This window comes from Variovorax sp. GW460-12-1-14-LB1 (assembly GCF_059423605.1).
The window spans coordinates 1-57,008 of sequence record NZ_JBWKYF010000014.1 but is presented as its reverse complement, the minus strand read 5'-3'; the positions used below and the strand labels follow the sequence as shown (position 1 = coordinate 57,008).

The window sequence follows — 57,008 nt, the reverse complement described above, 5'->3', positions numbered from 1 at the left end:
GCCGAGGTAGGTCTCGATGCTTTCGACGGCGTGATCGAGCATCGGCTCGGTCAGACCCGGGTAGACGCCGATCCAGAACGTGTCGTTCATGATCCGGTCGGTGTTCTTCAGCTCGCCGACCACGCGGTAGTTGCGGCCGATCATGTACGGCTGGCGCAGCAGGTTTCCCGCGAACAGGAGACGTGTGCCGACCTTCTGCTGGTCGAGGTAAGTGAGCAGGTCCACGCGCCGCGTGTTGGCCGCCTCGCGCAGGGTGATCGGGAAGCCGAACCACGACGGCTCGGAGCCCGGCGTGGCTTCGGGGAGCTCCAGGAACTCTTCGCAGCTGCGCAGGCGCTCCGTCAGGTAGGCGAAGTTCTTCTTCCGTGCCGCCACGAAGCCGTCCAACCGGTCGAGCTGGGCCAGGGCGCATGCCGCCTGCATGTCGGTGATCTTGAGGTTGTAGCCCAGGTGGGAATACGTGTACTTGTGGTCGTAGCCCTCGGGCAGATCGCCGAGCTTCCAGCAGAAGCGCTTGTTGCAGGTGTTGTCCTTGCCGGGCGCGCAGTAGCAGTCGCGCCCCCAGTCGCGGATGGATTCCGCGATCAGCCGGAGTTCGTCGTTGTTGGTGAACACCGCGCCGCCCTCCCCCATCGTGATGTGATGGGCGGGATAGAAGCTCAAGGTGCCGATATCGCCGAAGGTGCCCACGAGCTGCCCTTCATAACGTGCGCCCAAGGCATCGCAGCAGTCTTCGACCAGCCACAGTCCGTGCTTTTCACAGGCAGCCTTGACGACCTTCAGGTTGTACGGATTGCCCAGCGTGTGCGCCAGCATGATCGCCTTGGTGCGCGGGCCAATGGCGGCCTCGAGCAGATCGGCATCGATGTTGTAGGTTGGGATGTGCACGTCGACGAACACCGGGACTGCGCCGCACTGCAGGATCGGATTCACCGTCGTGGGAAAGCCCGCCGCCACGCCGATCACCTCGTCGCCGGGCTTGATTGCGCGGTCACCGAGCTTGGGTGATGTCAGGGTCGAGAACGCGACCAGATTGGCCGAAGAGCCGGAGTTCACGGTCATCAGGTGCTTCACACCCAGATAACCCGCGAGGCGGCTTTCGAACAGCGTATTGAAGCGCCCCGTCGTGAGCCATGCGTCGAGCGACGCATCGACCATCAGTTGCATTTCGGGTGTACCGACGACCTTGCCCGAAGGCGGGATCATGGTTTCGCCGGGCACGAAGGGCGTGGGCTCACTCGCCAGCTCGCCGTACTCGCCGACCAGCGCGAGGATCTTCTTGCGCAGCTCGTTTTTCTTGAAGGAGATTTCAGTCATGGGTGGGGGTTCTTTCGTATTGTTCGATTTGTTCAAGGGTAACGTCGGTCATGTCGCGACCGTCGAGCCAGGCGCGCTGCCAATCGACGATGGCACCGAGGCTTTGGCGCAGGTCCCAACGCGGCATCCACCCCAGCGTCTGCCGTGCCTTCGAGCAGTCGAGCTTCAGCCAGCTGGCTTCGTGAGGCTGGTCTTCTTGTGCATTGCTGCGCCATTGCGCGCCGCCGCCCCACAGATCGACCAGACGGTCCGCGATCCAGGAGACAGGTCGGGCGTCCGAATCCGCCGGGCCAAAGTTCCAGGGCTGCGCCCATCCCGGGCCCTCGGCATGCAGGCGCTCGGCCAGCATCATGTAGCCCCGAAGCGGCTCCAGCACGTGCTGCCACGGCCGGACCGCATGGGGGTTGCGAATGTCCGCCACACGCCCTTCGGCAAAGGCATGCAGCAGATCGGGCACGAGCCGGTCTTCCGACCAGTCGCCTCCGCCGATCACGTTGCCGGCACGGGCCGTTGCGAGCGCAACGCCGTGCTCGCCATGACGGGCTTCATTGAAGAACGAAGACCGGTACGAGGCCGCGACCAATTCCGAGCATCCCTTGCTGTTGCTGTACGGGTCGTAGCCGCCCATGGGTTCGTTCTCGCGATAGCCCCACTGCCATTCCCGGTTCTCGTAGCACTTGTCACTGGTCACGACCACGATCGAGCGGACGCTGCTGCAGGCGCGCGCCGCCTCGAGCAAGTGCACCGTGCCCATCACGTTGGTGGAATAGGTCTCCACCGGATCGACGTAGGAACGCCGTACCAACGGCTGGGCGGCCAAGTGGAACACCACTTCGGGCGCGAACTCGTGCAGGGCAGTGCGCAGTGCACCGAGGTCGCGCACGTCGCCGATCAGCGAATCCGTGGCCGAGCGCGCCATAGCCAGCGCATGCAGGCTGGGCTCGGTGGACGGCGCCAGTGCGTAGCCTCGGACAATGGCACCGTGCTTGCCCAGCCACAGCGCGAGCCAGCTGCCCTTGAAGCCCGTGTGCCCCGTGAGGAAGACGCGCTTGCCGCGCCAGAAAGACGGTGTCATTCCCAGACCTTCCACGGCGCCCGACCGCACGCCCACAGTTCTTCGAGGTGGGTCTTGTCGCGCAGCGTGTCCATCGGCTGCCAGAAGCCGCCGTGCTTGAAGGCGGCCAGCTGCCCCTCGGCCGCCAGGCGCTCGAGTGGCTCACGCTCCCACACGGAAGCATCGTCCACGATGTAGTCGATCACCGAGGGCGACAGCACGAAGAAGCCGCCGTTGATCATGGCGCCGTCGCCCTTTGGCTTTTCCTGGAAGCTGCGCACCTTGTCACCCTGCATGTCGAGTGCGCCGAAGCGCCCAGGCGGGAAGGTGGCCGTGAGCGTGGCCTTGACCTTCTGCGACTTGTGGAAGGCAATGAGTTCGGTGATGTTCAGGTCGGCCACCCCGTCGCCGTAGGTGAAGCAGAAAAGCTCTTCGTCCCGCACGTAGGGCGCCACACGCTTGAGGCGCCCGCCGGTCATGGTGTCTTCGCCGGTATCGATGAGTGTCACGCGCCAGGGTTCGGCCTTGCGGTGGTGGACTTCCATGGTGTTGCCGACCATATCGAAGGTGACGTCGGACATGTGAAGGAAGTAGTTCGCAAAGTACTCCTTGATCACGTAGCCCTTGTAGCCGCAGCAGATGACGAAGTCGTTCACACCGTGCGCGGCGTAGATCTTCATGATGTGCCAGAGGATGGGCTTGCCGCCCACCTCGATCATGGGCTTGGGCTTCAGGCCCGTTTCTTCCGAAATGCGGGTGCCCAACCCACCCGCCAAAATCACAGCCTTCACTTCTTCCCCCTTGAAAAGCAATCCAATTTTAATCGAGGCGAGTCACAGCATTCACCGCACCCTGCTCGTTCTCGCAGACCAGGCCACGCTCGCCAGAGCCAACGCTACAAAGACCGAAAAAATCTTGGGGAGAAAGAAATACCTTACCTCGAACTGCACCAAAACAAATATCACGAAGAAACAGGCGTAAAAAGAAGAAAACACCCAAAAATAGACAAGAAAATCAGATGATTTTCGAATTAAATACAGAAGAAAGAATGAGGCCGCAAACAAAATCAATACAACTGAATTTCCCAAATAGTCACCGGGAACATCCTCCGCCAAAAGCTTCGGAAAGGAGCGAATCGTCGGAAACCAGTAGATTCTTGCCAGCGACGCCTTGTACTCAACCCACTCTCCAAAATGGTCGAAGAATGCCTTGTAAAAAAGGGAGGGCTCTGTTTTTCCGCAAAAATCGGGCTCGAACTTACAGGCCAAATTCCCCCCGCCCGCCACAACAAAGCCTCCGTCCATCTCCCTCAATTTTTCCTCGGACATCAAGGCATTTCGGATGACGATGTCTTGCGTTTGAACCCAGTCCCATCTGCCGACGTCGACATAGTGATAAATGCGCCACGGCAGCATCAAGAGTTGCGCTGCAAGCACACAGATTGCCATCGCCTTCAGCGTAGTTGATCCGTTTGTTCGAATTGATTTTTTCTTTAAAAGAAAACTCAACGCCAGCACCAATACCACCAGCCCAAGAAAACCGACACTGAGCACAAGCGCGATCAGTTCATACTGCGAGCGAAAATAGGCCGCCAGCGCCAAAAAAACACCACCGGCCACTGCGTAGCGCACGACCCCGGTTCTGGCAGCAATCAGAAGAAGAAATGTGAATGTGATGAAGAATAGAACCGAAAACCCTTCGCCAAAGGAAAGGCCCACCGGTTGCAAAAGAAAAAATCTTGTGACCGGAAACAGGAATGGGACCAGCGGCAGCAACAGGGCCAAGAATGCCGGAACATAAAATGAAAGGTAGCGCCTGACCGTCATCAGCATGAAGACGCCAGTGACGATGGTCAACCCGAGAAGAACCACGAGAAACGGGGCTTCCGTGCCAAGCATCTTGAAAATTCCGCCCAACAGCAGCACGAATCCTGGCGGCCAGAGATTGAAGATCCAGGCGGACGGCTGCGCCAGCCACCCCTGATCAGCGACTTCAAGCCCAGCTCGGGCAAACGTTTTTGGATCGTTGATGGTCGGGAAATTCAAAAAATCCGGAACACTGATCCACAAGTTCGGCTGTATGGCACTGTCCCGGAACCAACTGATGGCGAGCAAGGCCGCCGCGTAAAAGAAAGCGACAGCAATTCGCTCCGTCGTTGTTTTTTTCATTCGTGAATTTTTCGACTTCCGACCGGGCGCGGGACGTTCATTCCTGATTCAAGAACCGGACATGGCGCGCCGGCGCCCCCACGACCAGCGAGAACGGTGCCACGTCGCGCGTCACTACGGCACCCGCCGCCACCATGGCATCATGCCCGATGGTGATGCCCGGCGTGATCACGGCGCCAGCCCCGATCGAAGCGCCGCGGCACACAGTCGTACGCAGAAACGACTCCGGATAGACCTTTGACCGGGGAAACAGGTCATTGGTAAAAATGGCGCCGGGGCCAATGAATACATTCGACTCGAGCGTGATGCCGTCCCAGAGATAGACTCCGGACTTGACTGTCACGTTGTCACCCACCACGACATCGTTCTCGATGAAGCAATGTGCCGACACATTACAATTGGCGCCAATGCGCGCACCCGCGAGAACAACATTGAATTGCCATATGTTTGTTCCATCACCAATTTCCTTGGCTTGAACATCGGCAAGAGAATGAATAAACGCCGAATTATTTGAAGTCATTTTGAGTCCATGCTTTCATGAAGTTTCACGAGATTCCGAATCGAGCCGCAACACGCACATCCATACAATGATCCGATTTCGCTTCTTGCTGCTACGCGCCCTCACTCGAACAAAATTCGTCAATGCGGAATATTATAAGCAAAAATATGAAGATGTTGCAAGGGCGGAGCTGGATTCAAATTACCATTATTTCAAATACGGAATAAAGGAAGGCCGATACCCCAATCACTCCACCGAACGACTCGTCGATTGGATTTACGCCACCACCACGAAATTCCTGATTCGCTTCTGCCTCAACGAATCCTACTACCTTCGAACCTACCGGGATGTGCGGGAAGAAGGAATTTCCCCAAGCACTCACTATGCACTGAAAGGTCGCAAGGAAAAAAGATACATCAATCGCTTCTTTGCAGCGATGAGCGGTTTGATCTATTTTGCGAAACTCGAACTCACATCACTCTCCAAAAACAGTGCTGCTCGCGAATCAGAGGTCGCGCTATACAAATACTCAATCTTTGAGTCCGCCCGAAAGGGGATCTTCGAAGAAATAAAATCCAAAGCCATTTCCCGACAACTGAGCGCAAAAAATTCAGGAGAAAAGATATTTCTCTCGAAGCTCAAAACCATCGAATTCTTCGACCTCCCCAAGGCCGGGTACAAGCTGGAAGACATCGAACCCGCCTATCCGATGGATTTTCAAGAACCGAAAATCATCGGCTCGAACGCTGAACGCCCGCTACGCAGAGCGGAAGTTCCGCGCAAATGGCTCGCAACGATCGATGACGCCGCTGTCCTTGGTGGATTCCAGGTAGTGGCAAAGCATCGCATGGTGATTTACGAGCCAGCGGCAGATCCACATCAGGGTTTTGTAGCAGGCATCTGGCCGTACGTCGTCTCGCTCGATGAAAAGAGTGAAGTTCTTTTCTGGTTCCGCTATAAACAGGAAATCAGCATTCCTTCTGCCATATTGCTGAGCGGTCGCTGCAGTCCAAACTACTACCATTGGCTTATAGAGTACCTCGGGAAATCCCATATTCTGTCGAAGCAGGACCGCCTGAGAAAAACGCCGCTGATCGTCGACGACAAGATGTTCCCGCAGGAATTCGAGTCGCTGCAGACCATGCTGCCCGACTGGCCCATTTACCGGCTCGATGACTCCACGTTGCTGAAAGTAAAAAAACTTCATGTGGTATCTGCCTGCACGAACCTGACCGACAACCTGCGCGGGCCGATGTGGAAGTTCTCGGCCATCTGCTTCAAGACTTTGGGCCACATGCGGTCCACCGTTTTCCAGCGGTTCGGCATCGAAGAGGCGGGCCCCGGCAGCAGAAAGGTTTTCCTTGCGCGTCGCACCGGCCGGAACATCATCAACACCCCGGAAGTCGAAGAGGTGCTCGCGTCGTACGGCTACGAAATCGTGGACACCGGCCAGCTGTCGTTCGAGCAGCAGGTGCGCCTGTTCGCGGAAGCCCGCACCATCGTCGGCGCCATGGGAGCGGCATTCACCAACCTGATCTTCTGCCAGCCGGGCACGCAGGTGCTAGCGCTGTCGTCGCCCTACACGCAGCTCTTCTGCTCGCAATCGAACATGGCACTGTTTGCCGGGTGCAGCTATCAGATCCTTGTCGGCGAACACGCGTTGTTCCAGCCCGGCGACGAGCACACGGTTTCCGACCCGAGCTTGTTTCTCGACAGCTACGCCATCGATTCCAAGAAACTGGCGGCCGCGCTGGAGCACATCGAACGTCAGGCGGCCGAGGCATCCGCTGCCAAATAGCAGGCACCCACTGTCAGTCTGGCGGCCATCTCTGCCGAAGACCGCTCCATATCTGGATCTTCTGCTGTTCATGGGGAAACACCGCATCCCCGCAGTGCTCGAAATTGGCGGGGAACCCCTTCAACGCAGCCGGAAGCGGCGGCAGGCTTGCATCGATGTTGAGCCGGATCGCGACCACAGCCTTGTCGGCAAGGGCTTCGTTCGACGCAAGCACCGCGTCAGCCTGGGCGACGTTGTTCAACCAGGGCGTCTCCACAGGCACCGCGTTCAGCGCCAGCGCCAAGCCAGGGACGTTGTACAGACCCAGGAACGGTGCGCCGGGCGCAATGCGGCACTTCGCGATGGCCGCATCGATCTCGTGCATGAACTGCCGGGTTCCCGCATCCACCTTCACCCGACCCAACGGGCCGATGGTGACGGCGAAGGATTGCCGGTCCATGCGTTCGTTGAGGTTATAGGGGATCTTGGCTTTGGAAACGAGGATCTGGGCGCTCGTCAGCGCGACGAACCCGACCAGGATCGCCATCGACGCCACTGCATCCCTTGTTGCTACCGGTCTGGCGTACGCGGCGAGCGCCATCAAGGCGCCCCAGGAGGCCAGGGAAATGATCACCTGGCCGAAGAGCGCGTTGCCGGTTCCCATCGCCACGGTGTAGGGCAGCATGGCCAGCAGGACGAAGAGCCATCTGGAGCGCACCGGCACGGCCTGCCACGCAACCGCGAGCATGAGCGCCAGCAAGACCAATGCCCGTTGCATGTACTCGACGTACTGCGCCATGCCATACGAAAAATACTCCGCGGCGACAAGCGCATGGACGAGCGCGGCGATCACGAGTCCGATCGTCACCCAACTTTTTCTGATCAGGTACACGAGAACCGCGACGATGAGAAACACATTCGAGCGCATCGCGTCGGCCGTGTAGCCCCCGAACTCGATGGCGTAGCGGCCCAGCCGCGTGAGGATGGGCTCGGTCTGGACCATCCTGAAGAGCGCCATGCCACCGCTGAAAGCTTGCGCCGCCTCACTGGGCGTGGTGTGCGCGAAGAGGAGCGCGGCAAGCCCGAACAGCCCGCCAGCGATCACTGCCGCCAACGCCAGCGTCTTGCGCCCGCCCGAGCGGTCCAGCCACAGCACGGCGATCACCACAAGCACGAAGGTGGCCAGGCCCGACGAAGGCTTGCAGACGAACTCCACCGCGAGTGCGACGCCGGCCAACCCCAACATCCCGGCGCGCCCGGCTGCCGCCGTCTTGTCTCCAGCCAGCAGCACCAGCCCCAGAGAGAGGTACGCACCCGCCGAGGCCAGCAGGTTGTAGCTCGGCGACACATTGATGGTGATCGCATACAGCAACGCACAAACAACGGCGCAGCCGATCACGGCGATGCGGCCCGGCCACTGCGGCATGACGGACGCAGCGCGTCCTCGCGCCGCGGTCAGCGCGCCCATGCCGAGCACCGCCGCGCTGCCGGTCAGCAGCAGAAAGCCCGCCATCCGGAACGACGCGAGGCTGCCCGTGATCTGCCAGAGGGGTGCCATCGCCCATTGCTGAGCGCTGATGTAGTACCGGGTCTCGGCGGGATGGATCGCGAGCAGGAGGTAATAGGCCTCGTCGGTGATTTCGAAGCCGCGGTTGCGTGACCAGACCGCGTAGACGGCCACCGCGCACACGGCGGCCAGCACGAGTGCTGCAACCGCCGCTTCCAACACGCGCTGCGGGGTTGTCGCGCGGCCGCCTGCCTCTTGGACAGGCTTCTTGCTGTCGGCCACGGGTTTCACGGCACCGAGGGTTGCTCGGCCCGCAGCGACCAGAGCCTTGCCGTGAAGAAGTTGAACAGCACGACGAACGGGATCAGCAGCAGCTGCCCATAGAACGGTGCGATGTGCGTGCTCGAGGTGAGCAGGTGCAGCAACAGCACGTTCAGCCCGACCGATACCAGGCCCGCACCGATGTACTTGGCGAGCCGCGATCCGTAGGTGACTTTTTCGCTCGGCTTGAAGACCCAGTAGTAGTTCAGCGTGTAGGTGAGCAGCATGCCGATCAACGAGACCAGCACCAGCGCGATCAGGTGATTGATGTGCAGCACCACCACTGACAGGTAGAAAAGCACCAGCGTGAAGAGAAAGTTCAGCCCCCCGACGACGGTGAACTTGGAAAACTGCGCGGCGAGGGTCTTGAGACGAATCACGCGCCGGGCTTCAGAAACGGTCCCTGACGATGTAGTTCGGCCGCTTGCGCACTTCCTCGTTGATGCGCCACACGTACTCGCCGACCACGCCCAGCATCACCATGATGAGTCCGCCGATCAGCAAGACAGCGATCATCAGCGGCGCCCAGCCCTCAAATGGCGTGTGGCCCCGTGCCCATGCGACCACGATGCTGAGGCTGTAGAGCACGCCCAGGCCGGAAGTCAGCAACCCCACCAGTGAGATGAACCGGATGGGCAGGTACGACGCGTCCAGCATCGCGTCCAGGAAGTTCTTCAGCTTCTTGCCGAAGTTGTACTGCGACTTGCCGATGGTGCGCTTTTGCCGCTCATAGGGAATCAGGCTGGTCCGGTAGCCGGTCCACAGCAGGTCGCCCTGAAAGAACCGGTGGCGCACGTCGATGGCATTGAATTCGTCCATCACCTTGCGATCCATCAGCACGAAGTCGAAACCACCCGACGGCATCTGAGGAATGGCCATGCGCAGCATGCCGTAGGCCAGGCTCGAATACGTCTTGGCCAGCCAGGTGTCCGCACGGTCCGTTCGGTGGCAGATGACGATCTCGGACCCGGCAATCCACTTGTCGACCATCTCAGGGATCAGATCTACCGGGTCTTGCAGGTCCGCAGAAATATTGATGACCGCGTCTCCCGTCGCTTCCTTGAAACCCGCCAGCATCGCGGCCATCTGGCCGAAGTTGCGCGTGAAGGTCAGGCCCTTCACGTTCGGATCGCTCGCGCGGAGCTTGCGGATTTCTTCCAGCGAGCCATCGGTCGAACCATCGTCGATGAAGATCACCTCGTACTGGTGCGCCTTGAGGCGGTCTGCGAAAACGCCGGCGATCTTCTCGTGTGTCTTGGAGATCGCGCCCTCGTTCTGATAGACCGCGACGACGAAGGAGACTTTCATTTTTCAGGCCCGCGCTCGCACATAAGGAAAATGCTCGAGCACAGGTCGGGATAGACCTGCCCGAGTTGGTAGCAGCCTTCCAGGTATTCCTTGGAAATGATGTCGGTCTTCAGCAAACGGTCCCACTGGAAGTTCGCCAGCGCCTTGAAGAAGATGCCGCTTCGGTGCACCACACGCAGGCCGGCGGCGACAGCATCGCGCTCCAGCGTGTCCAGCGAATAGGTGCACAGGTGGCCGTGCTGCGCCTCGGCGGGCGTGACCGCCGCGTTGTGGGTGATCAGGCCCATCTTCACGGCAATCTGCCGTGAAGGCGCATTGGCATTCGGGCACACGAGGAAGAAGCGCCCACCCTCGCTCAACCACTCGTCGTTGATGCGCTTGAGCACCTTGACCGGATCGTCCAGGTGTTCGAGCACGTGCGTGAGCACGATGTTGTCGTAGCGGTGCGGCAGCGTCGCGTCCTCGAAGCGAGAGTGGATGAACTGCGCCTTGTCGCCCAGACGCGCCCTCGCCTCATTGAGTGCCACCTCGGAGGCCTCGACGCAGGTCACGTCGTCGAAGCGCGCCACCAGACGTCGGGTGAAATCGCCTTTGAAGCTGCCTAGCTCCAGCACCTTGCCAGGCCGGATGAACGGCTCGAACGACCGCAGCATGTACGGGTGCATGACGTCGAAGTCGAAGCCATATGCATACTGGTGGTCGGCGGTGTCCGCGATCTCTTTGTCGTAGTTGCGTTCTGTGCTCATCTTTTATCCCCGCCCGTCGCCGGGCGCTCCATGCAGATCAATTCGCCCGTTTTCGAAGCCGGGACGAAGCCCATGCGGGCGTACAGGCGGACCGCCGCCTCGCTGCGCTGATTGACTTCGAGCCTGTAGCACCTCGCACGAGGAATATCCATGCGGTCGAAGCAGCTCTGCAGCAATCGCTGCGCCAGGCCCGCGCCGCGGCACGAGGGCGCGACGCTGACGTTGGTCACGAAGACGTCGGGCCCCGCATTGTCGTACACCGCGACCAGCCCGACGAGGCCCAACGCGGCATCCCAGGCCTCGAAGCGGATCGCCTTGCCGGCAATTTTTTCGGCATAAGCCGCAATGTCCACGCGCCCGGCGAGCGGTGGCGCGAAACTGTCGCTGCATTCCCGCAGATGCCGGGCGATCTCGTCAGCCGAGGCCTGGTCGACCGCCAACGCGAAACGCCCCCGCGGTGTCATGCCCTGCGTCACTCGAGCACGGCAAGCCCGAAGCCGTGGCGCCCGAACTCGTTGCCGTTGTAGAGCAGATAGACCTTGCCTTGGAAGGTGAAGGCATGTGGATAGCACTGCATGTCCGAATCCCATTCCGCTTCCGGGATGTCCAGCTTCGGCGTATCGTCGTCGCGAGTCCAGTTCGAGAGGTCGTCCGACCAGGCATGGCCGATGCGGTAGCCCCGGCCCTTGGTCGCACGAAAGTCGAACGATTGGCGAAAGCAGAAGAACATGTGGAACCGGCTGCCGATGCGAACGACCGTTGGCAGCGCTTGGCTCTCGTCGGGCCCCAGTCTGTCGGAGACGATCTGCCTGGCCTCTTCCTTGGCCCAATGGACCCGGTCGGTCGAGGTGGCGTGGCCAATCTTGTAGGTGCGGTCGGGCGCAGCGCCATCGGCGTACTGCTTCCAGCCGGTGCCGAAGATGTACCACATGTGAAACACGCCATCGACCGGGAGCACGAAGGCATCGCCCACGAGGCAGGGCTCGTGCAGCGATGCGCCCATGACGGGGCCGTGGCCGAGTTTGGTGAAGGTAAGGCCGTCGTCATGGCTCTCAGCCAGGCCGACCGCCGTATCGACCGACACCGACACCCGCCGGTTCCACCCGCAAGTGAAGGCTGAAATCTTGCCGTCGTGGCGCACCACGTTGATCGGGAAGATGCCGTGCTCGTCGAAGCAGCCCAGTTCACCCAGCGGGATGACCGGCTTGTCGGCCACGCGGAGGATGGTGCGCAGGTCCGGCCCGACGTCGACGAACGCAACGTGGCTCAGGAACTTGCCGTTCTTCGGATCGACAGCGCGCGTCGAAAAATAGATCCGCACGAAGTCGTCGAAGACCAGCGTCTGCGGCGACTGCGCGAACTGCACGCAGCCGTTGGAGAGCGTGTGCTGCGTCGGGTCGAATATCTTGCCCAGCCTCTTCCACTTCATTGCCATGTCCTCACTCCAGCTTTCCGTCGAGCACTGCGAGCCCGAAGCCCTCGCGGCCGACCTGGTTGCCCAGGTAGGCCATGTAGATCTGCCCGTCCACCTCGAAGACGTGCGGGTAGCTGATCATTTCCGAATCCCAGCCCGTCTCGGAGATGTCGATGCCGGCCTTGTCGTCGTCGCGCGTCCAATGCAGCAAGTCGGGGCTGGAGGCATAGCCGATGCGGTAGCCGAAGGTCTTGCCTCGGTAGCCAGCGCTGTACCGGTAGCAGAAGAACATGTGGTATTTGCCATTGGCAAAGAACACATCAGGGCTGGCCTGTGCCTCGTCGTCCTCGATGCGGCTCTCGATGAGGTCCCGGTCTTCCTTGTGCCAGGTGACGCCGTCGTCGGACGTTGCCATACGGATCTTGTAGACCGGCTCCGCGCGGCCGTCGACCACCTTCCACTTGCGCCCGGCGATGTACCAGAGGTACCAGCGATCGTTGAAGCGGCGGATCTTCGGGCCGCTCATCACGAAGGGTTCGTTGGGCGAATACCCCAGCACCGGCCCGATGCCGAGCTTGGTAAAGGTTTCCCCGTTGTCGTGGCTGATTGCGCCGCCGATGGCCACGTTAAAGGGCACCGACTCGCAGCGCGTCCACCCCGCGTAGTAGGCGCGAACGGCCGCGCCGTCGCGCGCCACCGACACCGGGTAGATGCCGAACTCATCGAACGCACCCAGCGGCCCCAGCGGCAGGATCGGGGTTGCGCTGACGTTCAGCACCTTGAACAGGTCGCGCCGGTCCAAGTCAAGAAAGGCCGAGTAGCTCACGTACTGGCCCTTGGCATCGGCCTTGGGGCGACACGAGAAATACACACGCACGAAGTCGTCGAATAGCAGAGTCGCGGGCGCTTGCGCGAACTCATTCAGCCATTCGCGGCCATGTTGAGGGCCGGGGCTGAAGACCTTCCCCAGCTTTTTCCACTTGAACATATTCAGACCAATTCGAATTTCGGCAGCAACGAGTCTCTGATCTCGTCGGCGGGATTGAACATCATGACGTCGACCATCGACAGCCACGGCACAAACGGGTCCTTGCCGAACTGCTTGTACTCAATGGGCAGGGACCGGATGAACTGCAGCGCAATGCCCTCCTGGGAAAAGCGCTCGCGCGAATAGAGTTCCAGGCCGCCGATGGTGTTGATATAGGTATCGGCATGGCAAGCCTCGCAGATGGCGAGCACACGGTCTTCGCCCTTCTGCGCATGATCGGCCGGCACGCCGGACGAGATCGCGATGGGTGTCGTGATGCCGAGGTACGTGCAGGTCTGGACGATCGAGCCGTGGATGTAGCGAAAGAGATTCGTCTCCTCGTTCATGACGAGCGAGCGCAGGAGCTCGATGCAGGGCTCGAAGTACGGCGCGGACCGGTACGCGCCGATGAACTGGTTCAGCAGCTTCTGCCGGTTGAAGTCAGCGGCCAGTTCGCGCTCGACGACGTCCAGCGCATCGGAGTCCTTCTTCAGCGGCAGCGAGAAGACGGCGTCCGCGCCACCCTGCAGCAGCCGGTTGCGGTTGATCCAGCCCTTCTTTGTGTACTTGATGTTGTCGTACACCACGAACAGGTCCACCGCCGCGATCAGCTGGAAGTAGCCGATGTACGGCAGAAAGTACGGTTGCATGATCCCGACCTTCATCGCGCCGCCCTCCGTTCTTTGCACGCGCTCACAGCGTCGCGATCAGATCGACGATGCGTTCGACCTGATCGAGGCCCAGGTCCGGATAGATCGGCAGGCAGAGGATGCGGTCCGCCGCGCGGCTCGCGTTCGGCAGGTGGTCGCGACTGGCCGTTGGGAGACCGCGGTACATCGGGAACTCGGAGATCAACGGATAGAAATAACGGCGCGGATGGACCTCGTGCGCCTTCAGTTGGGCGTAGAGCTCGTCACGCGACAGGCGGTACTCCGGTCCCACGAGGATCGGGAAGTACGCGAAGTTGGCCACCGATTCGCCGGCATCGGGAAGGCACACGATGCCCGGCACGCCGGCGAGCAAACGCCGGTAGGCGCCGTCAATGGCCCGGCGCAGATCCAGCGCGGTGTGCAGATGCTTCAACTGCAGCAGGCCCAGCGCGGCATTGAACTCGCTCATCTTGCCATTGATGCCGGGCGCTACCACGGTGACTTCGCCCACATGGCCGAAGTTCTTGAGCTGGTCGATGCGGGTCTTGGTGGTCGCATCCTTGCAGACGATGGCGCCGCCCTCGAAGGTGTTGAAGACCTTGGTCGCGTGAAAGCTCAGCACCGACATGTCGCCGTGCCGCAGGATGCTGCCGCCCTCATCCTGCACGCCGAAGGCATGTGCCGCGTCATAGATCACGCGCAGGTTGTAGGTGTCGGCGATCGTCTGGATGGCCTGGGTGTCGCAAGGATGGCCGTAGCAATGTACCGGCATGATCGCCGTCGTCTGCGGCGTGATGAGCGCTTCGATACGTGCTGGGTCGAGATTCAATGTGCGCGGATCGACGTCTGCAAAGACGGGCTTGATGCCGTTCCACAGCAGCGAATGCGAAGTGGCCACGAACGAGTACGGCGTGGTGATGACCTCGCCCGTGATCCGCATCGATTGAAGTGCTGTGACCAGGGCAATCGTTCCGTTGGTGAAGAGCGCGATGTGCTCCACGCCCAGGTACTCGCACAGCGCCTTCTCCAACTGCTGATGGAACGGCCCGCCGTTGGTGAGGATCTTGTTGTCCCAGATCTGTTGCAGATAGGGCAGAAACTCGTCCAGCGGCGGCAGATAGGGCTGGGTCACATACACAGGCTTGGTCATGGGCGTTTCTTCTTTTGAACCTCAGGAGCCCAGCATGGCGAGCACTTTCGTGCGCACCCTGTCCGCCGGGACGACATAGTCGGAATGCTTGAAGCTGGTGCTTTCGGTGGCTTCACCTTCCATGAACTCGGGCTTGAAGCCGAGATCAAGGATGGGGCCCAGCCAGCCCCCCCAGTTGAAGCTGTTCTGCTGGCCCAGGATCAATGCCTTCACATCGGTGGCCGCGAAGATGAGGCTGTTGAGCGCGGAACCGTTCGGCGCGACGATGAACTCGGCTTCGCCGAAGGTTCGCACCTGGCGCGCGAAGTCGTACTCCTCCAGGAAGATGGATTCGAAGCCCAGGTCCTGCAGCCGCTCGATAATTTCGGCTTCGTTGCGCAACAGCCGCCAGGCACTGTTCTTTCGCGACAGGAACAGCCTGCGTGAACGCTGGGCGGGCAGCGGATACCGCGCTGCCATCTTGTCCTTGATGTACTGCATCGACTCCGCAGACCATGACGCCTGGCGCTCCGGGGGGACCGTATGGTCGCGAAACAGCTCGACCGGAAAGAAAGTCGTCGTCGGCGCCACATGAAGGCGCCCGACGTTCAGCGCGTGCCCGGTCTCCAGGCGATACAGCGGGTTCCCGACCAGCGCGGCGATGAAGTCGAAATGAGATGCAGGCATCTCGGCGTCAACGATGATCGGCAGGCTCGAGAAGCGCGGATGTTTCTCGAAATGGCGAAGCTTCGGGAGAAACTCGGCGAACCAGTGACCATACGCATTGCTTGCGAGGCCGGACAACATGATCCCCTCCTCGAGATGCGCGGTAGTGCCAATGGGTGCCAACAGCAACGCATCCGGCCGCTGCGCCAGCACGGTCTTGTCGTACGCCAGGCTGACCTGGTTTCCATACAGCTCGTCTGCCAGCACATCGGACACCACGCAGTCATCACCCACATAGACCAGACTGGACGCACTGACGATCCGCGCATTGCGCAGTTCGGCGAGATAGGGCTGGCTTGCGAGCACCTGCTGTTCGTGCGGGTCGCTCGCATAGACCTCGGTCGGTGCGACGAGGCGTATCGAAGGCGGCGCTCCCAGGCTCTGGTAACCCTCCCGGTTTTCGAGCGCCCAGTCCTTCACGGACCGGATGCGCCTGAACGACGGCCTTTGCCCCTCGTCGGCCCCCTCATCCATTTGCTCGAGCATGCGCACCAAGTCGGCATCCCGGCGCCAGAAGAACAGGAACTTCAAGGCCAGTGGCAATGGCAGTTTGTCCTTGGCGTACAACATGTCGAAGAGCCTGGAGAGTGCTGCGCCTTCGCCGCTGTCTGCCCGCACCATCGCCATCCTCATCGCGGCCTCGAACGGCTCGACGATCGACTCTGCGGGCAGCTCGCAGCATCTCATGTACAGGGACAAAGCTTCCCCGGAATGCCCCATGGCGCTCTCGGTGTGCGCAAGCAACAGGTTGGCATAGTAGTCGTTGCCATTCAAGGCCACTGCGGCACGGAGGTACTCCCGTGCATCCGCGTGCTGCTGCATCTGGGCGTAGGCATGCCCCAGGAAAAGCGACGCCACGAAATTCGATTCCGGCACGTCGATCACGGTGCGACAAAGGCTGATGGCCTCGTCGAATCGCCGCTCTCCGGCCAGCACCATCCACTTGGCGTGTTCGGCGTAGATGTCGACCTTCCGCACAGCCTCAGGAGGCGCTGCGACAGGCGCCGGACCGAGCGGTTGGCGCGCATCCACCACCGAGGGGGATCGGCCCGTCAACCTTCGAATGATTCTGGACAGCATGAGATGAGATTGTTCCTGCGTTGGGGAGCCCGGCGATCACCGGAGAAACCCGTCAATCCGTGCGAGCACGTTGAAGACTGCTTCAGCGCCTTCAGGCCGATCGCTCATCCTCGGTCACGGCGGTTTTCTTCAGCATCGCCCCCTCACACCGCGGTCAGGGCGAATCGGGTGAGGTTGAGGCCGAAACGCTCGGCCTTGGCCAGGAAGACTGGGTCTTCCGCCAAGGTCACGAGATGTTCGACCCCCATCATGCGTATTTCTTCCCGAGGATGAGACAGGAGAAAGAGCGCCTTGTCGAACGAGGTCAATGGCGTGTCAGGGTTGGCCACCGGTTCGAAGAGGCTGGGGAACGCGCGCCGAAGCTCTGCCGGCGCCCCGGTATCCAGAAGCGACCTGAAGATCGGGATGGACTCCGCCGTCGACGCAAAGCTTGCGCGCGTCGACGAGAGGTTGGCCGAATGCCGGCGATAGCGAACGACACGCGGCCCGGCTTCTGCGAGCTTCAATCCGGAGGCCGCGGCGCGCAGCCAATAGTCGTAGTCCTGCAACTGGATGAGGCCGGGGCGGAACGTCCCGGTTTTCCGAACCGCCTCGCGACGCATGAACGCGGTAGGCGCGCACAGGAAATTGCCTTCCAGCAACAAGGTGCGCAGCAGCGGCTGTACAGGCCGTTCATCGAAGAACACCGGAAACGACTCGTCGGCCAAGGGTCCACCTTCGGCGTCGATAAGGAACGGCTTCGAGAACACGATGTCGTTCGACGTGGTCTGCAGGAGTTCCAGTTGGGTGTCGATGCGGTCCTCGACGCACACGTCGTCGCCCCCCAGAAGCGCGATGAACGCCCCGTCGGCTGCCGCAAGTCCCTTGTTGATGGCCGACGAGGGCCCGCCATTCCTTTGCTGCAGCAACACGATCCGGTTGCCGAACTCGGCGGCCAGCAGTTCGGCCCCGCCATCGGTCGAACCGTCATCCACGACGACCACCTGAAGATTCCGGTGGGTCTGCCTCAAGGCGCTGTCCACCGTTTCAACGACGAACTTCGCCTGGTTGAAGATGGGGATGACGACAGTGACCAGCGCCGAAGACATGCAACGCGCTCTGTCAGGAGAAGAACTTGCGGATGTGTCCGACCACAGCATCCACCTGCTCCGGCTTCATTTGCGGCCAGATAGGAAGCGACAAGGTCTCGTTCGCCGCGGCGGTCGCCAGTGGCAGGCTGTCGGCCGGCAACCCGAGCTCAGCGTAGGCGCCCTGCATGTGCGGTGCAATGGGGTAGTGCACGAGCGTCTGAACGCCCTGGGCCGTCAGGTAGGCCGACAGTTCGGCACGGCGTCCCGTGCTGACCACGTACAGGTGGAACACGTGCGTGCTGTCCGCAGGCACGAACGGCGTGCGGAGGTCGCCCACACCTTCCAGCCCTTGCGAATACCTCGCGGCCAGCGCACGGCGCTGGTCGTTCCATGCGTCGAGGCGGCCCAACTTCGCGCGCAGCAGTGCAGCCTGCAACTCGTCCAGGCGAGAGTTCACGCCCGCAACCTCGTGCACGTACTTCTGGCTGGAGCCGTAGTTGCGCAGCATGCGCAGGTTGGCCGCCAGTTCATCGTTGTCGGTCACCACGGCGCCTGCATCGCCCATCGCGCCGAGATTCTTCGTCGGGTAGAAACTGAACGCCGCTGCATCGCCGAGCGAGCCCGCCCGCTTGCCGTTGTGGGTCGAACCGTGCGCCTGGGCCGCATCCTCCAGGACAAAAAGTCCGAGCGGTCGCGCAATCGCGTTGATGGCATCCATTGCAGCAGGCAGGCCATACAGATGCACCGGCATGATGGCCTTGGTCCTGCTCGTCAGCTTTTCCTTGATCCGGGCCGGGTCCATCAGGTAGGTCGCCGGATCGATTTCGACCGGAACCGGCGTGGCGCCGACCATCGAAACCCCCAGCCACGAGGCGATGAATGTCTGCGAAGGAACGATGACCTCGTCACCCGCTTTGATGCCCTGCGCACGCAGGGTCAGCGCCAGCGCATCGAGTCCGTTGCCCACGCCGATGCAGTGCTTGACGCCGCAGTAGGCCGCAAACTCCTTCTCGAAGGCCGCGACCTCAGGGCCCATGATGACGTGGCCACTGTTCATGACCCTCGAAAAGGCCTGCTGAAAATCGTCTGCCAACTCGGCATGGCCAGCATGAATATCAAAAAATGGAGTCATGTTATTTACCTTTTCGTGCCACTGAAATGAATTCTTCGTAGTTTCTGATGTAGTCGGATTCTTCGTACCTCATCGAGGCAAGAACCAGACAGACGGCACCAGAAGAAAAATTGTTCAACTCTCGCCAGACCAGGGACTTCATGAAAATCCCTTGGAATGGCCTGTTGCAGGTAACTGTTCTTCTTTCGTACCCATTGTCAAGAACGACATCAAAACTACCCGCAACAGCAATGATCAATTGCTGCAATTGATGATGTGCATGTCCGCCCCGGGCTTCGCCCGCGGGAACGTCGTACAAATAGTAAACCCGCTGAACATCAAAAGGAATGTGACGTCCTCCTTCGACGAACGTCAAATTTCCCCGTGGATCGGTCAACCGCTCCAGGTCGAGTATTTCTACAGCATTGTCCAGCGAAAATTCAGGAGTTTTGGTTTCTTTCATCGGCAGTCCCTTTGCTCTTTTATTCCTCGTCGGAAATTGCAGCAATCACTGCATCTTCATCGACATGGTAGTCATCGTGTACGCTGTAAATGTCATCTCGCACGTGTGCGCGCGGCCCCTGCACAATTTTTACCTTGGCGCCAGAAACCCGACCCAGGAGCTCCCAAAAATAGAGCTGATGGCTGGGATGATCGGAAGCGAGAACGACCACTTTCGCTCCTGGCTTGCACCAGACCATGTTGGTCATCTGCGCCCCCGTCGGCCCCACAATCACTTCAGCGTCCTGGAAGGCCCGGATTTGCGCCTCGAGATCCAATTCATCGGTGTGCACCACCTCGAATCCGAGTTTCTCGACGCGGGCTTCTATTTCTCGCTGATTCAATAGCTTTCGATAGCTGCCATTGCGTGCTGCAAAAATCTTTCGCCCTCGCGAAAAATCTTTCGTCGCAAAAGCGCGTTGACATCTTTCCACGCCCGCACGAATTCGATTGACATCGAGTCCCGTCTGGCGAGCCATCTCACCGCCATGGTAGGCATCCACAACCGAAGTCATGTCAGAGGGATAGTACATCTGCTTCACGCGATACAAAGTCCCCGACTCCAGCAGGATGACCGGGCGTTGCTCAAGATTGGCCAGCTCAAGCAGCTTCGCGATGTTGGGGTGAAGACCTTCTGTACAAAGAAAAGGCACATTCAAAGGCACATCAGCCTCTTCCGCCAGCAGCATTCTTGGAAGCGTTTCTGCAATGAAATGAAAGTAATTATTTTCATACTCATGCATGATGTGAAATCCGCGCTCTATCCAGGCAGCCTGCCGAGCGTTCACCTCTATATGCAGATGTCCAGGTGCCGCAGAGCGCCTCGCCTTTCCATATTTGATGGCGGCGTCTTCTCTGCACAGAAAATGCGCATTTTCGTCATGCAGCACAAAATTCGTCGGACCGATCAGATAGCGGGTTCCGGCAATGGCGGTCGTGTCATTGATTTCGGCAACAAATCCGACCTTCGGATAATCCGGGGGGCCATCGAGGCCCTCGCAAAACCCGGGCGCAACGCGATGAAGAACCCGTCCCGCACCGCCAGCCTGAGACGCCACTGAAAACACCGAGCCAACCGGCAGATCGATGGAGCAAGGCCGAGCTGCATAGGAAGGTGTCAACGCTCCCATGAATTCGGACAAGGCGGGAACAGAATCAAAATGCGCCAGCCGTGCCGGCAAACGCCCCTCGGCCGCACCGAATTTCAAATAGTGCAGCAACGGGCTCAATTGCGTGGCGGCGACATCGGGGTATTCATCCAGATACCACTGCGGATCGAACCTCACGCTGGGCGCGTCCCCTGCACGCTCTCCAATTTCGAGATAGTGGGCCAGCGGGTTCTTTTCCGCCGCACGCAATTCGGGATGGCGATCGAGGTACCAGGTGGTATCGAACATGGGATTGGGATTTCCCCTCAGGAATCCCCCTCCCAGATAGTGCTCCCACGGGTTGGCGATCAGTGCACGGTCCGGCAGCCCCTTGAGGTACCAGGCTGCGTCGAAAAGCTCCACCAGCTGCGGCGTCTTGCGCGGCAGCCGCTTGCGAAGCGCCCCTTTTGCGGCGTCCAGCAAGCTCTCTTTCTTTTCCTTGATGGCAGGCGAACTTTTCACGGCTGCGCGGCCCTGATGTCGTCCGGACGACCGATGGCGATCCCCTTGCACAGGCACCCGTACGCGACCAGCCCGTTGAAGTCAGCAAGTTGTCTCATCTGGAATTGGAATATTTTTGAGATGGCCCGCGTGGGAAGGGCTCTGAAGAAAACGCCGCAAACCGGCTGCTGGTCGACCTGTGTTCAGCCGGGAATTTCGGCGCTCAGGAAGGTCGGCGCTGCCGCGTCCTTGGCGGACAGCTTCGGCGCGATGCCCGTGTCAGGCCACTCGATCGCCAACGTGGGGTCGTTCCACGCAATGCAGCGCTCGTGCGCCGGTGCGTAGTAGTCCGTCGTCTTGTACAGAAAATCAGCCGACTCGCTGAGCACCAGGAAGCCGTGCGCGAGACCCGGCGGAACCCACAACTGCCGATGGTTGTCCTCCGACAGTTCACTGCCCACCCATTGCCCGAAGGTCGGCGACGACCGGCGGATGTCCACCGCCACGTCGAACACCGCCCCTCGAACCACGCGCACCAGTTTTCCCTGTGGTTGCTGCACCTGGTAATGGAGGCCTCGCAAGACCCCCTTGGTGGAGCGCGAGTGGTTGTCCTGAACGAAGTCGACGCGCTGGCCGACGGCTTCGTCGAAAGCCTTCTGATTGAAGCTCTCGAAGAAAAACCCGCGTGCGTCGCCGAACACCTTGGGTTCGATCAGCAACACGTCGGCGATGGCCGTCTGCGTGACCTTCATGAGCGCACACCTTCGGCCAGCAAATGGCTGAGGTACTTGCCGTAGCCATTCTTCTGCAACGGTGCTGCAAGCTTGGCCAGTTGTTCGTTGTCGATGAACCCATGGCGCCACGCGATCTCTTCGGGGCACGCGATCTTGAGCCCCTGCCGATGCTCCAGCGTCGCGATGAACTGCCCGGCTTCCAGCAGACTTTCATGCGTACCGGTATCGAGCCAGGCATAGCCGCGCTGCATGATCTGCACGTTGAGCCGGCCAAGGTCGAGGTACGCCTGATTGACGGCCGTGATCTCGAGCTCGCCTCGCGCACTCGGCTTCACGGCCTTGGCGATGTCGATGACCTGGTTGTCGTAGAAGTACAGGCCCGTCACGGCATAGTTGCTCTTGGGCTTGAGCGGCTTTTCCTCGATGCTGCTGGCCTTGCCTTGTGCATCGAATGCGACCACGCCATACCGCTCCGGGTCATGCACGTGGTACGCGAACACAGTGGCTCCCGCGTCCTGCGCGTCGGCGCCGCCCAGCAGATGGGCAAAGTCATGCCCATAGAAGATGTTGTCCCCCAACACCAGTGCGCTCGGCGAGTTCCCCACGAACTTGTCGCCGATGATGAACGCCTGCGCCAGGCCATCGGGACTCGGCTGCACCGCGTACTGCAGGTTGATGCCCCACTGGCTGCCGTCGCCCAGCAGCTGCTGGAAGCGCGGCGTGTCCTGCGGCGTGCTGATGATCAGGATGTCGCGCATGCCGCCGAGCATCAGGGTGCTCAGCGGGTAATAGATCATGGGCTTGTCGTACACCGGCAGCAGTTGCTTGCTCATGGCGAGCGTGGCCGGGTGCAGGCGGGTGCCGGAGCCACCGGCAAGGATGATGCCTTTGCGTTGCGTCATGGGAGTCTTCTTCTGTGAGGGGCAGGAAAAATCAGTCGGTCAGAGCGTCTCGCGCAGCATGCGTGCCACGCCTTCCTGCCAGGGCGGCAGTCGCAGGCCGAAGGTGGTCTGCAGCTTGGTGGTGTCGAGCCGCGAGTTGTGCGGGCGCTTCGCGGGCGTCGGAAAGGCGCTGGTGGGCACGGCCTCCACGGCCTGCGGGCCGGCCTTGAGTTCGACGCCGGCCTGCTGCGCCATCTCGAGCACGAAGCGCGCGTAGCCGTGCCACGTGGTCTCGCCGCCGGCGATGGCGTGGTACAGGCCGGCCTTGGTCGGGTCTTGCAAGGTGGCGCGGATGGCGTGCGCGGTGATGTCGGCCAGCAGCTCGGCACCGGTCGGGGCGCCGAACTGGTCGTCGATGACCGTGAGCTTGTCGCGCTCCTTGGCCAGCCGCAGCATGGTCTTGGCGAAGTTGCCGCCGCGTGCGGCGTACACCCAGCTGGTGCGAAAGATCAGGTGCTTCGCGCAATGCTGCGCCACCAACTGCTCGCCTTCGAGCTTGGTCTGGCCGTACACGCTGAGCGGGCCGGTCGCGTCGTCTTCTTTCCAGGGTCGGGTGCCGCTGCCGTCGAAGACATAGTCGGTGGAGTAATGCACCATCAGCGCACCAATCTGCTGCGCGGCCTCCGCCACCACGCCGGGCGAGGTGGCGTTGAGCTTGCGCGCGAAGTCGGGCTCGCTCTCGGCCTTGTCGACGGCGGTGTGCGCGGCGGCATTGACGATGACGTCGGGGCGCACAGCCAGCACGGTTGCAGCCAGCTGCTCGGGACGGCTGAAGTCGGCGTGGAAGTCGGTGCTGTCGAAGTCCAGGGCGACCAGTTCGCCGAGCGGCGCGAGGCTGCGCTGCAACTCCCAGCCGACCTGTCCACCCTTGCCGAGCAGCAGCAACTTCATGCGGAAGCCTTTGCAGGTGCGGCGTCGTACTGCTTCTCGACCCATTCGCGGTAGGCGCCACTTTGCACGTTGCGCACCCACTCGCCGTTGGCGAGGTACCACTGGACGGTCTTGCGGATGCCGGTATCGAAGGTCTCGGCGGGCTTCCAGCCGAGTTCGCGCTCGAGCTTGCGTGCATCGATGGCGTAGCGGCGGTCGTGGCCCGGGCGGTCCGTGACGTAGGTGATCTGTTCCTTGTACGGCTTGCCGTCGGCGCGGGGGCTCAGTTCGTCGAGCAGCGCGCACACGGTGTTGACGATCTCGATGTTGGGCTTCTCGTTCCAGCCGCCGACGTTGTAGGTCTCGCCGAGCTTGCCGGCCTCGAGCACGCGGCGGATGGCGCTGCAGTGGTCCTTCACGTAGAGCCAGTCGCGCACCTGCATGCCGTCGCCGTACACGGGCAGGTTCTTGCCGGCCAGTGCGTTGACGATCATCAGCGGGATCAGCTTCTCGGGGAAGTGGAACGGGCCGTAGTTGTTCGAGCAGTTGGTGGTGACCACCGGCAGGCCGTAGGTGTGGTGCCAGGCGCGCACGAGGTGGTCGCTCGCGGCCTTGCTGGCCGAGTACGGGCTGTTGGGCTCGTACTTGTTCTCTTCGGTGAAGGCCGGGTCGGTCTTGGAGAGCGAGCCGTAGACCTCGTCGGTCGACACATGCAGGAAGCGGAAGGCCGCCTTCTGGTCGGCCGGCAGGGCGTTCCAGTAGCCGCGCACCGATTCGAGCAGGCGGAAGGTGCCGAGCACGTTGGTCTGCACGAAGTCTTCCGGACCGTGGATCGAACGATCCACGTGCGATTCCGCGGCAAAGTTCACGACGGCACGGGGTTTGTGCTCGGCCAGCAGGCGATCGAGCAGCGCGCTGTCGCCGATGTCGCCCTGCACGAAGACATGGTTCGCGTTGCCCTTGAGCGACGCCAGGGTCTCCAGGTTGCCCGCGTAGGTCAGCTTGTCGAGGTTCACGACGGGCTCGTTGCCCTGCGCGATCCAGTCGAGCACGAAATTGGCGCCAATGAAGCCTGCGCCGCCGGTAACCAGGATCATGGAGTCCCCTGCATGTAGAAAAAAGTTTGCTTTACCAAAAATCAACATTCAATTATCCCATCGGTGTGAAGTGCCGATGTACAGGGCTTGGCCGGCTTGCGGGGCCCGCCTACAATCGCCAACAATTGCAGGAGAGCGGGCCTCCACGGAGGCCCTACCGAAGGCGCAAACTCCCATAAACGCTCAGGTCGGCCCGACGAAATTCCAGGCAACGCCCAGGAACTTCGGCAAGGGGTCAGTACTGCACTCATCGATACAGCCGTCTGGAGAGCCGCCACGCCATGTGGCGCACCGAAGGAGCAAACCCGCTGCGGGTGCAGCAGGGTGAATCTCTCAGGTACCGAGGACAGGGGGAGCGGCAACTTGGACATCGGTCGTCCGGTTGCTTGCTATTTTTTCAATAGCACTCCACGCCCGCCGTTCAAGCGCTGCAAACTCAAAGGTACTTGCAATGCGTGTGATCGTTCTTGGCGCCGGCCTGCTCGGCGTGACTTCGGCCTATTACCTCCAGCAACTCGGCCACGAGGTGACCGTGATCGACCGGCAGGCCACCCCGGCCGCCGAAACCAGCTTCGCCAACGGCGGCCAGATCTCGGTCAGCCATGCCGAGCCGTGGGCCAATCCGAGCGCGCCGCTGAAGGTGCTGCAATGGCTCGGCAAGGAAGATGCGCCGCTGCTGTTCCGCATCCGCGCCGACATGCGCCAGTGGCTCTGGGGCCTGCAGTTTTTGCGCGAATGCACCCCCGCCCGCACCCGCCACAACATCGAACAGATCGTTCGTCTCGGTACATACAGCCGGGAAATGTTGCAGCAATTGCGTCGAGACACCGGCCTGAACTATGACCAGCGCACGCAAGGCATCCTGCACTTCTACACAACGCAAAAAGAATTCGACGGCGCCCTCGCGCCCGCCGAGCAGATGCGTGCCCTGGGCTGCGAGCGGCTGGTCATCTCGGCCGACGAGGCCATCAGGATCGAACCCGCCCTCGCCCACATCCGCCCCCAACTCGCTGGCGCCACCTACACCGCCGAAGACGAATCGGGCGACGCCAACCGCTTCGCGCGCGAGCTCGTGAAGCTGGCCGAGGCGGCCGGCGTGAAGTTCCTCATGAGCCACACGGTGACCGCGCTGCGCGAAGCCGGCGGCAGCATCGACCACGTCGAGGCGACCGACAACGAAGGCCGCTTCCAGCGCATCCGCGGCGATGCCTTCGTGCTCGCGATGGGTTCGCTGAGTCCGTTGTACGCCGCGCCGCTGGGCATCCGCCTGCCGATCTACCCCGCCAAGGGCTACTCGGTGACGCTCCCCGTCAAGGACGCATCGAAGGCGCATCAGGTCTCGCTGACCGACGACGAATACAAGCTGGTGTTCTCGCGCTACACCTCCGAGTCGGGCGACCGCCTGCGCATCGCCGGCACGGCCGAGCTCAACGGCTACGACCGCGACCTGAACCGCGTGCGCTGCGAAGCCATCGTGCGGCGCGTCGAAGAACTCTTCCCCGGCGCCGGCGACACCGAGCGCGCGCAGTTCTGGACCGGCCTGCGCCCGGCCACGCCGAGCAACGTGCCGTTGATCGGCAAGACCAAGTTGCCGAACCTGTTCCTCAACACCGGCCACGGCACGCTCGGCTGGACGCACGCCTGCGGCTCGGGCAAGTCGATCGCGCGCATCGTGAGCGGGCTGGCGCCCGAGGTCGACTTCGCGTTCGCCGGCATGCCGGCGCCCGCGCCACGCGCCGTGCAGCCCGCACTGGGCTGACACGACACGCGCCCTCGGGTCACGCCTTGAACGTGACCCAGGGCTTGAGCCGCACGGCGCAGCGGATGAGCCCCGCGCTTTCCTGCGCCTCGATCACCGCGCCGATCGGCTTGTAGGCCTGCGGCGCCTCTTCGATGCGGCGCTCCTCGCGCAAGGTCACGCACTGCCAGCTGGCTTCCGCGCCGCCGGGTGCAGGCCGCATCGCGCGCACCTCCTGCCGACGCATGCGCCGGCCGGCACCATGGCTGCACGACCACAGCCAGTCTTCATGCCCCAGCCCGGTCGCGAGGTACGAGTGATCGCCCATCGACCCGGGGATCAGCGCCAGATCGCCCGCGTGCGCCGGCGTCGCGCCCTTGCGGTGGATGTTCATGCCGTGCTCGCGCAGCACCACGTTGTGCGGCACGTCGACCACGAGCGTCGACGCCGTGGCACCCAGCAGCTCGGCGAAGTCCTTGCGCACCAGCTCGGCCAGCACGACGCGATTGGCCCACGCATAGCGCGCGGCCACGCCCATGGCTTCCAGGTACTCCTGCGCCAGCGGCCCGGCCAGCCCGTACAGCCCGCTCTTCGGATGGCGCAGGCCCTGCGGCCACTCGGCCCGCGCGCGGTCCATCCAGCGGCCGCCGACATGGAACCCGATGTCGCGCGAGCCACTGTGGATCATCACCACGACCTCGCCGGCCTTGAGCCCCGCGCGGTACGCCGCGTGCCGGTCCATCACCTGGTCGACCACCTGCAACTCGACGAAGTGGTTGCCGCTGCCGGGCGTGCCCAGGCACGGATCGCGGAACACCTCGTGGCGCGCGCCGGTGTAGGCCGACGGTGCGTGCCGCGACTGCCCGCCGAAGCTCGCCAGGCCGATGCACGCGCCGATCTCGGCCTGCAGCCGGTCGCGGTCGCAGGTCGCCCAGAGCCCCTCGTTGCGCACGGCGTCCAGGAACGCGGCCGGCCCTTCGTCGAACAGCGCGCGAAACGCCGCCGTGTGCACCGGCACGTCGCGCCCGTTGTCGAGCAGGCTGCGCGTGAGCCGCGCGAGCAGCTGCGTCTTGTGCGGCGCCACCTGGTCCAGCGTGAGGCCGGTGGTCAGCAGGCGCATGCCGCAATTGATGTCCGTGCCGACCGCGGCGGGGATCACGAAGTCGCCATCGGTGGCGACGACGCTGCCCACCGGCGCGACCGAGCCCGGATGAAAGTCCGGCGTCGCGCAGGCCTTGCACACGCCGTGCGCGCCGTCGGGCGAGCGCACGCTGGCAAAGGCCAGCAGCTGGTTCACGGCTTTTTCTTCCAGCGGCAGGCTCTGCGGCAGAAGCACGGTCGCCTGCGCGGCTTCGTTGCGCAGGTGATAGATGCCGTCGCGGTAGTCGACGACGATGTGGGCGCGCGAAAAGGCGCGCTGAAGTCTCGAAAAATGACTGTGGGTAGGGCTGCCCATGGCTGCAATTCCATTCGGAGAAACCGTGTCGGTTTCCGTGCCCCGTCACATCGCGTGGCGGGGCGAAAGAGATCGACCGCGTGCCTCGGGGCGCGCGGATCACTCTTTCTTGCAGCAGCAGAGATTCAAGAAAGCGGGCGGATTCTAGCGACGCGAACCGCCTGCGAAAACAACGCGCAGGCGCACGCGTCGTTTTTTCCCGTCAGTCAGCCAGTCAGTCCGGCGCGGTGAACACCGTCAGCACGCCGGTGTAGCCGTACAGGTGATGGCGCGCGATCTCGCCGGCGGCGAAGAAGCCGACCAATGGCACATCGCCCAGCGCATGCCGCACGATCTGCAGCTCGGCACCCGGTGCGCCGAAGTGCGGGCCGCCGCGTCCCGAGCAGCTCACGTACACCGCGCCCGCGATGCGCCGCGCCGGATGCGGCGCGGCCTCGGCCTCGCCCGCCGCCACGGCGCGCGCGGTGGCCAGCGTCTGCTCTTCGGGCTCGAGCTCTTCGCGGATCTCGGCGCAGATGCGCATCAGGTCGGCGCGCGCCGCCTGCGCATTGCGGCGGCAGAAACTCAGCCGCATGCCGGCCTCGGCGTTGTCGGCAATGGCGATGCCGCGCCGCGTCGGATCGAGGCCGATGATGTGGCGCACCAGCACGTCGGCGCCCAGGTCGCCGGTGCGGCGGATGCCGTCGCTGCCCGCGTCGGCCAGGCCGACCAGCGTGTTGCGCACGGCGTCGATGGCTTCCTGCGGCCGGTCGAGCGACACCTGCAGGTCGGCCAGCAGCACATCGAGCGCCGGCTCGCCGTCGAGCGACAGCAGCAGGTTGCCGTCGGCCTCGGTGATCTCGCGCTCGCGCGCGCCGCCGGTGCGCAGCGGCTGGCAGCCCTGCGTGACGCGCGACACCAGCCGCACGCCCTCGCCGAACACCACGCCCGACAAGCCGCCCGAGAACACGCCACCCGCCGCACCGTGGCCGCGGATGTTGCCGTTGCCGCCGACCGCGAACTGCAGCGCCCCGCCGCGGCCGGACGAGAGCCCGCCGAACAGGTAGCCGGTGTCGGTGCGGCCCGCCATCTCGCCGATGAGCTCGCCCAGGTCAGGCGTGGCCGGGTCGGCGTGCACGAGCGCGGTGTGCGCCTCGAAGCCGCTCATTTCGGAGCTGCCCAGCGGCGCCACGCCCGAGAACACGCGGTACTGGTCGCTGGGCAGCGCGCACAGCATCAGGCTCAGGCCGGGCTCGTCGAAGTACTCGGCGTTGTTGGCCGACACGCCGATGCCGACGGTGCCCGACCAGTCGGTGACCTCGGGCAGCTCGGCGCCCAGGTGATCGAGGATCTCCTGCGCCTCGGCCGCGTAGTGGTCAGTGATGTAGAGCAGCCCGAGCGTCGGGTTCGACGCGTAGTCGGGCAGCGCCATCTGGGCGCGCAACTGGGCCAGCACGAGGCCGGCGGCCATGCGCCATTGCGGGTGGGTGGCATGGCCGGTGGGAAACAGTTTCATGGTGCGTACCGACCCGTGCGTCGTCGTCTGGAAAGGTGTCTGTAAGACGTCAGCGCCGGCCGGAGGTTCGCTTGCGCGCGGCGGTGGACGTGGTTTTCTTGCGCGCGGCGGGTGCCGGCGCGGCTTTTTTCGCTGCAGCCTTCTTCGCGGCGGTCTTGGCGGCCGGCTTGCGTGCCGCCGTCGCCTTGCCGATGACCTGCCCCACGGCGTCGGCCAGCGGCTGCGCCATGGCCGGCACCTTGAGTTGCGCCGCGTCCTGCAGCGCGGTGCTCGCGATCTGCTGGAACTGCTCGGTGAGCGAGCCCCACCATTGCATCGGGTCGACCACGCCGGCGGCGCCGTTGGACGCTGCGGGCTTGGCGCGCGATGTCTTCTTCGGCGCCGGGGTTTCCTCTTCTTCCACCTCCTGCGCTTCTTCCTCGGCCTCGTCGAACTCTTCTTCCTCTTCCTCGACGGGCTCCGGCTCGGGCCGGGGTGCGGCGGCCGGGGCGGGAGCCGGTGCAGGCGCCGGCGCCATGGCCGCAGCCTGCTTGGTGAACGCGCTGGCGATGTCTTCCATCCGCACGTTCATGCCGCGAAGGGTCGACAGCGTCATCTTCTGCACCTCGAGCGCCTGGATGGTCGCCTTGAGCGCGTGGCCGTTCTGTTCGAGCCAGTACTGGACGGTCTTGAGTTCCTGGATGCGCTTGTCGACCTCTTCGACGCTCATGGTGGGCGCGACCCAACTCGCCAGGCTGGGGATGCCGGGCACCGAGCCGGAGCCCGCGGCGGCACCGCCGGCGAGGTTCTTCAGGAAGTCGAATCCGGGGACGAACTGGCTGAAGTCGAAGGGTTTGCTGGCGTTGCTCATGCGGGAGGTCTCCTGGCTGGGTTTTCTTGTGCTGCCAGCTTACTCCAAGCCCTTTGCAAGCGAATCAGAGCTCGTCCCTGACCCGGCTGAAAACCTTCCAGAAATTCGCGTCCTGCGAGGTCGCGAAGTTGATCCGCATCATCGTGCTCGGCGGGCGGCGCGCATGGAACAGCGAGCCCGGCGCCAGCAGGTAGCCCTGGTCGAGCATGCGTTGCGTGAGCGCGTCGGTGTCCACGCCCGTGTCGACCCAGCCGAACAGCCCCGCGGGCTCCGAGGCGAAGGTGCAGCCATGCGACATGGCCAGCTTCACCGCGCGGCCGCGCGCGCCGTCCAGGCGGATGCGCACGCGCTCCGAATGGCGGCGCAGCTGGCCCTGGTCGATGCACCACGACAGCGCCCGCTCGAACAGCGTGGGCGAGGTCAGCGTGGCCAGCAGCTTGGTCTCGAGCAGCCGCTCTTTCAGCGCGGGCGAGGCGGCCAGGAAGCCGATGCGCCAGTTGGGCGCCAGGATCTTCGCGAAGCCGCTGACGTAGATGGTGCGCTGCAGCCCGTCGAGCGCGCTCAGGCGCGTGGCGTGCTCGGGCGCGAGGTGGCTGTAGGTGTCGTCCTCGACGATGTGGAAGTCGTGCTCGTTGGCCAGCTTGAGCACGCGGTGCGCGCTGCCCGGCGTGAGGCTGTAGCCGGTCGGGTTGTGCAGCACGCTCACGCTGACGAACAGCTTGGGGCTGTGCAGCTTGCAGTACTGCGCCATCACGTCCAGGTCGGGCCCGTCGGCACGGCGCGGCACGGGCAGGATGCGCATGCCCAGCGCTTCGAGCCGCGCAAACTCCAGCGCCCAACCGGGCTCCTCGACCATCACCGGATCGCCCGCGCGCAGCAGCGTGCGGCTCACGATGTCCAGCGCATGCGTGGCGCCGATGGTGGTCACGATCTGGTCCGGCCCGGCCGGCACGTTGATGCGCACCAGCTTCTGCGACAGGCTGCGGCGCAGCGCGAGGTCGCCCGAGGGCTCGCCATATTGAAGCGATAGTTCCTGCAGCGCCGAGGTGGTGGTCACGCGGCGCACCGCGGTCGCCAGGAAGGTCGAGGCCATCCAGTCGGGCGGGAACACGCCCATGCCCGGCTGCGGCTTGTCGCTCGGGCGGTGGAACATGCTGCGGATCAGCGAGCTGGCGTCGGCCGGCACGCGCGAGGCCATCATCGGCGGGACCACGGGCACGGCATGCGCCGGGTTGCGCGAACCCTCGGGCGCCGGCGCGGCGTCGCGCACGTAGAAGCCGCGCTGGCGGCGCGCTTCGACGAGGCCTTGCGCGAGCAGCTGGTCGTAGGCGGCGACCACGGTGTACGGGCTCACGCCCTGCTGGCGCGCGCATTCGCGCACCGAGGGCAGGCGCGCGCCGGGGGCCAGCAGCCGGTTGCGGATGCGCTCGGCGAGGCGGTCGGCCAGCTGCCCGGTCAGGGACTGGGTGGAGGTTCGGGTCAGCATCGGATCGGGCTGCATCGCACAGAGAGCGAGAAAAGGGCGGCGTGTGTCGAAGGAATGACCAATACAGATTTCAGATTTGTTCGATCATCTGTACTGGAACTGTAATGGTCCAAAGTTTAGAGTCTGTGACATGAACTGGCAAGAATTCACCGCGCTGCTGGTGCTGGCCACGGCGATGAGCTTCTCGCCCGGACCCAACACCACGCTCTCCACCGCCCTCGCGGCCAACGGCGGCCTGCCGCGCGCCATGCGCTTCGTGGTCGCGGTGCCGGTGGGCTGGACCTTGCTGCTCGCCATCTGCGCGGCCGGCCTCGGCGCCCTGGTGGTGGCCATGCCGCCGCTGCGCCTGGCGATCAAGGGCCTGGGCATCGCCTACCTGCTGTGGCTGGCCTACAAGCTCAGCGGCAGCGCCCAGCTCGGCAAGGCCGACAACGCACGCCTCTCGGTCGGCTTCGGGCAAGGCGTGATGCTGCAGTTCGTGAACATCAAGGCCTGGCTGCTGGCGCTCACGCTGGTGGCGGGCTGGATCGCCGGCCAGCCCGACGCGCTCGCGCGCTTCGCCATCGTCGCGCCCGTGATGCTGACCTACGCCTTCACCAGCAACTTCGCCTATGCGCTGGTCGGCGCGCTGCTGCGCGAGTGGCTGGCCAAGGGCCGGCGCCTGCTGTGGTTCAACCGCGTGATGGGCCTCATCCTGGTCTTGACGGCCTGGTGGATGGTGGGCGTATGAAGCTCGCCCTCAAGGACGAAACGCTGGGCATGTGGCTCGGGGTGGTCGGCGTGGCGCTGTTCGCCATCACGCTGCCGATGACGCGGCTGGCCACGGGCACGCAAGAGGCGCCGCAGCTGTCGCCGTGGTTCGTCACGCTCGGGCGCGCGGCGCTGGCGGGCGTGCTGTCGGCCATCTTCCTGCTGGTCACGCGCTCGCCGCGTCCGGCGTCGCACCAGTGGAAGCCGCTGGGCATGGCGGTGCTGGGCAACGCGATCGGCTTTCCGCTCTTGCTGGCCTTTGCCCTGCGCGTGGTCACGGCCAGCCACGCGGCGGTGGTGACGGCGCTGCTGCCGCTGGTCACCGCCGCGGTCGCGGCCTGGGTGCTGCACCAGCGCGCGCGGCTGGGCTTCTGGCTCTGCGCCATCGCGGGCAGCCTGCTGGTGGTGGTGTTCTCGGTGCTGCGCGCGCAGCAGAGCGGCCACGGCTTCGGTTTCGGTTTCGAATGGGCCGACCTGCTGCTGGTCGGCGCGGTCGTCGCGGCCTCGGTCGGCTACATCTACGGCGCGCAGGTCACGCCGTCGCTGGGCGCCGAGCGCGTGATCTGCTGGGTCTGCGTGATGGCGCTGCCCGTGACGCTCCCGGCCACGATCGCCCTGTGGCCGCAGCAGCCCGTGGCCGCCTCGGCCTGGGTCGGCTTCACCTACGTGGGCATGTTCTCGATGTGGATCGGCTTCTTCGCCTGGTACCGCGGCCTGGCCCTGGGCGGCGCGCTGCGCGTGAGCCAGACGCAGCTGCTGCAGCCCTTCCTGTCGATCCTCGCGTCGATCCCGCTGCTGGGCGAACCGCTCGACCTGGTGACGCTGGGCTTCGCCGCCGCCGTGGTCGCCACGGTGGTCGCGGGCAAGCGGCTGTCGCAACCGGCAGCGCCTGCCGCCGTTCCACGCGGCGCCGAGCCGCAGGCCAGGAGCTGACGACCATGACGCTGTTCAGCCATGTCACCGTCGGCTGCACCGACCTGCCGCGCGCCGCAGCCTTCTACGACGCGGTGCTGACGCCGCTCGGCCTCATCCGCCGCCCCGTGACGCCCGACGGCGGCCCCGACGCCGCCTGCTGGATCGCGCCGGGCCAGACGCTGCCGCGCTTTTACGTGTACATCCCGCTGGACGGCGAACCCGCCAGCGCCGGCAACGGCAACATGGTCGCGTTCTGCGCGCCCTCGCCGCAGGCCGTTCATGCCGCCCACGAGGCGGCCCTGCGCCACGGTGGCCGCGACGAAGGCGCGCCCGGTCCCCGCCCCCGCTACGGGCAGGGCTATTACGGCGCCTACCTGCGCGACCCGGACGGCAACAAAATCCATGTCGTGCACCGTGGCGACATCCCGCCATCCTGACGACACACTCAGACTCACCTCTCATTCGCCAGAAAGAAGAAAGCCTCCCATGAACTGGAAACTCGCCGCCCGCGCCGCCAAGATGAATCCTTCGGTGCTGCGTGAAATCCTCAAGGTCACCGAGCGCCCCGGCATCATCAGCCTGGCCGGCGGCCTGCCCTCGCCCAAGACCTTCCCGATCCAGGAATTCGCCGACGCCTGCGCCGAAGTGCTGCACAACGACGGCCAGGCCGCGCTGCAGTACGCCGCCAGCGAAGGCTATGCGCCGCTGCGCCAGGCCGTGGCCGACATGCTGCCCTGGGACGTCGACGCTTCGCAGGTGCTCATCACCACCGGTTCGCAGCAGGGCCTCGATCTCGTGGCCAAGGTGCTGATCGATCCGGGCAGCAAGGTGCTGGTCGAGACGCCCACCTACCTGGGCGCGCTGCAGGCCTTCGGCCCGATGGAGCCGCACCCCGTGGGCGTGGCCAGCGACGACGACGGCGTGATCGTCGACGACCTCGTGAGCAAGGCGGCCGACGCGCGCTTCGTCTACCTGCTGCCCAACTTCCAGAACCCCACCGGCCGCACCATGACCGAGGCGCGCCGCGCGGCTGTCTCGGCCGCTGCAGCCGCCGCGAACCTGCCGATCGTCGAGGACAACCCCTACGGCGAGCTCTGGTTCGACGAAGCCCCGCCGCTGCCGCTGGCCGCGCGCAACCCCGAGGGCGTGATCTACCTGGGCTCGTTCTCCAAGGTGCTCGCCCCGGGCCTGCGCCTGGGCTTCCTGGTGGCGCCGAAAGCCATCTTCCCCAAGCTGCTGCAGGCCAAGCAGGCGGTCGACCTGCACACGCCGATCTTCACGCAGCGCATGGTCTCGGCCGTGATGAAGGACGGCTTCCTGGACCGCCACGTGCCCACCATCCGCGCGCTGTACAAGCGCCAGCGCGACGCCATGATCGCTGCGCTGCACCGCGAGATGGCCGGCCTGGACGTGAAGTTCAACGCCCCCAAGGGCGGCATGTTCCTGTGGGCGCGCCTGCCCGAGGGCATCGACACCGTGACCCTGCTGCCCAAGGCCGTGGAGCGCAACGTGGCCTTCGTGCCCGGCGCGCCGTTCTACGCGGGCGAAGGCGATCCGCGCACGCTGCGCCTGTCCTTCGTGACGGCCAGCGTCGAGGAGATCGACACCGCCATCGCCGCGCTCGCCGTCACGCTGCGCGAAGAGCTGGCGCTGCTGGCCCCCGCCCACGCCTGACAAGGCCGACGACGATGCACATCGCCATCCTCACCTTCGACGGCTTCAACGAGCTCGACTCGCTGGTCGCGCTCGGCGTGCTCAACCGCGTGAAGAAGTCGGGCTGGCGCGTGACGCTGGCCTCGCCCAGCGCCACCGTGACCTCGATGAACGGCGTCACGGTGCACGCCACCGCGACGCTCGAAGCGGCCTGCGAGGCGGGTGCCGTGATCGTCGGCAGCGGCATCCGCACGCGAAAGATCGCCGCCGACGCGGGCCTGATGGGCGTGCTGCGCGGGCTCGACCCGTCGCGCCAGCTCATTGGCGCGCAGTGCTCGGGCACGCTGCTGCTGGCCAAGCTCGGCCTGCTGGGCACGGTGCCCGCCTGCACCGACCTCACGACCAAGCCCTGGGTGCAGGAAGCCGGCGTCGAGGTGCTCAACCAGCCTTTCTTCGCGCAGGGCAACGTGGCGACCGCGGGCGGCTGCTTCTCGGCGCCCTACCTCGCGGCCTGGCTCATCGCGCGCACCGAAGGCCTCGAGGCCGCGAAGAGCGCGCTGCACTACGTCGCGCCGGTCGGCGAGAAAGACGACTACGTGGCGCGCGCGCTGCGCAACATCGAACCGTACCTGCAGGCGCAGCAGCCGGCCACGGCCGACGCCCTCTCCGCACAAGGACACTGAACACCATGCTCAACATCTGGGGCCGCATCAGTTCAATCAACGTGCGCAAGGTCGTGTGGTGCGCGCAGGAGCTCGGGCTCGACTTCCAGCGCACCGAGGCCGGCGGCAAATTCGGCGTGGTGCAGACGCCCGAATACCGCGCGCTCAACCCGAACGCCATGGTGCCGACCATCGACGACGGCGAAGGCGCCGAGCGCGTCACGCTGTGGGAGTCGAACGTCATCGTGCGCTACCTGTGCGCCCGCTACTCGCACGGCACGCTCTACCCGAGCGAGCTGCCCGCGCGCTTCGACGCCGAGCGCTGGATGGACTGGCAGCAGACCACACTCAACCGCGCCAGCCGCGACGCCTTCGTGCAATGGGTGCGCACGGCGCCTTCGGAGCGCCAGCCCGCGCTGATCGCCGCGTCGGTGCGCGAGAGCGAGGCGCTGTTCGCGATGCTCGACGCCCACCTCGCGCAGCGCCCCTACATGGCCGGCGAGCGCTTCACCATGGCGGACATCCCGATCGGCTGCGAGGCGCACCGCTGGTTCGGCCTGCCCGGTGCCGAGTACCGCCGGCCCGTCTGGCCCAACGTCGAGCGCTGGTACGCCGACCTGCTTTCCCGCCCGGGCACGCGTGGCGTGCTCGATTTATCCCTCGAATGACCCTGATGAAATCCCGCCCCTTCAAGCAAGTCGACGTCTTCACCGCCACCGCCTACTTCGGCAACCCGCTCGCGGTGGTGCTCGACGGCCAGGACCTGGACGACGCCGCCATGCAGCGCTTCGCGCAGTGGACCAACCTGTCGGAGACCACCTTCCTGCTGCCGCCGACCGACCCGGGCGCCGACTACCGCGTGCGCATCTTCACGCCCGGCGGCGAGCTGCCCTTTGCCGGCCACCCGACCATCGGCAGCTGCCATGCGTGGCTGCAGGCCGGCGGCAAGCCCAAGGTGGCGGGCCGCGTGGTGCAGCAGTGCGGCGCCGGCCTCGTGCCGCTGCGGCGCGACGGCGAGCGCCTGGCCTTTGCCGCGCCGCCGCTCAAGCGCAGCGCCCCGAGCCCCGCGCTGCTGGCCAAGGTGGCCGGCGCGCTGGGCCTGAAGGCGCAGCAGGTCATCGCGGCGCAGGTGCTCGACAACGGCCCGGTGTGGTTCGGCCTGCTGCTGAACGACGCCGACGCCGTGCTGGCGCTGCAGCCCGACCACCGCGCGCTGAAGGAACTGGGCGTGAAGGCCGGCGTGGCGGGCGTGCCCTCGGCGCACGACACCTCGCTGCTCATCGGCCGTTCGAACCGCGAGGCGCGCGCCTTCGGCAACCGCCCCGCCACGCCGAACGACGACGGCGCCAAGATCGACCTCGAGGTGCGCGCCTTCGCCGAGCCCATCGGCGTGCAGGAAGACCCGGTCACCGGCAGCCTCAACGCCAGCCTGGCCGAATGGCTGATCGCCGACGGCCACATGCCCGAGCGCTACCTGGCCGCGCAAGGCCAGTGCCTGGGCCGCGCGGGCCGCGTGCACATCGAGCGCGACAGCGACGGCACGATCTGGGTCGGCGGCGATGCCGTGACCTGCGTCGACGGCCACGTCACCCTCTGAACAAAGGCACGCCATGGCCCCCGCCGAAATCGACCACCTGGTGATCGCCGCCGCCTCGCTGGCCGAGGGCGTGGCATGGTGCGAGGCCACGCTCGGCGTCACGCCCGCGCCCGGCGGCGTGCATCCGCTGATGGGCACGCATAACCGGCTGCTGAACATCGCGAGCGCCGCGTTCCCGCGCGCCTATGCCGAGATCATCGCGATCGAGGCCGGCAAGGCGCCGTCGCGGCCGAAGACGCACCGCTGGTTCGACCTCGACGACGCCGCGCTGCAGGCCGCGCTCGCGCAGCGCGGCCCGCACCTGATCCACTTCGTGGCGCGCGTGCCCGATGCGCACGCCGCCACGCAGGCGCTCGCGCGCGAGGAGCATGCGCACATCGACCGCGGCCACCTGCTCGAAGCCTCGCGCGACACGCCGGCCGGCCGGCTCGAATGGCAGATCACGGTGCGCGACGACGGCCAGCGCCTGTTCTACGGCGCGCTGCCCACGCTGATCCAGTGGGGCGCGGTGCACCCCACCGACGCCATGCCCGCCTCGGGCCTGGCGCTGCGTTCGCTGCGCGTGGCGCATCCGCGCGCGCCGGCGCTGTCGGCCGCGCTCACGGCCATCGGCATGGGCGGCCTGCCGGTCGACGCTGGCCCGCCCAACCTCGTCGCCGTGCTCGACACGCCGCGCGGCCCCGTCACCCTCGAATCGCAAGGACTCTGACTCTCATGCTCACCCTGACCGAAATCGCCTGGTTCGCCCTCGCCTCGCTGCTGCTGGCGCTCACGCCGGGGCCGAACATGATCTATTGCGTGTCACGCACGCTGATCCAGGGCCGCCGCGCGGGACTCATCTCGCTGGGCGGCGTGCTGATGGCCTTCCTGGTGCACCTGTTTGCCGCGGCGCTGGGCCTGACGGCGCTGCTGCTGGCGGTGCCGGTCGCGTTCGACGCGATCCGTTTCGCCGGCGCGGCCTACCTGATGTGGCTCGCGTGGCAGGCGGTCAAGCCCGGCGGCAACGCGCCCTTCGAGGCCCGCGCGCTGCCGGCCGATCCGCCGGCCAAGCTGTTCCGCATGGGCTTTCTCACGAACCTGCTGAACCCGAAGGTGGCGATGTTCTACCTGTCGTTCTTCCCGCAGTTCATCCACCCCGAGCGCGGCTCCGTGCTGCTGCAGAGCCTGCAGCTGGGCATGGCGCAGATGGCGAGCAGCGCGCTGGTCAACACCGTGATGATCGTCGGCGCCGCGAGCATCACGGCCGTGCTGTCGCAAAGCGCGGGCTGGCTGCGCGCGCAGCGCTACATCATGGGCAGCGTGCTGGCCGCGCTGGCCGTGCGCGTGGCGCTCACCGAACGCAAGTAAGCAACAAGAAGGACGTCGATGCGATTCACCCGCGAAGAGATCGAAGCCGCGCAGCGCACCGTGCATGCGGCCATGCCGCCCACGCCCCAGTACACCTGGCCGCAGCTGTCGCAGCGCCTGGGCGCCACGGTCTGGGCCAAGCACGAGAACCACACGCCGGTCGGCGCCTTCAAGATCCGCGGCGGCCTGACCTACTTCGAGACCCTCGCGCGCGAGCAGCCCGCCGTGCGCCACGTGATCAGCGCCACGCGCGGCAACCACGGCCAGTCGGTCGGCTTCGCCTCGCAGCGCCACGGGCTGGCCGCGACCATCGTGGTGCCGCACGGCAATTCGCGCGAGAAGAACGCGGCGATGCGCGCGCTCGGCGTGACGCTGGTCGAGCATGGCGACGACTTCCAGGCCGCTGCCGAACACGCCGCGGTGCTGGCCGAGCGCGACGCGCTGCACCGCGTGCCCTCGTTCCATCGCGAGCTGGTGCGCGGCGTGTCGACCGCGTACGTCGAGTTCTTCAGTGCCTTGAAAGATTCACCGCCCGACGTGCTGTTCGTGCCCATTGGCCTGGGCTCCGGCTTTGCCGGCGCGGCGGCGGCGCGCGCGCATTGCGGCGTGTCGACGAAGCTCATCGGCGTGGTGTCGGCGCATGCCACGGCCTACCGCGATTCGTTCCGCGCGCGCCGTGCGGTCGAATCACCCGCCACCACGCGGCTGGCGGACGGCATGGCCTGCCGCACGCCAGTGCCCGAGTCGCTGGAGGTGATCCTGCGCGAGGCCGACGACGTGATCACCGTGACCGACGACGAGGTGGCCGAAGCCATGCGCGTGCTCTTCAGCGACACGCACAACGTGGCCGAAGGCGCGGGGGCTGCCGCCTTGGCAGGGGCGCTTCAGCAGAAGGAACGCTGGCGCGGGCAGACGGTCGGCGTTGCGCTGAGCGGCGGCAATGTCGATGCCGACATGTTCGCCGGGGTGCTGGGGCGCTGCGCCTGATCCGCTCTCAGGGCAGCGGCCCTGTGTTCGCCGTGCTCAACGGCAGCTGGGACACCTCGGCCAGCAACAGGGCCAACTGCTGCGCGGCCGCATCGATCACCGCCTGACCCTTCGCGGCCGTGGCCGCTGCGGCATTGCCCGCCGCCCCCTGCGCGTTGTAGTCCTCCATGGCCCAGCCGAGCTTGGCGCTCTTGCCGTTGCCGAGGATCGCGCAGTCGGCCGCGCGCTGCTCCGAAGTGGAACTGAAATCCTTCGCCTCGCCCATGCGCACCAGCGCGGGCGTCAGCGCCAGCATCATCGAGGTCTCGATCTCGCCCGCGTGCACGCCGAAGCGGTGCTCCCGGGCGCTGAACTGCGCGTTCGCATCGCCTAGCGGCAGGTTGAACCAGCTCACGCTGTAGACGATCAGGCCGTGCGCGGCGCGCAGCTCGCGCGCCACGATGTCCATCGCGCCCACATGGCCGCCGTGGGCGTTGAACAGCACCAGCTTTTTCACGCCGGCGCGCGCCACGCCCGCGCCGATCTCGTTCCACATGCGGATCAGCGTCTCGGCCGAGAAGGTGAGCGTGCCCGCGAAACGCGCGTGCTCGGGGCTCAGGCCGATCTGCTGGGTCGGCAGGAACAGCGCCGGCAGTTCCGGCGGCAGCAGCGGCAGCGCCGCGGCCACGATGCCGTCGGCCAGCACGGTGTCCACGCCCAGCGGCAGGTGCGGGCCGTGCTGCTCGGTCGCGCCCAGCGGCAGCACCGCCACCGTGGTCGCCGCGTCGAGCGCGGCGAAGTCGCGCGTCGTCAACTGGGACCAGAAACGGGGCCAACGGGGCGAAGAGACCGGAAGTGCGTTCATGCCGCGATCTTAGGACGGGGCCATGGGCGGCGCATGGGGCAACACTTGCATACAACTTGCCAACATCGGATGAATTGATCGCGAATCTGTTCACGATTAGTTCTCATCTTTCCCGATGTTCGGTCCTATTGTTTACAAATTGGCCTAGAGTCCCTTTTCACGAACTTTCCGCCACGGCTTGTCACGGCCCAGGAGAGTTCACGCAAAAGGGAGTAGCGTGTCCATCCATCCACAAAAAAATGGAGGCACCGTCGTTGCCGGGCGCAAAGTCGCGCCCTTCAAGGCATTGCCTCACCATCTCGCACGAGCCGTGCGGGGTTTGCCGCCGATCGTGTGCGTGCTGGTCTTCGGAAGCAGCACCGCGTACGCGGAATCCACTGTCGCGCCCTCGCCGGCCGCCCCCCTGGGCAGCGCGCTGGCGTATGACGCCTCGCAGCACGACGCCCTCATCGTCGCGCGCCGCGCCGGTCGCATCACGCCGGCCCAAGCCCTGCAGCAGCTGCGTCAATGGCTGGCGGCGCCCCTGGTCGACGAGCAGCGCCGGCGCGTGGCGTCCGACGCCATCGCGATCGCGGTGGCCGACGGCCGCTTCGCCGACGCGGTGGCCGTGGGCCGCCAGGTGCCGCCGAGCGAGCTGGGCGATTACGCGCTCGGCCCGCTGGCCGGCGCCGCGCGGCGCACGGGCGACATCGCCCTGCAAGGCGACACCGTCAAGGTCTGGCGCGCGCGCCAGCCGGCGGCCCGCGAACCGCGCATCCACGAAGCCTTCTGGCGACTGGCCAGCGGCGACACGACCGGCGCGCAAACGATCTACCGCGCGCTGGCCCAGCCCGCGCCCACCGAGGTCGCGGACCGCGTCGCGCTGCTCGACCTGCGCGCCGCACTGGCGCGTGCGCAGGGCCAGCCCTTCCAGGCGCTCACGGCCTACGGCGAGATCACCGCACTGCAGCCCGCGCGCCGCGATGCGCAGCGCGACGCCGACTTCCTGCTGGCCGAGTACGGCGGCGCCACCGCCGCGTTCGAGGACGCGCAGGCGGCCGAACGCAAGCAGCCCGGCAGCCTCGCGCCACTGACGCTCGCGCTGCTCGAACAGCAGGCGCTGGCGCAGCAGCTGCGCTGGGCCGTGAAGGCGCGCGACCAGCGCCTGGGCGCAGCGCGCGTCGCCGACCTCGACAAGGTGCTGGCCGCCCAGAGCGCCGCGCTGGCCCGCGTCGACGCCGCGCTCGCGCAGCCCGCCCCGCCCGACGCCGACACCTGGCGCACGCTGCGCATGCGGCTGCAGTCCGACCGCATGATGGCGCTGCTGGAGCGCGGCCGTCCCGCCGACACCATCGCCCTGTACGACAGCCTGCGTGCCGACGGCACCGCGTTGCCGCCCTACGCGCTGGGCACCGCCGCCCGCGCGCTGGCGCAGGAGCGCCGCTCGGCCGATGCCGTGCCGCTGTTCGAGAAAGCGGTCGTCGACCTGCCGATGCCCGACAGCCTGCATTTCGGCCTGGTCTACGCCTACCTGGACACCGGCCGCTTCGACGAGGCCGAGGCGCTGCTCCAGCGCATCGAAAGCGCCACGCCCGTGCTGATGCGGCTGGCACCGGAAGCCGGTCGCCCCAACGACCAGTTCTCCGAAGTGAGCGGCCTGGGCGCATTGCTGCAGCTCTACGGCGACCGCCCGAAGATCGCGCAGCCGCGCTTCAACACGCTCACGCAGGAAGCCCCGCTCAACGCGGGCTACGCCTACGGCGCCGCGCTCACCGAGCGGCTGCGCGAGCATCCCGAGGCGGCCGTGGCGCGCTTCGAGGCGCTGAGCGCCGACCACCCCGACGACCTGAGCGTGCGCACCGGCCATGTCGAAGCGCTGCTCGACGCCGACGAATTCCGCGCGGCCCGCATCCGTGCCGAATCGCTCGAGGCCGACGCGCCCGACGCCGCCGAGGTGCGCGAGATGGCGCGCAAGCGCCGCTCGCTGGTCGGTCCGCAGCTCGAGGTCGACGCCGAAGGTTCGCGCGGCGGCGGCACGCTGGCCAGCCGCGAATGGCGCGTCGACAGCCGGCTCAGCTCCGGCCTCATCGGCGACGCATGGCGCGTGTTCTACGCGCAGACGCTGGGCCGCGGCTACACCTCCGAAGGCACGGCCCAATGGGCGCGTGGCGGCCTCGGCGCGAGCTGGCAACAAGGCCGCTGGCTGGCCGAAGGCGTGCTGCAGCATGCGAACAGCGGGCGCTACCGCAACAGCGTGGCCGGCCGCGTCGACTACCGCGCCAGCGATGCCTGGCGCCTGTCGGCCACCTACGACGGCGACAGCAAGGAACTGCCCTGGAAGGCCCGCGCCGTGCCCTTCGGCGCGCAGGCCATCGGCGCGCGCGAGTTCGGCGCCAGCGCGGCCTACGTCGTCAACGAGTCGCGCCGCTTCGACCTGCAATGGCGCCGCCTCGACTTCAGCGACGGCAACCTGCGCGACGGCCTCGACTTCGGCTGGCGCGAGCGCTGGGTCAGCACGCCGCGCTTCCAGATCGAGACGCGGCTGGGCGTCGATGCCAGCCGCAGCCGCCTGCAGGACGTGCGCTACTTCAGCCCCTCGCGCGACGCCAGCGCGCAGCTGTCGGTGCGCGGCCAGTGGCTCACCTGGAAAAGCGACGACCGCCAGTTCTTCCAGGTGCTGGAGCTCGGCGGCGGCAGCTACCAGCAGGCCGGCTTCGGCAGCGGCCCGCTGTGGAACCTGCGCTACGAGCACCGCTGGGCCCTGGGCCAGAAGCTCACGCTGCGCTATGGCCTGACCTACGGCAGCCATCCCTACGACGGCGTGCGCGAGAAACAGCGCGGCGTGTTCCTGAACCTTTCGATGCCCCTGCAGTGATGTCCGTGATGCAAGCCCCCACCTTCTTCCTCCGGCTGCGCGCGGCCCTGCTCGGGCTGCTGCTGGCGACGGCGTTGCCTGTACTGGCGGCGCCGGTGCTGCCCGCCGACCCCGACAACGGCGTCGACTTCCGCGTGATCTCGTTCCACGACGTGCGCCCCAACGTGCGCGCCAGCTTCGAGACCTCGCCCGACGAAACCGCCATCGACGAGCGCACGCTCGCCGAAGTGTTCGCCTGGCTGCGCCACAGCGGCTACCACCCGGTCAGCCTGCAGCAGATCATCGATGCGCGCAGCGGCGGCAAGCCACTGCCCTCGCAGCCCGTGCTGCTGACCTTCGACGACGGCTACCGCAGTGCCTACACGCACGTGTTCCCGCTGCTCCAGCGCTTCAACTACCCGGCGCTGTTCGCGCTCGTGACGAGCTGGCTCGAGGTGCCCGAAGGCCAGCCCGTGCACTGGGGCGACAAGCCCGCGCCGCGCGAGAACTTCCTGCTGTGGCGCGAGGCCGCCGAGATGGCGCGCTCGCCCCTGGTCGAGTTCGCCAGCCACACCGACGCGATGCACACCGGCATCCAGGCCAACCCGCAGGGCAACATGCTGCCGGCCGCGGCCACGCACCGCTACGACCCGAAGACCAGCCGCTACGAGGACGACGCCGCCTACCTGCGCCGCATCGAGACCGACCTGCGCCGCAGCCGCGAGCTGATCGAGAAGCGCACCGGCGCCAAGGTGCGCGCCACCGTGTGGCCCTACGGCGCCTACAACACGCCCGCGCTGGAAGCCTCGGCGCGCGTGGGCATGCCGATCACCTTCACGCTCGACGACGGCGCGAACACGAAGGAGATTCCGCTCAACCGCATTCGCCGCGCGCTGGCCGCCTACGACAACGAGGCGCCCGACTACGTGCAGATGCTGCGCAGCCCGGTGGGCGGCGAGGTGCGCCCGATCAACCGCGTGATGCACGTCGACCTGGACTACGTGTACGACGCCGACCCGGCCCAGCAGGAGCGCAACCTCTCGGCACTGATCGAGCGCGTGGCCGCCGTGCGCCCGCGCTCGGTGTTCCTGCAGGCCTATGCCGACCCCGACGGCGACGGCGTGGCCGACGCGCTGTACTTTCCCAACCGCCACCTGCCGATGCGCGCCGACCTGTTCGCCCGCGCCGCCTGGCAGCTGCGCAGCCGCACCGGCGTGAAGGTCTACGCGTGGATGCCCGTCACAGCTTACCGGCTGCCGGCGTCGAACCCGCTGGCCACGCACACGGTGCGCACGCTCAAGGGCGACGCGCCGGCCGACCGCTACCACCGGCTCTCGCCCTTCGACCCGGCCGTGCGCACGCTGGTCGGCGACCTGTACGAAGACCTGGGCCGCCACACCTTCTTCGAAGGCCTGCTGTTCCACGACGACGCCATGCTCTCGGACGACGAGGACGCCAGCCCCGCCGCGCTCGACACCTACCGCCGCTGGGGCCTGCCGGCCGACGTGGCCGCGCTGCGCGCCGACCCCGCGCTCATGGCCCGCTGGACCGCCGCCAAGACCCGCTACCTGATCGACTTCACGCACGAACTCGCGGCGCGCGTGGGCACCTGGCGCCCCGCGCTGGAGACGGCGCGCAACCTCTACGCGCGGCCGGTGCTCGAACCCGCGGCCGAGCAATGGTTTGCCCAAAACTATGAAGCCTCGCTTGCCGCCTACGACTACGTCGGCCTGATGGCCATGCCGCGCATGGAGCAGGAGGCCCGCACCCCGGCCGACAGCGACGCCTGGCTGGGCCGCCTGGCCCAGCGCGCGGCCGCCACGCCGCACGGCCTGGACCGCACCGTGTTCGAGCTGCAGGCGCGCGACTGGCGCACCGGCCGACCCGTGGCCGACGCCGAGCTCACGCGCCAGTGGACCCTGCTGCAGCGCGCCGGCGTGCGCCATCTGGGCTACTACCCCGACGACTTCCTGAACAACCAGCCCTCGCTGGAGACCGTGCGCCGCGCGATCTCGGTGCGTTCGCTGCTGTCGCGCGCCCCCCGGCGCAACCACGACGCCGCCACGCTGCCGCCTGAAGGAGGGAAGCCCCGATGAACACGCTCCAGATGCTGGTGGACCTGATTCCGCCGGTGCTCTTCGGCTTCGTCTTCTACTACCCGTTCTTCATGGCGTGGGTGTGGATCGCGGGCGGCCTCTCGCACGCGTGGTCGTTCGAGCGCAAGCGCGACGTCGAGGCCGACCCGCTGCCGCTGCTGCCCTCGCAGCCGCTCGTGACCGTGGTGGTGCCCTGCTTCAACGAGGCGCCGCACCTGCGCGAAGTGATCGAGCAGCTGATGCGCACGCGCTACCCGAACTACGAGGTGATCGCCGTCAACGACGGCAGCACCGACGGCACCGGCGAGCTGCTCGACGAGATGACGCTGGAGTTCAGCCGCCTGCGCGTGATCCACAACGCCAGCAACCAGGGCAAGGCCGTGGGCCTGAACACCGCCTGCCAGCTGGCGCGCGGCGAGTACATCCTGGGCATCGACGGCGACGCGCTGGTCGACCCCAACGCCATTGCGTGGATGCTCAAGCGCATGCTGGCCTCGGATCGCATCGGCGCCGTCACCGGCAACCCGCGCATCCGCACGCGCACCACGCTGCTGGGGCGAATGCAGGTGGGCGAGTTCTCGTCGATCATCGGCCTCATCAAGCGCTCGCAGCAACTCATCGGCACGCTCTTTACGGTGTCGGGCGTGCTGGCCATGTTCCGCCGCCGCGCCGTGCTCGAAGTGGGCTTCTGGAGCCCCGACGTGCTCACCGAGGACATCGACATGAGCTGGAAGCTCCAGCTCGCCGGCTGGCGCCTGCGCTTCGAGCCGCGCGCGCTGTGCTGGATCCTCATGCCCGAGACCCTGCGCGGCCTGTGGAAGCAGCGCCTGCGCTGGGCCGTCGGCGGCATCCAGACCATGCTGCGCATCACGCCGTCCATCCTGCGCCTGCGCAGCTGGCGCCTGTGGCTCATCTACAGCGAGTACATGGTGAGCGTGGTGTGGGCCTATGCGATGGCGCTGGTGCTGGTGATCAGCTTCATCCGCCCCTTCCTGCCGCACGAGTCGGCCTGGCATTCGGCGCTGCTGCCGCACTGGCAGGGCACGCTGCTGGCCATGACCTGCATCCTGCAGATGCTGCTGAGCCTGTGGATCGACCGTCGCTACGACCGCGACCTCATGCGCTATTTCGCCGGAACGATCTGGTACCCGATCGCGTTCTGGACGATCACGATGGCCACCACGGTGGTCGCCCTTCCCAACGCTCTGATGCGTCGTCGCGGCAAGCGCGCGGTGTGGACGAGCCCTGACCGAGGAGTTTCTTCCGATGCATCCTGAGAACCCGCCCTCTTCGCCGGCGCTGCACGAAGCCCCGCCGCCCCGCACCCGTTCGTGGGGCCAACCCGCGGTCGATGAACCCATCATCGACGCCGCGCGCATCCCGCTGCACGCCTTCGGCAACGGCCGCTCGCCGGCCCGCACCCTGGCCATGTTCCTCTGGCTGCGCGCGTTGCGCCCGGCGATCACCGTCGCGATCTGGTTCTGCGCCATCTGGTACGCCTGGCCCTACGTGATGGGCGCGCGCTCCCAGCCCGAAGTGCTGCAGCTGCTGGGCCTGTACGCCATCGTCATCGGCGTGATCCTCGCCTCGATGCTGGTCATGGGCCCGCTGCGCCGCCGCCAGCACCGGCGCGAAACGCCGCCGGAAAAAGAGCAGTCGTCGCTGTTCGCGCTGGCGTCGTACATCGAGGTCGCGCCCGCGCGCCTGTCGACCTGGCAGCGCACGCGCCAACTGCTGGCGCACCACGACAACCAAGGCCATCTGCGCGACGCCACCGACACCGCGCCGGCCGCGCTGGAAGAAGAAGCACCAGCGAAGCGCCGCAAGGCCTGACGCGCAGGAGCAACCGGCGCGGCCTTTCGGCCGCGTCGCTGCAGGGATTTCGGGGCGGTGATTCAATCGCGCGGCGGCAGCGCCGCAGACAGACCCACCTTCTTCCAAGGACCCCCGACATGGACCTCCAGCTCCAGGACCAGCACGTTCTCATCACCGGCGGCAGCAAGGGCATCGGCCTGGCCTGCGCGCTGGGTTTCCTGCGCGAAGGCGCGCGCGTGAGCCTGGTCTCGCGCGACCTGCAGAACCTGCAGCAGGGCCAGCAGTCGCTGCTCGCCGCGTTCCCGCAAGCCGAAGGCCGCATCAGCCTGCACGCCGCCGACCTCAAGAACCCCGCCAGCGCCGTCGCCGCCCTCGACGCCGCCGAACAGGCCTTCGGCCCTGTCGACGTGCTCGTCAACTCGGCAGGCGCCGCGCGCCGCACCCCGCCCGACGAGCTCACGCCCGCCGCGTGGCACGACGCGATGGACGCCAAGTACTTCACCTACATCCACATGATCGACCCGGTCGTGAAGCGCATGGGCACGCGCGGCCGCGGCGCGATCGTCAACGTGATCGGCCAGGGCGGCAAGGTTGCGAGCCCCGTCCACATGGCCGGCGGTGCGGCCAATGCGGCGCTGATGCTGGTGAGTGCGGGCATGGCTGCGGCCTATGCAGCGAAGGGCGTGCGCGTGAACGCCGTGAATCCGGGGCTCACGCTGACTGCGCGGCTGCAGGAAGGGATGAAGGCGGATGCGAAGCTGCAGGGGATCGGCACCGATGAAGCGCTGGAGCGCGCGACTGCGCGCCTGCCGCTGGGGCGCATTGCGACGCCGGAGGAAGTCGCCAACACCGTGCTCTTCCTGGCGTCGCCGAAGGCAAGCTATGTGACCGGCGCGATCGTGGCGATGGATGGCGCCGTGACCCCGATGATCTGACGAGGGACAACAGGGGGAGCGAACGCAGTGATGCGATCCCCCAGGCCGAGCGAAGCGATGGCCCGAGTGCTCCCCCTCCCCTCTGGCCGCGCCGAGGAGCGCAGCGTTTCGCGGATCAGGGCTCGCCCTTGTTTGAGCGAAGCGAGTTTGGGCGAGACCCCGCGAAACGCGAGCACCGCAGGTTGCCCGCAGCGAAGCGGAGGGACGCGGACAGTGGGGTCGCCTTTCTTTGCTTACTTTCTTTGGCGAAGCAAAGAAAGTGAGTCGCCCGCCGGGGCGAGTCCCGGCCAGCAGCCTCAAGAAATCACCCCACAGCCAACAACCCCTCGAACTTCAACGCCAGAAAATCCACAAACCCCCGAACCCGAGCCGGCACAAACCGCCCACTAGGCAACAGCGCATGCAACGGATAAGGCTCCGTCTCCCAGTCAGGCAGCAGCCGCACAAGACGGCCTTCCCGAATGTCGTTACGCACATCCAGCGCCGACTTCAGAGAGATGCCATACCCCGCCACAGTCCACTCCCGCGCCAGCGAAGCATCATCCACACTCCGATCCCCATTCACCCGCACCTCCGTCCACTGCCCCAACTGCGCAAACCGCCACACCCGGTGCCTTCGCCCACTCCGGTTGAACGTCAGACAGTTGTGCTGCAGCAGATCCTGCGGAACCCGAGGCACAGGATGCCGACGCAGATAGTCCGGTGAAGCCGTCAGCACCGGGTTCGTCAACGCAAACGCCCGCGCCACCAGCCGCGAATCGGCCAGCGCCCCATAGCGCAGCGCCACGTCCACCTCGTCCCGCATCACGTCCAGCGGCCGATCCCCGACGGAGAGCGACAACTGCACCCCCGGATGCAACGCCAGGAACTCGTCGAACCAGGGCAGCAGCGTGCTGCGCGTGAGGTCCGACGGCGAGGCCACCCGCAAGGTGCCCACAAGTTCGCCCCGATCCGCAGTGACCAGCGACTCCCCCTCGTCCAGCAGTTCGAAAGCACGCACCGCATAGTCCAGCAGCGTCTGCCCCTGCGGTGTGAGGCGCATCGCCCGCGTCGACCGCTCGAACAGCCGCGCCCCCAACTGCGCCTCCAGCCGCTTCAAGGTCGCACTCGCCGCGGCGGGCGTGATCCCCAGCGCATGCCCCGCCGCCGTCAACGTGCCGCCACGCGCCGTCTGCACGAGCACCTGCAGGTCCGATATATTTTCAATCTTCATTTGAAAGTGTTGGTGATTCAGGCCACCTTATCAAACAGACGTTGTCATCCTACAGTCCAGCCATCGTTCAATAAAGAAGGTCTCTTCCCATGAAAGCCGTCGGCTACCACCAGCCCCTCCCCATCGACAACCCCGAATCGCTGCAGGACATCGAGCTCCCCGCCCCGGTGCCCGGCGCGCGCGACCTGCTGGTGCGCGTGAAGGCCGTGTCGGTCAACCCGGTCGACACCAAGGTCCGCAAGAACGCCGCCCCCGAAGCCGGCCAGGCCAAGGTGCTGGGCTGGGACGCAGTCGGCACCGTCGAAGCCATCGGCAGCGACGTGACCGGCTTCAAGGTCGGCGACCGCGTCTACTACGCCGGCTCCATCATTCGCCCCGGCGCCAATTCGGAACTGCACGCCGTCGACGAGCGCATCGCCGCCCTCGCCCCGAAGAGCCTCGACGACGCCCAAGCCGCCGCACTGCCGCTGACCACCATCACCGCCTACGAACTGCTGTTCGACCGCCTCCAGGTGCCCAAGGACGGCGGCGAAGGCCAGACGCTGCTGATCACCGGCGGCGCCGGCGGCGTGGGCTCCATCCTCATCCAGCTCGCACGCCAGCTCACGAAGCTGCGCGTGGTCGCCACCGCCTCGCGCGCCGAAACGCGCGCCTGGTGCCTGGCGCTCGGCGCGCACGTCGTCATCGACCACTCGAAGCCGCTCGCCGCCGAACTGAAGGCCGCCGGCATCGATGAAGTCGACATGGTCGCCAGCCTCACGCAGACCGACCAGCACTACGCGCAGCTCATCGAGAGCCTCAAGCCCCAGGGCCAGCTCGCGGTGATCGACGACATGAAGGTGCTCGACGCGATGCCGCTGAAGACCAAGTGCATCTCGCTGCACTGGGAAATGATGTTCACGCGCTCGCGCTTCACCACGCCCGACATCGCCGAGCAAGGCAAGCTGCTGGCCGAAGTGGCCGCGCTGGTCGACGCGGGCCGCATCCGCACCACGGCGAATGCGAGCTTCGGCACCATCAACGCCGCGAACCTGCGCAAGGCGCATGCGCTCATCGAGAGCGGCAAGGCGCAGGGCAAGGTGGTGCTGGCCGGGTTCTGATTTGCGCACAATCGGTCGCATGACCGAAGAAAGCACACATCCGCCCCTCATCGAATTCGACACCCCGCGCCTGCGGGTGCGCCAATGGCGCGAGAGCGATCTCACGCCATTTTTCGCGCTGGCCTGCGACCCGCAGGTGATGGAGTTCCTGCTCCCCTTGCCTACGCGCGCCGAGAGCGACGCAGCGGCCCACCGTGCCCGCGCGCTCATCGCGCAGAAGGGCTGGGGCTTCTGGGCCGTCGAGCGCAAGGACACGGGCGAATTCATCGGCTTCACCGGCCTGAACGTGCCGATGGCCACGCTGCCTTTCTCGCCCTGCGTGGAGATCGGCTGGCGCCTGTCGCGCGCCAGCTGGGGCCAGGGCTTCGCGACCGAGGCGGCACGCGGCGCGCTGCAGGTCGGCTTCGAACGGCTCGGGCTCGGCGAGATCGTGGCGTTCACCGCCAACGGCAACCTGCGCTCGGCCGCCGTGATGGCACGCCTGGGCATGCACGAGGACGTGGCCGGCGCCTTCGAGCATCCGGCGGTGCCCGAGGGCCATGCGCTGCGCGGCCACCGGCTGTTCCGGATCGGCAACCCGCAGCGCTGAAACGACCGCGCCGGGCTACTTCGCCTTCGACACGCGCCACACCGCGTTGCCCACGTCGTCCGCCACCAGCAGCGCGCCGCCCTTGTCGAGCGCCACGCCCACCGGCCGGCCGTGGGCCTTTTCGTCGGCGCTCAGGAAGCCCGTGAGGATGTCGACCGGCGGCCCGCTCGGCTTGCCGCCGATGAAGGGCACGAACACCACCTTGTAGCCCGACTTGGGCTTGCGGTTCCACGAGCCGTGCTCGCCGATGAAGGCGCCGTTCGCGAACTCGGGCGGCATGCCGCGCGCGTGCGAGAACACCAGCCCCAGCGGCGCGACGTGCGCGCCCAGCGCGTAGTCGGGCGCCAGCGCCTTGGCCACCAGTTCCGGCCTTTGCGGCGTGACGCGCGCATCGACCACGCCGCCCCAGTAGCTCCAGGGCCAGCCGTAGAAGGCGCCGTCTTTCACCGAGGTGAGGTAGTCGGGCACGAGGTCGCTGCCGATTTCGTCGCGCTCGTTCACCACGGTCCACAGCACATTCGTCTCGGGCTCCCAGCCCAGGCCGTTGGGGTTGCGCAGGCCGCTGGCGAACAGGCGCTTCTCGCCGCTCTTCGCATCGACCTCCCAGATCGCGGCGCGGCCCTCTTCGGCCGCCATGCCGTTCTCGCCGATGTTGCTGTTGGAGCCGACCGTGACATACAGCTTGCTGCCGTCGGCGCTGGCGATGACGTTCTTGGTCCAGTGGTGGTTGATGCCCGCGGGCAGCGCCGTCACCACGGTGGGCGTGGCGCTGACCGAGGTCTGGCCCTCGGTGTAGGGCACCTTCACGAGCGCGTCGGCGTTGGCGATGAAAAGCTCGTTGCCGACCAGCGCCATGCCGTAGGGCGAGCTGAGGTTCGCCAGGAACACCTGCTTCACCTCGGCCAGGCCGTCGCCATCGGCGTCGCGCAGCAAGGTGATGCGGTTGGCGCTGGGCACGCCGGCGCCCGCGCGGCCCATGACCTTGCCCATGACCCAATTGCGCACCTTGGCGACCGGGCCGCCGGCGCCGCTGCCCTCAGGTTTGGGCGGCTTGTTGCTCTCGGCCACCAGCACGTCGCCGTTGGGCAGGGTGTAGACCCAGCGCGGGTGGTCCAGCCCGCGCGCCAGCGCCGTCACGCGCAGGCCCTCGGCGGGCGTGGGCCCGGCGGTGTCGGTCCAGCCGACGGCGGGCGCCACGTTGACGGTGGGGATCAGCGTCTTGTTCGGATCGGCCAGCTGGGGCCGGGGGCCGGTCGTGAGCTCGGGCGCGAGCTTGGCGGTCTCGCCGCAGCCGGCGACGAGCAGCACGGCGGCCACGGCCGCTGCAGAAAGAGCGAGGCGGACGGGAAGGTGCAGCGATGCGTTCATGCGGATTCCTTGCGCGGCAGGCGGCCGCAGACCGCCGGATCATGCGCAATCGCACGGCGCAGGCGTGTCGGTCGTGGGCGCTTTCCGGCGTGCGCGCACCTCCTTCGCGCATCGTCGCTACCATCGCCGCATGACCGACGACCTGTTCCGCGCCGACGCCTACCTGCGCACCTGTGAAGCCCGCATCCTGCGCATCGACGACACCGGCATCGTGCTGGACCGCACCGTGTTCTATCCGCTGGGCGGCGGACAGGCCGGCGACGCCGGCGTGCTGGTGCTCGCCGACGGCCGCGAAATCGCCATCGCCGACACCCGCAAGGCCAAGGACGCCGAAGGCCAGCCGACGGCCGAGTTCGTCCACGTGCCCGCGCCCGACCAGGCCGAGCTGCTGGCCGCGCTGGCGCCCGGCGACACCGTCACCGCCCGCCTCGACTGGGAGCGCCGCCACCGGCTGATGCGCTTTCACACCGCCAGCCACCTGCTGTGCCACCTCGTACCGGTGCCGGTGAACGGCTGCTCGATCACGCCCGAGTACGCGCGCATCGACTTCCACATCACCGACCCGCTCGACAAGGAAACGCTCACCGCGGGCCTCGCCAAGCTGGTCGAGGCCGCCCACCCGCTGACCGTGGGCGCCATCAGCGACGCCGAGCTCGACGCCAACCCCGCGCTGGTCAAGAGCATGAGCGTGCAGCCGCCGCGCGGCACGGGCACGGTGCGCACCATCCGCATCGGCGGCACGGGCGAAGACGGCAGCGCGCCGTCGATCGACTTCCAGCCCTGCGGCGGCACGCACGTGGCCAACACGGCGGAAATCGGCGCCATGGTCGTCACCAAGATCGAGAAGAAGAGCGCGACCACCCGGCGCGTGGTGCTGGGCTGGCCCGCGGCCTCCGCGGCCTGAGCCTCGGGAAAGACCCGGACCCCAGGAACTTCGCCCCGCCCTCTGGCTCCGACTGACCGGCATGACCTTTTCGCGCATCTCTTTCGCTACTTTTCTGATAGCTACCGCCGCAGCCTGCATGCCGGCTGCGGCCCAGCTGGCCTCGAAGACCGGGGCCGTGGTCACCACCCCTCACGTGCGCGCCGAACTGGTCGCCCATGCGCCCCAGGGCGTGGCGCCCGGCGCGCCGGTCTGGGTCGGGCTGCAGATCACCCACCAGCCCGAGTGGCACACCTACTGGAAGAACGCCGGGGACTCGGGCCTTCCGACGGAACTGAAGTGGACGCTGCCCGCCGGCGTCTCGACCGGCGAGATCGCCTGGCCGGTGCCCAAGAAGATCCCGGTCGGCACGCTCGCCAACTACGGCTACGAGAACACCGTGCTGCTGCCGGTGCCGCTCGAGGTCTCCACGCTCTACAAGCCCGACGTGGCGCTCACCGGCGGCTCGCCGGCCATGGACATCAAGCTGCAGGCCTCCTGGCTGGTCTGCCGCAAGGAATGCATTCCCGAAGAGGGCGAGTTCACGCTCTCGCTGCCCACGCGCGGCTCGACCGCGCTGAACAAGGCGGCCTTCGACACCGCGCAGGCCGCGCAACCGCAGCCGCTGGGCACGCCCGGCGCCATCGCCGTCGACGGTCAGCAGCTGAAGGTGCGCCTGGACGGCCTGCCCGCCGCCGTGCGCGGCAAGACGCTCGAGTTCTTCCCCGAAACGCCCGAGGTGATCCGCACCGCGGCCGTGTCCGGCAAGGACTGGACGCAGGCCTGGGACGGCGCGACCTGGACCGCCACCGTGCCGCTGGCCGATCAGCGCAGCGAAAGCCCCACCGCCATGCCGGTGGTGGTGGCGCTGGCCGAAGCCGACCGCCAGGCCGGCCAGCCCGTGGCCTGGCGCGCCGAGGCGCCGGTGTCGGGCACCTGGCCCGCCGCCACCGCCGCACCGCGCGCCGCCGAGGTGTCGCCCGCGCTGCAGGCGGCGCTGGCCGCCAACGCGGCCCAGGCGGCGGCCCCCGCTGCCGCTGCGCAGGCCCAGCCCGCCGGCACCTTCATGGTCGCCCTGCTCGGTGCGCTGCTCGGCGGCCTGCTGCTCAACCTCATGCCCTGCGTGTTCCCGATCCTCGCGATCAAGGTGCTGGGCTTCGCGCGGCAGGCCGGCAACGCCAGCGCGCACCGCAAGGCGGGCCTGGCCTACACGGGCGGCGTGATGCTGTCGTTCCTCGCGCTGGGCGGCGCCATGCTGGCGCTGCGCGCGGCCGGCGCGCAGCTCGGCTGGGGCTTCCAGTTGCAGTCGCCCGGCGTGGTGGCGGCGCTGGCGGCGCTCTTCACCCTGCTCGGGCTGAACCTGGCCGGCGTGTTCGAGTTCGGCCGCGCCGCGCCGCAATCGGTGTGCAGCGCGCAGGCCAAGCATCCGCTGGCCAACGACTTCCTGTCCGGCGTGCTCGCCGTGGTGATCGCCTCGCCCTGCACCGCGCCGTTCATGGGCGCCTCGCTGGGCTTTGCCATCGGCCTGCCGGCGGCACAGGCGCTGCTGCTGTTCGCCGCGCTGGGCCTCGGCCTGGCGCTGCCCTACCTGGTGGCGGGCTTCGTGCCGGCCGTGGCGCGCCTGCTGCCCAAGCCGGGCCCGTGGATGCACACGCTGCGCCGCCTGCTCGCCTTCCCGATGTTCGCGACCGTGGCCTGGCTGGTCTGGGTGCTGGGCCAGCAAAGCGGCATCGACGGCGCGGGCACGCTGCTCGCGCTGCTGGTGTGCTTGGCCGCCGTGGTCTGGGCGCTCACGCTGACCGGACGCACGCGCGTCGTCATCGCCACCGTGATGATCGCCTTCACCGCCGTGCTGGCCGGCACCATCGGCCGCAACATCGTGCAGGTGCCCGAGCCGACGGCCAAGCTGGCCTCGGCAGCACCGAACGACGGCGAGCGCTGGCAGCCGTGGTCGGCCCAGCGCGTGAGCGACATGGCGGCCGCGGGCCGGCCGGTGTTCATCGACTTCACCGCCGCCTGGTGCGTGACCTGCCAGTACAACAAGAAGAGCACGCTGGCCGACGCCGAGGTGCTCGCCGACTTCGACACGAAGCAGGTCGCCATGCTGCGCGCCGACTGGACCCGCCGCGACCCCGCCATCACCGCCGCGCTCACCGCGCTGGGCCGCAGTGGCGTGCCGGTGTATGTGCTGCAGGCGCCGGGCAAGGCGCCCGTCGTGCTGACCGAAATCCTCAGCAAAGACGAGGTGCGCGCCGCGTTGGCAGCGCTTTGAGCGCCGATGCGGTGAATTGAAACAAGATGACAACGCCGCTGTCATGGGTTGTCACACGCACTTGAAGAAACCGTTCTAAGCTGCAGTTGTTGTTTGGAATTTTGTTTTTTGGAGTTCAAGCTGGCCATGACGCTCTCGCCCACTGTCGACTCACGCTCCCTTCGCGCCGCGCGCCAGGCGCGCGCCGCCCTCAGCCGCGCTTCCCGCCGCGCCGTCGTGGCCGCCGCCGTCGCGCTGGGCGCCACCTTCCTCATGGGCACCAACGCCTTCGCCGCGCCCGCCGTGGGCCAGCAGGCGCCCGACTTCGTGGCCGTCGACACCACCGGCGCCAAGCACAAGCTCTCCGACTTCGCGGGCAAGTTCGTGGTGCTCGAATGGACCAACCCCGGCTGCCCCTTCGTGCGCAAGCACTACGGCAGCGGCAACATGCCGGCCACGCAGAAGGCAGCCACCGACAAGGGCGTGGTCTGGCTCGCGATCAACTCCACCGAACGCGCCGCCAGCGACTACCTGAAGGCCGACGCGCTCGACGCCTGGATGAAGTCGCAAAAGGCCGCGCCCACCGCCGTGCTGATGGACGAAGACGGCGTGATCGGCCAGGTCTACGGCGCGCGCACCACGCCCCACATCTTCATCATCGACCCCAAGGGCACGCTGGTGTATGCCGGCGGCATCGACAGCATCGCCTCGGCCCGCGTGGACGACATCAAGACCGCCACCAACTACGTGAACCAGGCGCTGGGCGAAGTGACCGGCGGAAAACCGGTGTCGATGGCGAGCACGCGGCCGTACGGGTGTTCGATCAAGTACAAGAGTTGAGCGTGCGGGCGCTGTGCCCGCTGGGAATCCCGCTCAAGGCAGAGCGCAGCATTCCTTTCTTGCGTCTTTGATGAGGCGCTGTTTCCCGGCCTGGAACAGGCTCATCCTTCTTCACGACGAATGACAAATCCCACGCATGGCGAGAGAGGTGCGTGGAGTTTGACGATTGTTATCAGTGTGATCGCGAGGCGACTCGCAAACTGCGCGACCTGTTTTCCTCCCAAGGAAGTCGTCGATGCCGCGCACGCTGTCTGTCTCTTCTGCTGCGATCCCTGTTGTTCTTGGTCAGGCTGCACTGGCGCCTGTGCGGCTGTCGGGGCATGAGGGGCTCAACAGCCTCTTTGCTTACGAGCTCTTTCTCAAGACCCCGGATGCGCTGGCTCTGTCCGGCGTCTCCTCCGGCGCCGACTTCGACCTGGATGCCTTCATCGGCCAGGAGATCAGCTGCGAGATCGAGCTCGATGGCTCTTCCCCCCGCCAGCTCAACGCCCTGATCACCGACGCAGCCCTGTGGGGCGAGGAAGGGCGCCACGCCCAGTACAAGCTCACCCTTCGCCCCTGGCTGCACCTGGCCACCCTGCGCACCGACTGCAGGATCTTCCAGAACCTCAGCGTCGTCCAGATCCTGGA

At 66.2% G+C, this 57,008-nt stretch carries 53 protein-coding genes and 2 riboswitches (1 of these 55 running past the window's edge); of the genes, 23 read left to right on the top strand and 30 right to left on the bottom strand.

Translation table 11 applies throughout. The features are described 5' to 3' along the window. The 5 genes in view from rfbH to AC07Y4_RS09950 are tightly spaced (at most 51 nt apart) and all read right to left on the bottom strand, a layout consistent with a single transcriptional unit that may run on beyond the window. Positions 1–1,317, bottom strand: the 5' portion of a protein-coding gene (gene rfbH, locus AC07Y4_RS09970) for a lipopolysaccharide biosynthesis protein RfbH (protein ID WP_495274459.1). The gene continues 15 nt to the left of window position 1, outside the view; 1,317 of the gene's 1,332 nt are visible here — the first part of the coding sequence; it begins with the start codon at positions 1,315–1,317; its stop codon lies beyond the left edge, outside the window. Beyond that, positions 1,310–2,392, bottom strand: coding sequence for a CDP-glucose 4,6-dehydratase (gene rfbG / locus AC07Y4_RS09965; protein WP_495274458.1), 1,083 nt, complete (start codon positions 2,390–2,392; stop codon positions 1,310–1,312). The genes rfbH and rfbG overlap by 8 nt, the downstream gene beginning before the upstream one ends. After that, a complete protein-coding gene (rfbF, locus tag AC07Y4_RS09960; protein WP_095743521.1) occupies positions 2,389–3,162 on the bottom strand; it encodes a glucose-1-phosphate cytidylyltransferase in 774 nt (257 codons plus the stop codon). Before rfbF ends, rfbG begins: the two co-directional genes overlap by 4 nt. Positions 3,163–3,213: 51 nt before the next feature. Continuing rightward, a complete protein-coding gene (locus tag AC07Y4_RS09955) occupies positions 3,214–4,539 on the bottom strand; it encodes a hypothetical protein (protein WP_495274457.1) in 1,326 nt (441 codons plus the stop codon). A 37-nt stretch (positions 4,540–4,576) separates the two neighbouring features. Further along, entirely contained in the window at positions 4,577–5,059 is a 483-nt protein-coding gene (locus tag AC07Y4_RS09950; RefSeq protein WP_095743519.1) for an acyltransferase, read from the bottom strand. 85 nt (positions 5,060–5,144) lie between these two features. Between AC07Y4_RS09950 and AC07Y4_RS09945 the strand changes: the two genes are divergently transcribed. After that, positions 5,145–6,836, top strand: a complete 1,692-nt coding sequence (locus tag AC07Y4_RS09945) for a glycosyltransferase family 61 protein (RefSeq protein WP_495274456.1) — start codon at positions 5,145–5,147, stop codon at positions 6,834–6,836. A gap of 13 nt (positions 6,837–6,849) precedes the next feature. On the opposite strand, the gene AC07Y4_RS09940 is transcribed toward AC07Y4_RS09945, so the two are convergent. The 18 genes from AC07Y4_RS09940 to rfbB form a co-directional block, all read right to left on the bottom strand. Next, positions 6,850–8,604: a hypothetical protein gene (locus AC07Y4_RS09940; RefSeq protein WP_495274455.1), complete on the bottom strand. Its 1,755-nt coding sequence runs from the start codon at positions 8,602–8,604 to the stop codon at positions 6,850–6,852. Positions 8,605–8,609: 5 nt separating this feature from the next. Continuing rightward, positions 8,610–9,023: a GtrA family protein gene (locus tag AC07Y4_RS09935; RefSeq protein WP_070060248.1), complete on the bottom strand. Its 414-nt coding sequence runs from the start codon at positions 9,021–9,023 to the stop codon at positions 8,610–8,612. A gap of 10 nt (positions 9,024–9,033) precedes the next feature. Next, complete coding sequence (locus tag AC07Y4_RS09930) at positions 9,034–9,951, bottom strand: glycosyltransferase family 2 protein (protein WP_070060249.1); 918 nt, start codon at positions 9,949–9,951, stop codon at positions 9,034–9,036. After that, entirely contained in the window at positions 9,948–10,697 is a 750-nt protein-coding gene (locus tag AC07Y4_RS09925) for a class I SAM-dependent methyltransferase (RefSeq protein WP_139701482.1), read from the bottom strand. The genes AC07Y4_RS09930 and AC07Y4_RS09925 overlap by 4 nt, the downstream gene beginning before the upstream one ends. Then, positions 10,694–11,137 (bottom strand): GNAT family N-acetyltransferase, encoded by a 444-nt coding sequence (locus AC07Y4_RS09920; protein WP_495274454.1) that lies wholly within the window; start codon positions 11,135–11,137, stop codon positions 10,694–10,696. Before AC07Y4_RS09920 ends, AC07Y4_RS09925 begins: the two co-directional genes overlap by 4 nt. A 32-nt stretch (positions 11,138–11,169) precedes the next feature. Beyond that, a complete protein-coding gene (locus tag AC07Y4_RS09915; RefSeq protein ID WP_495274453.1) occupies positions 11,170–12,132 on the bottom strand; it encodes a hypothetical protein in 963 nt (320 codons plus the stop codon). Between the two features lie 4 nt (positions 12,133–12,136). Next, positions 12,137–12,988, bottom strand: coding sequence for a glycoside hydrolase family protein (locus AC07Y4_RS09910; RefSeq protein ID WP_206167834.1), 852 nt, complete (start codon positions 12,986–12,988; stop codon positions 12,137–12,139). 113 nt (positions 12,989–13,101) lie between these two features. Further along, the gene (locus AC07Y4_RS09905) at positions 13,102–13,803 is read right to left on the bottom strand and encodes a WbqC family protein (protein ID WP_495274452.1); all 702 of its coding nucleotides are present in this window, start codon (positions 13,801–13,803) and stop codon (positions 13,102–13,104) included. A gap of 28 nt (positions 13,804–13,831) precedes the next feature. Next, positions 13,832–14,938: a DegT/DnrJ/EryC1/StrS family aminotransferase gene (locus AC07Y4_RS09900; protein WP_095949497.1), complete on the bottom strand. Its 1,107-nt coding sequence runs from the start codon at positions 14,936–14,938 to the stop codon at positions 13,832–13,834. Positions 14,939–14,959: 21 nt separating this feature from the next. Next, positions 14,960–16,723 (bottom strand): glycosyltransferase family 61 protein, encoded by a 1,764-nt coding sequence (locus tag AC07Y4_RS09895; RefSeq protein WP_495274451.1) that lies wholly within the window; start codon positions 16,721–16,723, stop codon positions 14,960–14,962. A gap of 143 nt (positions 16,724–16,866) precedes the next feature. Next, on the bottom strand, positions 16,867–17,811 hold the full coding sequence (locus AC07Y4_RS09890; protein ID WP_495274450.1) for a glycosyltransferase family 2 protein: 945 nt from the start codon (positions 17,809–17,811) through the stop codon (positions 16,867–16,869). A gap of 13 nt (positions 17,812–17,824) precedes the next feature. Beyond that, positions 17,825–18,925: a DegT/DnrJ/EryC1/StrS family aminotransferase gene (locus AC07Y4_RS09885; RefSeq protein WP_070060258.1), complete on the bottom strand. Its 1,101-nt coding sequence runs from the start codon at positions 18,923–18,925 to the stop codon at positions 17,825–17,827. Position 18,926: 1 nt separating this feature from the next. Then, entirely contained in the window at positions 18,927–19,367 is a 441-nt protein-coding gene (locus AC07Y4_RS09880) for a sugar 3,4-ketoisomerase (RefSeq protein ID WP_083259083.1), read from the bottom strand. A 19-nt stretch (positions 19,368–19,386) separates the two neighbouring features. Beyond that, the gene (locus AC07Y4_RS09875; RefSeq protein WP_495274449.1) at positions 19,387–21,015 is read right to left on the bottom strand and encodes a glycosyltransferase family 61 protein; all 1,629 of its coding nucleotides are present in this window, start codon (positions 21,013–21,015) and stop codon (positions 19,387–19,389) included. Between the two features lie 182 nt (positions 21,016–21,197). After that, positions 21,198–21,746: a dTDP-4-dehydrorhamnose 3,5-epimerase gene (gene rfbC / locus AC07Y4_RS09870; protein ID WP_070060261.1), complete on the bottom strand. Its 549-nt coding sequence runs from the start codon at positions 21,744–21,746 to the stop codon at positions 21,198–21,200. Then, positions 21,743–22,630 (bottom strand): glucose-1-phosphate thymidylyltransferase RfbA, encoded by an 888-nt coding sequence (gene rfbA, locus AC07Y4_RS09865; protein ID WP_095949492.1) that lies wholly within the window; start codon positions 22,628–22,630, stop codon positions 21,743–21,745. Before rfbA ends, rfbC begins: the two co-directional genes overlap by 4 nt. A gap of 39 nt (positions 22,631–22,669) precedes the next feature. Then, positions 22,670–23,560: a dTDP-4-dehydrorhamnose reductase gene (gene rfbD, locus AC07Y4_RS09860; protein ID WP_307582809.1), complete on the bottom strand. Its 891-nt coding sequence runs from the start codon at positions 23,558–23,560 to the stop codon at positions 22,670–22,672. Then, entirely contained in the window at positions 23,557–24,636 is a 1,080-nt protein-coding gene (rfbB, locus tag AC07Y4_RS09855; RefSeq protein ID WP_492686379.1) for a dTDP-glucose 4,6-dehydratase, read from the bottom strand. The genes rfbD and rfbB overlap by 4 nt, the downstream gene beginning before the upstream one ends. 118 nt (positions 24,637–24,754) lie before the next feature. Beyond that, positions 24,755–24,845, top strand: a riboswitch (glycine riboswitch). A gap of 44 nt (positions 24,846–24,889) precedes the next feature. Next, positions 24,890–24,996, top strand: a riboswitch (glycine riboswitch). A gap of 91 nt (positions 24,997–25,087) precedes the next feature. On the opposite strand from rfbB, the gene AC07Y4_RS09850 reads away from it, so the two are divergent. Then, positions 25,088–26,395, top strand: a complete 1,308-nt coding sequence (locus AC07Y4_RS09850) for a D-amino acid dehydrogenase (protein ID WP_369644831.1) — start codon at positions 25,088–25,090, stop codon at positions 26,393–26,395. A 19-nt stretch (positions 26,396–26,414) separates the two neighbouring features. Here the strand turns inward: AC07Y4_RS09850 and AC07Y4_RS09845 are convergent, their stop codons facing one another. From AC07Y4_RS09845 to AC07Y4_RS09830, 4 genes are all read right to left on the bottom strand, one after another. Then, positions 26,415–27,830 (bottom strand): RtcB family protein, encoded by a 1,416-nt coding sequence (locus tag AC07Y4_RS09845; protein ID WP_495274448.1) that lies wholly within the window; start codon positions 27,828–27,830, stop codon positions 26,415–26,417. 214 nt (positions 27,831–28,044) lie between these two features. After that, positions 28,045–29,325 (bottom strand): FIST signal transduction protein, encoded by a 1,281-nt coding sequence (locus AC07Y4_RS09840; RefSeq protein WP_492740975.1) that lies wholly within the window; start codon positions 29,323–29,325, stop codon positions 28,045–28,047. 49 nt (positions 29,326–29,374) lie between these two features. After that, positions 29,375–30,175 carry a PhaM family polyhydroxyalkanoate granule multifunctional regulatory protein gene (locus AC07Y4_RS09835; RefSeq protein WP_495274447.1) on the bottom strand — a complete coding sequence of 267 codons (801 nt, stop codon included), beginning with the start codon at positions 30,173–30,175 and terminating at the stop codon, positions 29,375–29,377. Between the two features lie 64 nt (positions 30,176–30,239). Beyond that, complete coding sequence (locus tag AC07Y4_RS09830) at positions 30,240–31,661, bottom strand: aminotransferase-like domain-containing protein (RefSeq protein ID WP_095747421.1); 1,422 nt, start codon at positions 31,659–31,661, stop codon at positions 30,240–30,242. A gap of 130 nt (positions 31,662–31,791) precedes the next feature. Here AC07Y4_RS09830 and AC07Y4_RS09825 point away from each other — a divergent pair, with 130 nt between their 5' ends. From AC07Y4_RS09825 to AC07Y4_RS09780, 10 genes are read left to right on the top strand one after another with little or no spacing between them, the layout of a single operon-like run. Beyond that, the gene (locus AC07Y4_RS09825) at positions 31,792–32,391 is read left to right on the top strand and encodes a LysE family translocator (RefSeq protein ID WP_495274446.1); all 600 of its coding nucleotides are present in this window, start codon (positions 31,792–31,794) and stop codon (positions 32,389–32,391) included. Next, complete coding sequence (locus tag AC07Y4_RS09820; protein ID WP_495274445.1) at positions 32,388–33,344, top strand: DMT family transporter; 957 nt, start codon at positions 32,388–32,390, stop codon at positions 33,342–33,344. Before AC07Y4_RS09825 ends, AC07Y4_RS09820 begins: the two co-directional genes overlap by 4 nt. A gap of 11 nt (positions 33,345–33,355) precedes the next feature. Continuing rightward, positions 33,356–33,763, top strand: coding sequence for a VOC family protein (locus AC07Y4_RS09815; RefSeq protein WP_495274468.1), 408 nt, complete (start codon positions 33,356–33,358; stop codon positions 33,761–33,763). Between the two features lie 49 nt (positions 33,764–33,812). Beyond that, positions 33,813–35,000, top strand: a complete 1,188-nt coding sequence (locus tag AC07Y4_RS09810) for an aminotransferase-like domain-containing protein (RefSeq protein WP_070060271.1) — start codon at positions 33,813–33,815, stop codon at positions 34,998–35,000. A 14-nt stretch (positions 35,001–35,014) separates the two neighbouring features. Further along, a complete protein-coding gene (locus AC07Y4_RS09805) occupies positions 35,015–35,662 on the top strand; it encodes a DJ-1/PfpI family protein (protein ID WP_495274444.1) in 648 nt (215 codons plus the stop codon). Between the two features lie 5 nt (positions 35,663–35,667). Continuing rightward, entirely contained in the window at positions 35,668–36,309 is a 642-nt protein-coding gene (locus AC07Y4_RS09800) for a glutathione S-transferase family protein (protein WP_487848622.1), read from the top strand. A gap of 5 nt (positions 36,310–36,314) precedes the next feature. Continuing rightward, positions 36,315–37,238 (top strand): PhzF family phenazine biosynthesis protein, encoded by a 924-nt coding sequence (locus AC07Y4_RS09795; RefSeq protein ID WP_495274443.1) that lies wholly within the window; start codon positions 36,315–36,317, stop codon positions 37,236–37,238. 13 nt (positions 37,239–37,251) lie between these two features. Then, positions 37,252–37,947, top strand: coding sequence for a VOC family protein (locus tag AC07Y4_RS09790; protein ID WP_495274442.1), 696 nt, complete (start codon positions 37,252–37,254; stop codon positions 37,945–37,947). A gap of 5 nt (positions 37,948–37,952) precedes the next feature. After that, positions 37,953–38,585 carry a LysE family translocator gene (locus AC07Y4_RS09785; protein WP_062480600.1) on the top strand — a complete coding sequence of 211 codons (633 nt, stop codon included), beginning with the start codon at positions 37,953–37,955 and terminating at the stop codon, positions 38,583–38,585. An 18-nt stretch (positions 38,586–38,603) separates the two neighbouring features. After that, positions 38,604–39,572, top strand: coding sequence for a threonine dehydratase (locus AC07Y4_RS09780; RefSeq protein WP_495274441.1), 969 nt, complete (start codon positions 38,604–38,606; stop codon positions 39,570–39,572). Between the two features lie 7 nt (positions 39,573–39,579). Here the strand turns inward: AC07Y4_RS09780 and AC07Y4_RS09775 are convergent, their stop codons facing one another. After that, on the bottom strand, positions 39,580–40,416 hold the full coding sequence (locus tag AC07Y4_RS09775; RefSeq protein ID WP_354346742.1) for a creatininase family protein: 837 nt from the start codon (positions 40,414–40,416) through the stop codon (positions 39,580–39,582). A 310-nt stretch (positions 40,417–40,726) separates the two neighbouring features. On the opposite strand from AC07Y4_RS09775, the gene pgaA reads away from it, so the two are divergent. The 5 genes from pgaA to AC07Y4_RS09750 all read left to right on the top strand — a co-directional run bounded on the left by pgaA (position 40,727) and on the right by AC07Y4_RS09750 (position 48,095). Continuing rightward, positions 40,727–43,270: a poly-beta-1,6 N-acetyl-D-glucosamine export porin PgaA gene (gene pgaA / locus AC07Y4_RS09770; protein ID WP_495274440.1), complete on the top strand. Its 2,544-nt coding sequence runs from the start codon at positions 40,727–40,729 to the stop codon at positions 43,268–43,270. A gap of 8 nt (positions 43,271–43,278) precedes the next feature. Continuing rightward, positions 43,279–45,345: a poly-beta-1,6-N-acetyl-D-glucosamine N-deacetylase PgaB gene (pgaB, locus tag AC07Y4_RS09765; RefSeq protein ID WP_495274439.1), complete on the top strand. Its 2,067-nt coding sequence runs from the start codon at positions 43,279–43,281 to the stop codon at positions 45,343–45,345. Further along, positions 45,342–46,622 carry a poly-beta-1,6-N-acetyl-D-glucosamine synthase gene (gene pgaC, locus AC07Y4_RS09760; protein WP_495274438.1) on the top strand — a complete coding sequence of 427 codons (1,281 nt, stop codon included), beginning with the start codon at positions 45,342–45,344 and terminating at the stop codon, positions 46,620–46,622. Before pgaB ends, pgaC begins: the two co-directional genes overlap by 4 nt. After that, positions 46,612–47,178 (top strand): poly-beta-1,6-N-acetyl-D-glucosamine biosynthesis protein PgaD, encoded by a 567-nt coding sequence (gene pgaD / locus AC07Y4_RS09755; RefSeq protein WP_495274437.1) that lies wholly within the window; start codon positions 46,612–46,614, stop codon positions 47,176–47,178. The genes pgaC and pgaD overlap by 11 nt, the downstream gene beginning before the upstream one ends. A 119-nt stretch (positions 47,179–47,297) precedes the next feature. Then, positions 47,298–48,095, top strand: coding sequence for an SDR family oxidoreductase (locus AC07Y4_RS09750; RefSeq protein WP_495274436.1), 798 nt, complete (start codon positions 47,298–47,300; stop codon positions 48,093–48,095). A gap of 304 nt (positions 48,096–48,399) precedes the next feature. Here the strand turns inward: AC07Y4_RS09750 and AC07Y4_RS09745 are convergent, their stop codons facing one another. After that, entirely contained in the window at positions 48,400–49,308 is a 909-nt protein-coding gene (locus AC07Y4_RS09745; RefSeq protein WP_495274435.1) for a LysR family transcriptional regulator, read from the bottom strand. Between the two features lie 89 nt (positions 49,309–49,397). Between AC07Y4_RS09745 and AC07Y4_RS09740 the strand changes: the two genes are divergently transcribed. Further along, positions 49,398–50,408 (top strand): zinc-binding alcohol dehydrogenase family protein, encoded by a 1,011-nt coding sequence (locus tag AC07Y4_RS09740; RefSeq protein WP_492732689.1) that lies wholly within the window; start codon positions 49,398–49,400, stop codon positions 50,406–50,408. Between the two features lie 19 nt (positions 50,409–50,427). Beyond that, entirely contained in the window at positions 50,428–50,997 is a 570-nt protein-coding gene (locus AC07Y4_RS09735) for a GNAT family N-acetyltransferase (RefSeq protein WP_495274434.1), read from the top strand. Positions 50,998–51,012: 15 nt separating this feature from the next. Here AC07Y4_RS09735 and AC07Y4_RS09730 read toward each other — a convergent pair whose 3' ends face one another. Then, complete coding sequence (locus AC07Y4_RS09730) at positions 51,013–52,365, bottom strand: PQQ-dependent sugar dehydrogenase (RefSeq protein WP_495274433.1); 1,353 nt, start codon at positions 52,363–52,365, stop codon at positions 51,013–51,015. A gap of 130 nt (positions 52,366–52,495) precedes the next feature. Between AC07Y4_RS09730 and AC07Y4_RS09725 the strand changes: the two genes are divergently transcribed. From AC07Y4_RS09725 to AC07Y4_RS09710, 4 genes are all read left to right on the top strand, one after another. Continuing rightward, complete coding sequence (locus AC07Y4_RS09725) at positions 52,496–53,269, top strand: alanyl-tRNA editing protein (protein ID WP_495274432.1); 774 nt, start codon at positions 52,496–52,498, stop codon at positions 53,267–53,269. 118 nt (positions 53,270–53,387) lie between these two features. After that, positions 53,388–55,559 carry a protein-disulfide reductase DsbD family protein gene (locus AC07Y4_RS09720; protein ID WP_495274431.1) on the top strand — a complete coding sequence of 724 codons (2,172 nt, stop codon included), beginning with the start codon at positions 53,388–53,390 and terminating at the stop codon, positions 55,557–55,559. Between the two features lie 126 nt (positions 55,560–55,685). Next, entirely contained in the window at positions 55,686–56,378 is a 693-nt protein-coding gene (locus AC07Y4_RS09715) for a redoxin domain-containing protein (protein WP_174250269.1), read from the top strand. Between the two features lie 235 nt (positions 56,379–56,613). After that, positions 56,614–57,008 (top strand): contractile injection system protein, VgrG/Pvc8 family (locus tag AC07Y4_RS09710; RefSeq protein ID WP_495274430.1); only part of this gene is annotated, 395 nt, incomplete at its 3' end.

Bases quoted from the DNA above. Each gene is read 5' to 3' on its own strand.
- rfbG (WP_495274458.1), bottom strand. From the start codon at position 2,392: ATGACACCGTCTTTCTGGCGCGGCAAGCGCGTCTTCCTCACGGGGCAC.
- AC07Y4_RS09955 (WP_495274457.1), bottom strand. From the start codon at position 4,539: ATGAAAAAAACAACGACGGAGCGAATTGCTGTCGCTTTCTTTTACGCG.
- AC07Y4_RS09950 (WP_095743519.1), bottom strand. From the start codon at position 5,059: ATGACTTCAAATAATTCGGCGTTTATTCATTCTCTTGCCGATGTTCAA.
- AC07Y4_RS09930 (WP_070060249.1), bottom strand. From the start codon at position 9,951: ATGAAAGTCTCCTTCGTCGTCGCGGTCTATCAGAACGAGGGCGCGATC.
- AC07Y4_RS09925 (WP_139701482.1), bottom strand. From the start codon at position 10,697: ATGAGCACAGAACGCAACTACGACAAAGAGATCGCGGACACCGCCGAC.
- AC07Y4_RS09915 (WP_495274453.1), bottom strand. From the start codon at position 12,132: ATGGCAATGAAGTGGAAGAGGCTGGGCAAGATATTCGACCCGACGCAG.
- AC07Y4_RS09905 (WP_495274452.1), bottom strand. From the start codon at position 13,803: ATGAAGGTCGGGATCATGCAACCGTACTTTCTGCCGTACATCGGCTAC.
- AC07Y4_RS09900 (WP_095949497.1), bottom strand. From the start codon at position 14,938: ATGACCAAGCCTGTGTATGTGACCCAGCCCTATCTGCCGCCGCTGGAC.
- AC07Y4_RS09895 (WP_495274451.1), bottom strand. From the start codon at position 16,723: ATGCTGTCCAGAATCATTCGAAGGTTGACGGGCCGATCCCCCTCGGTG.
- AC07Y4_RS09890 (WP_495274450.1), bottom strand. From the start codon at position 17,811: ATGTCTTCGGCGCTGGTCACTGTCGTCATCCCCATCTTCAACCAGGCG.
- AC07Y4_RS09885 (WP_070060258.1), bottom strand. From the start codon at position 18,925: ATGACTCCATTTTTTGATATTCATGCTGGCCATGCCGAGTTGGCAGAC.
- AC07Y4_RS09880 (WP_083259083.1), bottom strand. From the start codon at position 19,367: ATGAAAGAAACCAAAACTCCTGAATTTTCGCTGGACAATGCTGTAGAA.
- rfbC (WP_070060261.1), bottom strand. From the start codon at position 21,746: ATGAAGGTCACGCAGACGGCCATCGCCGACGTGTTGCTGATCGAACCC.
- rfbA (WP_095949492.1), bottom strand. From the start codon at position 22,630: ATGACGCAACGCAAAGGCATCATCCTTGCCGGTGGCTCCGGCACCCGC.
- rfbD (WP_307582809.1), bottom strand. From the start codon at position 23,560: ATGAAGTTGCTGCTGCTCGGCAAGGGTGGACAGGTCGGCTGGGAGTTG.
- rfbB (WP_492686379.1), bottom strand. From the start codon at position 24,636: ATGATCCTGGTTACCGGCGGCGCAGGCTTCATTGGCGCCAATTTCGTG.
- AC07Y4_RS09850 (WP_369644831.1), top strand. From the start codon at position 25,088: ATGCGTGTGATCGTTCTTGGCGCCGGCCTGCTCGGCGTGACTTCGGCC.
- AC07Y4_RS09845 (WP_495274448.1), bottom strand. From the start codon at position 27,830: ATGGGCAGCCCTACCCACAGTCATTTTTCGAGACTTCAGCGCGCCTTT.
- AC07Y4_RS09840 (WP_492740975.1), bottom strand. From the start codon at position 29,325: ATGAAACTGTTTCCCACCGGCCATGCCACCCACCCGCAATGGCGCATG.
- AC07Y4_RS09835 (WP_495274447.1), bottom strand. From the start codon at position 30,175: ATGAGCAACGCCAGCAAACCCTTCGACTTCAGCCAGTTCGTCCCCGGA.
- AC07Y4_RS09830 (WP_095747421.1), bottom strand. From the start codon at position 31,661: ATGCTGACCCGAACCTCCACCCAGTCCCTGACCGGGCAGCTGGCCGAC.
- AC07Y4_RS09825 (WP_495274446.1), top strand. From the start codon at position 31,792: ATGAACTGGCAAGAATTCACCGCGCTGCTGGTGCTGGCCACGGCGATG.
- AC07Y4_RS09820 (WP_495274445.1), top strand. From the start codon at position 32,388: ATGAAGCTCGCCCTCAAGGACGAAACGCTGGGCATGTGGCTCGGGGTG.
- AC07Y4_RS09810 (WP_070060271.1), top strand. From the start codon at position 33,813: ATGAACTGGAAACTCGCCGCCCGCGCCGCCAAGATGAATCCTTCGGTG.
- AC07Y4_RS09805 (WP_495274444.1), top strand. From the start codon at position 35,015: ATGCACATCGCCATCCTCACCTTCGACGGCTTCAACGAGCTCGACTCG.
- AC07Y4_RS09800 (WP_487848622.1), top strand. From the start codon at position 35,668: ATGCTCAACATCTGGGGCCGCATCAGTTCAATCAACGTGCGCAAGGTC.
- AC07Y4_RS09795 (WP_495274443.1), top strand. From the start codon at position 36,315: ATGAAATCCCGCCCCTTCAAGCAAGTCGACGTCTTCACCGCCACCGCC.
- AC07Y4_RS09790 (WP_495274442.1), top strand. From the start codon at position 37,252: ATGGCCCCCGCCGAAATCGACCACCTGGTGATCGCCGCCGCCTCGCTG.
- AC07Y4_RS09785 (WP_062480600.1), top strand. From the start codon at position 37,953: ATGCTCACCCTGACCGAAATCGCCTGGTTCGCCCTCGCCTCGCTGCTG.
- AC07Y4_RS09780 (WP_495274441.1), top strand. From the start codon at position 38,604: ATGCGATTCACCCGCGAAGAGATCGAAGCCGCGCAGCGCACCGTGCAT.
- AC07Y4_RS09775 (WP_354346742.1), bottom strand. From the start codon at position 40,416: ATGAACGCACTTCCGGTCTCTTCGCCCCGTTGGCCCCGTTTCTGGTCC.
- pgaB (WP_495274439.1), top strand. From the start codon at position 43,279: ATGCAAGCCCCCACCTTCTTCCTCCGGCTGCGCGCGGCCCTGCTCGGG.
- pgaC (WP_495274438.1), top strand. From the start codon at position 45,342: ATGAACACGCTCCAGATGCTGGTGGACCTGATTCCGCCGGTGCTCTTC.
- pgaD (WP_495274437.1), top strand. From the start codon at position 46,612: ATGCATCCTGAGAACCCGCCCTCTTCGCCGGCGCTGCACGAAGCCCCG.
- AC07Y4_RS09750 (WP_495274436.1), top strand. From the start codon at position 47,298: ATGGACCTCCAGCTCCAGGACCAGCACGTTCTCATCACCGGCGGCAGC.
- AC07Y4_RS09745 (WP_495274435.1), bottom strand. From the start codon at position 49,308: ATGAAGATTGAAAATATATCGGACCTGCAGGTGCTCGTGCAGACGGCG.
- AC07Y4_RS09740 (WP_492732689.1), top strand. From the start codon at position 49,398: ATGAAAGCCGTCGGCTACCACCAGCCCCTCCCCATCGACAACCCCGAA.
- AC07Y4_RS09735 (WP_495274434.1), top strand. From the start codon at position 50,428: ATGACCGAAGAAAGCACACATCCGCCCCTCATCGAATTCGACACCCCG.
- AC07Y4_RS09730 (WP_495274433.1), bottom strand. From the start codon at position 52,365: ATGAACGCATCGCTGCACCTTCCCGTCCGCCTCGCTCTTTCTGCAGCG.
- AC07Y4_RS09725 (WP_495274432.1), top strand. From the start codon at position 52,496: ATGACCGACGACCTGTTCCGCGCCGACGCCTACCTGCGCACCTGTGAA.
- AC07Y4_RS09720 (WP_495274431.1), top strand. From the start codon at position 53,388: ATGCCGGCTGCGGCCCAGCTGGCCTCGAAGACCGGGGCCGTGGTCACC.
- AC07Y4_RS09715 (WP_174250269.1), top strand. From the start codon at position 55,686: ATGACGCTCTCGCCCACTGTCGACTCACGCTCCCTTCGCGCCGCGCGC.